Raw genomic sequence first — 52711 nt, 5'->3', positions numbered from 1 at the left:
CTTGGCCTACGAGGCGGTCTCGGCCATCCTCGAACTCCTGGGCAGGCGCTTCCCGGCCCGCATCGTCGTGGCGGAGTGCCGCCCCGGCAACGTCGCCTCCTGGGGCCTCCTGCAGAAGCTCGGCTTTCGCGACACCGGCGAGGAGGGGCACCGTCCCGGCCGACGCCTGCTCCAGCGAAGTTGAGCCAGACCAGCCGCGCCTCTTCGCGCCGCAGGACGGCGGCCGGCGCCTTCAGTTCAGGGCTTCGGCCAGTTCACCGGTCGCAGCCTTCGCCGCCTCGGCGGCCCGACGCTTCTTCTTGGTGCCCCCGACCTTGATAGTCCGCTCATCCTCGGACACGCGCTCGACGAGGGCGAAGCCGTGCAGTTCGGCCAGGCAGGCCAGATCCTGCTCCGGCTCCTCGAGCAAGGCATAGAAGGCGGCCCGCACGATATCCTTCTTGGAGGCATCGGGATGCTTCTCCCGGACGGCGGCGCGCAACGCCTTCGGCGTCATGCCGGGCGCGGCGACACTCCGCAACGTATCCGACAAAGCCTTGATCACTGGCATCTTTGAAATCCTCAACCCGCTCACGCATGACGGCTGAAGGATAATACGAGATTCGGCGATACCATCGCAAGTTCACCGCGACTTTTCCCGCGCCAGAACTGACTCTCCGTATGAGATATACAGCCTCTATTATTTCAGTTTACATCGTTTCTATATTATAATATCGAAGATCGAGCCGAGATTGGATCAGTGCTGCGCGACGCATTCGCGGTGTTCTCCGAACATAAAAAAACCCCCGGACGCGCGCCCGGGGGTCTTCGAAAGATCCGGCCCGAAGGCCGGCTCGGAGAATCGGATCAGAAGGTGATGCCGGTCTCGACCATGTAGCGGTCCTGCGAGGTGCGAGTGCCATAACGGCCGAAGCCGGTGCCGGGAGAAATTGTCCCGCCGTCCAAGACGGACGCACGCGTGATCCCGCCGAGCTCGACGTGGGCGTATTCGACCCGGAAGAAGTAGCGGTCGAACGTGAAGGTCGGCGTGACGGTCACCGAGAAGGCGTTGCTGCCGGGGCCAAAGCCGAGAAGGTTGGGGGTGTTGCCGCCGCGCACGCCGGTCTGTTCAGTGTATTCGACGCGTCCGGCGAGGGAGAAAATATCGTTGAAGGAGTAGGCGGCCAGCAGAGCGCCACCGAAAGTTGACGCGCTGCTGTTAATGCCGATCCGCTCATCCCGCTCGACGTTGGTGAACTGGAAGTAGGGCGAGATGATCCACGGGCCGTTCGCGTAGGTGTAGTTGATGTTGAAAATGCCGCTGTTCTGCTGGAAGTTCGGCGTTGCGAACTGGTAGCGCGCGCTGCGCTCGAAGGCGTTGGTGCGGCCGAGGTTGAGGCCGCCGTTGACACCGATCGTGTTGAAGTCGTCGAGCTTGTAGGCGACGTTGCCGGTCAGCCAGCTGATCTCGTTGGAGAAGAAACCGTCGGTGCCGGCCAGCGAGACCGAGAGGGGGCCGCTGCTGTAATTGACCTGCACGCCGTGGTTGATGAAGTTCTCCTGCACGAACAGGAGGCCGCGGTTGATGTTCAGGTTCTGGTAGGTGAACAGAAGCTCGGTGCCGATCAGGGTGAACATCCGGCCACCCTGGACCGACCATTCATCGTTGATCTGGATCTTGCCGAAAGCGACCGGAACCGGGCCGAACAGCAGATCGGTCTGGGTGAACGTGCCCAGGGTCGGGAAGCCGAGCTGTGGGATCGAGTACGCGCCGGCCTGCACGTAGAACTGGAACGCGCCCTCAGGCTTCTGGATGATGCCCTGGAGGTTCGAGAAATCGACTCGCGCAGCCCGGTCTCGATCATTGGGAGCGGCGGGCGTCGAGAACGAAGCGAACGGATTGGTCTGGGTGTAGGCGTAGCCAGTGACGGCGCCGCCGACGTAGAGGTCGCCCAGCGGGCCGGCGGAGAAGCAGGTTGGGTTCGGGTTCGCCTTGATCAGGCCGCCATAGGTCGGGCCTAGGAGCGTGGCCTTGCAGGGTTCGGCCGGGGGCGGCACGGGCACGGGTGCCTTGGTCTGCAGATCGGCCGCGAGGATGCCGGTCGAGGAGAGCAGCACGGTGGCCAAGCCGGCCAGGGTGGATCGCTTCAGCATGGTTTCGCGGCTCGCTTGAATTGGTTCCCGGCCAAGCTGACACCGACCCGCCGCTGATACAAAATCAAACAAATGGCACTTGCCTAGTTTTTAGTCATTCTCGGCCCCTTGGGACGGGTCGGCAGAGGTCTGTGGTTTTGTAGCCACATTTCGGGGCGCTGCCCTGATGCGAGACCTTGCCAGACCGGTGCTCCGATTGCGCGATCCTTCGGCAATAGTGACGAATCAGCCCACTGCACCGATCCGAACGCAGCGAAATCCGCCGAACGCGTTCCGGGCCAGCCGCTCAGCTAGCGCTGGCAAGAATACGAGCGCCTCCTCGGCCAGGCGCCAGGGTGGATTGACGACGATCAACCCACTGCCGCACAGCCGCGTCGGGTCGTCCGGCCGGTCGATCAGCAGGTCGAGGCGCAGGGCCGGGCGAGGCAGGGCGGCATCGAGGTCCCGGACCATGCGGTCGATCGCGGCGGCATCCTTGATCGGATACCAGGCCAGGAACACGCCGGTCGGCCATTTTGCCACCGCGCGGGCGAGGTGTGTCCCGAGCCGCTCGATCTCGCCCGGCACCTCGTATGGTGGGTCGATCAGCACCAGGCCGCGGCGCTCGGGCGGCGGGATCTGCGCGTTGACCGCCGTCCAGCCGTCCAGGCTGAGCACCCTGGTGCGCGGGTCGCGCGCGTAGCGCTCCCCCAGGGTCGCGGCGTCCTCCGGGTGGAGTTCGACGAACACGCCCCTGTCGCCGGGCCGCAGGGCCTCGCGGATCACCGCGGGGGAACCGGGATAGGCGGAGGCGCCGTAGCGAGCCTGGACCGCCGCCACGGTCTCCCGGTAGGGCGTCAACAGCGCCTCGACCGCGGGCGCGAACGGCGTCTCCATCCGGCCCCAGCCGTCCCGCCACTCGCCGGTGCGAGCCGCCTCGTCGGCGGTGAGATCGTAGATTCCGAGGCCCGCGAAGGCGTCGAGCGCCCGGAACGGCTTGTCCTTGAGGCTCAGGTGGGCGAGCACCCGCGCGAGAACGAGGTGCTTGAGCACGTCGGCATGGTTGCCGGCGTGGAAGGCGTGCCGATAGTTCATGGCGTCGCCCTCAAGCGGATCCCGCGCTCCAGGTCCAGCCTATGATCGTGCAAACGGTCAAAAAAGTCAGCGGGCGGCGTCGAGGGTGATGTCCGGCGCGCGGCAATTGCCCCGGGCCACCTCGGGGCATGAAGTGAAGCCGCGCAGGTCCTTGGAGAAGCAGATCCGCACCTCCTGCAACTGCCCGCGCGTGCAGGTCACCGCCATCATGTCGGGGCGCAGGCCGCGGTTGGCGGCCACGAACTGCCGAGCGATCTCGATCGGCGCCACGGTCTGCGGGGCACCGCCGCCCTTCAGGCCGTCGGGGATCGTGACGGCGAGGCGCGCATCGCGGGCGGCCTGGAAGTAACGGGCCGGATCGAGGCCGGAGCAGGTGCCGTGGGTGCGCCACTCGTGCCGGGCGAGCCCCTCGCTCGGATAGACCTGGCCGGCAACCTCCAGCGCCTGCCGGGTCGGCGCCCGCTCCACAGCGGAGCAGTTCTGCGGGTAGCCGCGGTCATATTGCGGCCAGAGCCCATGCACCACGAAGCCGAGGCCCCGGCCGGGCGCGCATTGCACGTCGTTGCGACGCTCGCCGACGCCGGCGCAGTAGGTCGGCGACCACGACAGGGCCAGCACGTAGAAATCGAACGCGCCCGGCTCGCCCCGGCGGCTGAAGCCGCCGACATCCTGGGCGGCAACCGGCCCCGCGATCAGCAGGCCGGCGAGGCAGGCGACGCGGGCGCGCATCCTCAGGGCCGCGCCATCCGGCAGGCCGTCGCGTAGGCGTAGGCGAGATCGCGGTCGAGGCCGTGGACGCAGAACTCGACGCCCCAGGTCGCCCCGATGATGCCAAGGCTCTCACGCACCGAGTAATCGACCTTGCGGCGCACCCCGTCCGACGTGGTGACGGTGGCCGAGCAGAACCGGCGCGGATAGGTGTCGAGGCCCCAGGGCCGCCAGGCGGTGCGCTCGATCGTATCGAACGACCGGATCGTCATCGACGAATTCCAGTACTTCGCCTCCTTCTCGGCGAAGTTGGTCGAGACCCGCTCCAGCACGCTCTGGTCCTGGCAGCCGGGAATCTGCGCGTCGAACGGAAAGATCCGCTCTTCGGCGGGCTCGATATCCTCCCGGGCCGAGCGGGCCAGCGCCGGCTGCGCGACGGAGAGGAGTGCCAGCCCGAGGGCGAGGCTGTGAAGGATCGGGCGCATGGCGCGTGCCTCGACGGGGGTGCTGTCCTGCATGCGCGAGACGATGGCTCGGCTGGGCCGCCAGTCAAGCTCTTGCGCACAATCCGGAACGCTTTAGCCGATCTGTGCGGCCCGGCCGCTACAGGTCCGGGCCTACCGCGGTACGCCGAAAACCGGGCGTCTCAGTAGATCGGCCCCGTGCTCGGCGGCGGCGCGCCGAGCTGCAGCGGCTCGTCGTAATCCTGCGCCGGCTCCTCGGGGGCGGCGGCGACCCGGGGTGCGGGCCGGACCGGCGGCGCCGAGGTGTAGGCCGAGGCCGCGGGCAGGCGTGCCGGGGCTCGGGCGACCTGGGTCGGGCTCGCAGCCTTCGACATCGGCGAGACTCCGTAGGGATCGTCCTCCTCGATATCCACCGGGGCCTGCGGGGCGGCCGGCTGGCGGGTTGGCGGCAGCGGGCGCGACAGGGGCCGCTCGGCTCCATTCCCGAGCTGGGGCGTGAACTTGATGAACGGCTGGCAGATCCGCTTCAGGCCGCGCGGGTCGTGCCGGGCAAGGTCGACGTGGATGTGGTCGTAGTGGAACACGTTCGAGCCTGGGGCCAGCACCGTGGTGAACCGCTGGCAGGCACCCAGGAAGATCTCGCGCAGGAAGCCCTGCTCCGCCTCGGTGCCGCGCCAGCCGCCCTTGACGGTGATGACGTGGCCGTCCGCGAGCTTGATCGACATCACGTCGATCGCGTTGCCGAAGCCGTGCTCGGAGAGCTTGGCGCCGGGCTGATTGTTGCGCCCCCGGCAGGAGTAGGAGCCAGCGTTGATCTCGGCCACAGGCACGCCGAAATACAGGTTCGCAGCGGGCTGGATGGTGTCGGCGAGCCAGGCCTCGGCCTCTGCGAGCGCCGGGCAGCCGAGCGTCATCCGCTGCTTCATCACCACCGTGCCGCCGGCGAGCCGCGTCACCCGGAAGGGCTGCTGCATGCCGCACGGACCTGGCCCGTCCATCGCCGCGATCGGCGTGATGAACTCGGTCGGCTCGACCAGTTTCTTCGCCAGGCAGACTTGCTCCGCCTGGTCGCGCCACGGGTCGCGCCGCTCGAACCGGTTGATCGAGCAAGCGGTGAGCCCCGCGCCGAACAGCGCCAGGGCGGAGAACAGGGATACGCCACGCCACATGACCCGGACGATGCGCACGGTCCCGTAAAGCGTTCGTCAACGGCGATTCGGGATCGGCGAGCCCTGTGGTTTTCGCGGATTGCGCGCTGTCGGCGTCTGATCAGGAGCGGCGGCAAGTCCGTGGGGGGACGAGCGCACATGCACCGAATCCGCAATTACACCGGCGGCAGGGGATCGAGTTGACAGCGACCGTCGACCGCGGACTGAATACAAGATGCTTTCAATCCTCGACCTCCGCGCCCGCATCGAAGCCGGCACCCTGACGCCTTCGGGCGCGATCGATCTATGCCGCGCGGCCATCGCCGCGCGGGAGCTGGAGCTGCGGGCGCTGGTCACCCTGGACGACAACCCGGCCATCCCGGATTCCGGGCCGCTCGCCGGCATCGCGGTGGGCGTGAAGGACATTATCGACAGCGCCGGCCTGCCGAGTCAGATGGGTTCGTCGCTGTACGCCGGCTGGCAGCCTCGGGGCGATGCCTCGGTGGTGGCGCGTCTGAAGCGCCTCGGTGCCGTGGCACTCGCCAAGACCACGACCACGGCCTTCGCCAGCAGCGACCCGACCGCGACCGTCAACCCGCACGATCCCGGCCATACCCCGGGCGGATCCTCGGCGGGCTCGGCCGCCGCGGTGGGTGCCGGGATGCTGCCCTTGGCGCTCGGCACGCAGACCGCCGGCTCGGTGATCCGGCCGGCGAGCTATTGCGGCTGCGCGGCGGTGAAGCCGTCCTTCCGGCTGATCCCGACGGTCGGGGTCAAGACCTATTCCTGGGCGCTCGACACGGTCGGGCTGTTCGCCGCCGGGGTCGCGGACGTCGCCCACGCCCTGGCGCTGGTGACCGGGCGACCGGAGATCGACCGGGCCGAGACCGGCTCGGCGCCGCGCATCGGCCTCGTGCGGCAGGATTTCGCCGAAGCGCCGGAGCCCGCCGCCGACGCCGCCCTGAACCGCGCCCGGCAGGCGGCCGAGCGGTCCGGTGCGCAGGTCGCCGACCTGACGCTGCCGCCCGAGCTGGCGCTCGCCTGGGAGCGCCACCGAATCATCCAGAACTACGAGGGCCGGCTGGCGCTGGCTTGGGAGTACGACGGCCATCGCGACGCGCTGCCGCCGCGGGTCCGGGAGCATCTCGACGCGGGCGCGGCGATCGAGGCGGCGGAGTATGACGAGGCCCGCCGCCACGGCCACCGGGCTCGCCGGGTGCTCAAGGGCCTGTTCGCCGAATACGACGCGATCCTCACCTTCTCGGCTCCGGGCCCGGCACCTGCCACCCTGGCCTCGACGGGCGACCCGCGCTTCAACCAGCTCTGGACCCTGATGGGCGTGCCCTGCGTGAACGTACCGGTGCCGGGCGAGCGCCTGCCGGTGGGCGTCCAGGTGATCGGCCGCTTCGGCGACGACGCCCGGGCCCTGGCGGTGGCGCGGATGATCGAGTCGGGCTTGCGCGGGTGACGAGTCGGCAGCGCGGACGGCAGGGCCAGAAGTTCGGACGTACGGGCGAACGCGGCCAGAATCGTCCGTGGGTCCGAATGCCGGTCTCGCCTACGAAATGGCTGTTTTCGACCCAACCCGGCCAACCGGATCGCCAAAGGCGCTTCCCGAGAGCAGCTATCGATCTGCCGTGGCGCAACTTCGGCTTGGGGTAGCGAGCGGCCACAACTCAGGGCCATCGCGCCCGGCTGATAATTAGCGCATAACGGACCATCACTGGCTTTGGTCCCGGCCGCCTGTGCCTGAGAGCAGCGTGCGCTCCCGCCCTGTTCGCGCGGAGCACATCATGTCTGACAGCAGACCTCTAGCCATCCTCATCGCGGAGGCTGACGAGCTCGTCCGTATGGTCACCGCCGACATGCTGACGGATGTTGGCTTTCAGACCATGGAGGTGTGCACTGCCGCTGAGGCGGTGGCGGTCCTCCAAGGGTCAGTCGCCGTGCGCATGTTGATCACAGGGCGGGCCATCGTGGGCGATGGTGTCGCCCTTGCCCACCTCGTTCACCACCGTTGGCCCGGTGTTGGCATCATCGTCACCTCGGGAGCCGGGGTGGATCTTCAGCACGACTTGCCGCCAGGTACACGCCTGCTCAGCAAGCCGTACGCCTTCGCAGATCTCATCCGAGAGGTGGAAGCTGGCCTTGTTCAGGCGCAGAAGGAGCCCTCACCCGCTCCCATGCTGCCGAGCGGAGTACCGCCTCACAGGGGAGTTGATCTAGGCATAGGCGTGGGGGGCACTGCCCCTCCGTCAACCGAGCCGGACAAGTCGTAAACTCTGGATACACGCCGGCCAAACTGAATTGCTTGCCTCATCGAGGTCGGCCAAAGTTCATCGAGGTAGGCCCTATGGGGGGCCGCTCGGTTTGCCCGCTATCGAGCACGGTGCGCGCGGTCATACGGCTGCTCTCAGTCGTGATTGGGTGCGACGGCGGTGTCTGCCAACTCTCACTCAGAAGCGGACCCTCGCAAATCCACTCTTCCCAGACATCGACACGGACAAACCGATTGGGTTCGGGCTCGCGGTCCCGCGCATCAGGCCGTGCGGCTCAGCTGCTCGCCGGCTCGTGCAGCGTGTCCTCCACGTAGAGCTGTTCCAGCAGAACCTTGATCACCGCCATCAGGGGCAGCGCCAGGGCGATGCCCCACAGCCCGAAGATGACGCCTAGGATCAACTGGCCGGCAAAAATCGTGGCCGGGGGGATGTCCAGCGCGCGCTTCTGGATGAACGGGGTCAGGCCGTAGCTCTCCAGGCACTGCACCGCCAAGTAGACGCCGACGGCGCCGATCACCGCCTTGAGGCCCGAGGCCAGGGCCGCCAAGATGATCACGATGCCCGCCACCAGCGGTCCCACGGTCGGCACGAAGGCCAAAAGCCCGGCCTGTAGGCCGAGGATCAGCGCGCCGCCGATCCCCAGGAAGGCCAGCCCGGCCCAGGTGCAAACGAAGATCGCCGCCATGATGATCAACTGGCCGAACAGCCAGTGCCGCAAGGTCTCGCCGGCGCCGTCCAGCACCTTGGCGGCGCGCCGACGCTTCTGAGGCGGCACGAACCGCAGCACCCCGTCCCGATAGGCCTCTGGGTCGGCCGCGAAGGCCAGCCCCAGGAAGGCGATCACCAGCAGGTTGCCCAGCGCATCGAACAAGCCGAGGATCACAGCCGCCGCCGGCCCGAGGACGCTGCCGGCGTCGGAGACGATCGAGCTGCTGCTCTTGAGCAGGCCGTTTGCGAGCCCGCCGAGGCCGCCCTCCTTCTGACCGGGCTCGGCCGAGCCGCCCTTCGGCGCCAGGCTCGGCACGTCGATGCCGCGCTCGGACAGCCAGCTCGACACCGTGCCGGCCTGGTTCTTGATCGTGGTTCCGAGATCGCGGCCCTGCTGCACGATGGTGGCCCCGCCGTAGGATGCGAAGCCGATCACCGCGACGGCGACCGCGAGGCTGGCGATCGTCAGGCGCAGGCCCCGGGGCAGGGGCAGGACGTGGCCGAGCCCCCGGGTCAGGCCGTCGAGGAACACGCCGAGCAGCACGCCCGCGAAGATCAGCAGGAGCGTGCCCACCGACATCCAGGCCAGCGCCAGCAACGCCACGAAGCAGACGACGGCGATCCCCGAAGCCGCCAGCGGCAAGGCTCCGCGCCAGGGCCCGACCGGGCCGTCCAGATCCCGAGATTGACCGTCCGTCATCATTGCTCCTGCGTCGCAGGCTCACGAACGCCCCGGACTGGCCGCGGTCAAGGGCGACGCCGTACCAAGCTTGTGTGCGGCCGGGCGAGACCGGACGGCCTTTCGCGCGTTGTCCGCCCACGCAAGCGCTCCCGCCGGGAGCCGGGCGCCTCCAGGAGAGACCGCGTGAGCAGCAACGAGCCCCACATCCATTCCCTCGGCCCGGGCCGGACCGTGGATACGGGGGACCAACTCAGCAGCGTGGTCATCCTCGGCCTCGCCGTCGCGGGCGCCTTGGCCGCGGTGCTGCTCAACGCGATCCTGTAGGGCGTATTCTGGCGCTTGGGATCACAGGCGGCGGGCCCGGCCGTCTCGGATGAGCCGCCCACCTTTCCCGGACGCCTGGAACGCAGTGAAAGGCGATCCGGGACCCAGCAAGGAAAGCGCTGCGCAGCGGCACGATCAAGGGATAACGGACGCTTCGCGGTGTGTTGCGCTGGGTCCCGGGTCGCATTCCGCTGACGCTGCATGCGCCCGGGAAAGGGCGCAGCGAGACCTCCGGAGCGCGGGTCTACTGCCCCCAGCGCTCCGCGGCCGCGTCGTCGTGGGCGGCGGCCTCGACCCAGCCGCCGACGGTGCCGTCGGCCAAGTGCTCGCGCTTCCAGAACGGCGCGCGGGTCTTGAGGTAGTCCATCAGGAAGTTCGCCGCCTCGAAGGCCGCGACCCGGTGGCTGGAGGCTGTCACCACCAGCACGATGCCGTCGCCCGGACGCACGCGGCCGTGGCGATGGATCACCCGCAGGGCCTGAAGCGGCCAGCGGGCGACGGCGTCCACGGCGACACGGAGGATCTCCGCCTCCGCCATGCCGGGATAATGCTCGAGTTCGAGCGCCGCCAGCCGCCCGGCCTCGTCCCGGCAGAGGCCCGTGAAGGTGACGACCGCGCCGGCCCGGCCGCCTAGTTCGACGCTCACCCGGGCAATCTCGGCGGCGGTGTCGAACGGTTCGGTCTGGATGGCGACGCTCGGTGCGGGGGCGCTCATGCTCCGGTCCAACATCCTCGTCCGACGATCCTCAAGCGGCGCGTGCCGGTCCCACGCCTGTCACACCCGGTCGCGCCTCTATATGGCACGAGAAGTCGCATTCGCCCCGGTCGCGGGCGTGATCGGCGGAGAAGGATGAACGTGTGACCCCCGACCTGATCCTGCCCTACGCGGGCGTCCTGCCGGATTTCGCGAGCCGCCCGGTCTGGTGCGGGCGCGGGAGCACGGTGATCGGCTCCGCCCGGATCGGCGCCCAGGCCTGGATCGGCGACGAGGCGGTGATCCGCGCCGACGGGCAGGCCATCACCCTCGGGGACAGGTTCTGGCTCGGCCACCGTTCGACGGTGCACATCGCCACGCTCACCCACGGGACGCAGGTCGGCGACCGGGTCACGGTCGGTCGCAACAGCGTCGTTCATGCCTGCACGATCGGCTCCGACGTCGTGATCGAGGACGACGTCGTGATCCTCGACGGCGCCGAGATCGGCGACACCGCGGTGATCGAAGCGGGCGCGACCGTGTTCCCGCGCATGAGGCTCGCGGGCGGATACGCTTATGCCGGCAGCCCGGCTCGGCCAAGCCGGCCGGTCGGCCCGGACGAGGTCGCCGAGCGCGCCGAGCGCCTGCGCGAGCGGATGGGCGACGGGGCATCCGTCGAACTTGGGCTCCCCCCGGAGGTCGAGGACAGCGTGTTCGTCGCCCGGACCGCGCGCCTGCGTGGACGGGTGAGCCTGGGGGCCGGCGTCAGTGTGCTGTTTTCGTGCGATCTCAACGCCGAGGCCGGGCCGATCGTGGTCGGGGCCGACACCAACATCCAGGACAACACGACGATCCGCAGCCGGGCCGAGGGCGTCGTGATCGGGCGCGACACGACCATCGCCCACAACGTCCGGATCGCCGATTGCCGGATCGGCGCGCGGGCCCTGATCGGCATCGGCGCCACGGTCGCCCCCGGCACGCTGATCGCCGACGACGTCATGCTGGCGGCCGGCGCCACCACCGATCCCGGCCAGATCCTGGGGGCCGGCTATCTCTGGGGCGGCCGCCCGGCCCGGATCCTGTCACCCCTGGACGCCGAGAAGCGCGCGATGATGATCCGCATCGTCGAGGGCTATTGCCAGCACGGGCGGGAGTATCGGGCCGCGCAGGCGGCAGTCGTCTAGGTCCACCAAAGCCGCTCAAGCTTCTGGGTCGACCGCACAAGTGCCTTGCCGACGGCCTGATCTGTAGTTACATTAATTCGGTGCAAATGGTCTGGGATGAGCGCAAGCGCGCGATCAACCTGCGCCCCGAGCCGGAGGGGCATGGTCTCGATTTAGTCGATGCTCGCGACCGCTTCGAATGGGACAGCGCCATCGTCGTCCCGGCTTATCCGGGACCGGACGGCCGCCCGCGATTCATCGCCGTCGGATGGCTCGACGGCCATTTGAGGGCGCTGGTGTTTTCGCCGCTCGGGACGGAGGCGGTGACGGCCATCAGCCTTCGGCCGGCTAGTCGCAAAGAGAGGAGCCTCTATGACCAAGCGTAAGGCAGGCCCGATCAGCGACGCCGAGGAGGCCCGGATCCAGGCCGCGATCGCGCGCGATCCGGACGCACCGGAGGTCACCGACGAACAGGCCGCGCAGGGCCGCCCGGCCTCCGAGGTTCTGGATCCGGCACTCTTCGCGAGGCTCACGCAGCGCGGCCGTCCCAGATCGGAGACCAGCAAGAAGCTCGTTACCCTGCGCCTGCCCCCCGACGTGATCGAAGGCTACCAGGCCACCGGCCCGGGCTGGCAGGTGCGGATGGGCGAGGTTCTCGCGGCCGGTCTCAAGACCGGTGCCCACGGTCGCAAGCGGACGGCGTGACGGGGGTAGGCATTCCCTTCGTCACGCGGCGATATCCGAGATCCCTCGGCCAAGTCGAAAAAAATCAGTGCTGCAGGATCTTCGACAAGAAGGTCTGGGCGCGCTCGGAGCGGGGGCTGCCGAAGAAATCCTCCTTCTTGGCGTCCTCGACGATCTCGCCGCGATCCATGAAGATCACCCGGTCGGCGACCTTGCGGGCGAAGCCCATCTCGTGGGTCACGACCATCATGGTCATGCCCTCCTTGGCGAGCTCGACCATCACGTCGAGCACCTCGCCGACCATCTCGGGGTCCAGCGCCGAGGTCGGTTCGTCGAACAGCATCACCACCGGGTTCATGGCGAGCGCCCGGGCGATCGCCACGCGCTGCTGCTGACCGCCCGAGAGCTGCCCCGGAAATTTTTCCGCCTGGGCGCTCAGGCCCACCCGGGCCAGCAGGTCGAGGCCGCGCTTCTTGGCGTCCTCGGCGCCGCGGCCCAGGACCTTGCGCTGGGCGATGGTGAGGTTCTCGGTGATCGACAGGTGCGGGAACAGCTCGAAGTGCTGGAACACCATGCCGACCCGGGAGCGCAGCTTAGGCAGGTTGGTCGACTTGTCGATCACCTTGGTGCCGGCGACGGTGATCTGGCCCTTCTGGAACGGCTCGAGGGCGTTGACGCACTTGATCAGGGTCGACTTGCCCGAACCCGAGGGGCCGCAGACCACCACGACCTCGCCCTTGGCGACCTTGGTGGTGCAGTTGGTCAGCACCTGGAAGTCGCCGTACCATTTGCTGATGTTGTCGATGGCGATCATCGTCTCACCGGGCGCCGCCGCGGGCTCGCCGGAGACGAGTCGCCCCGGCTGCAGCCCGGAATCCCGGGGGGCGTGGGCGGCGTCTGCGACGGGCTCCTTGACGGACGGGGCCGGCATCGGGGTCGAGGTCATGGCGCGGACTCCAGTGTCGGTCAGCGGATGATGGCGACGCGGCGCTGCAGGCGACGCACCAGGAACGAGGCCGTGAAGCAGATCAAGAAGTAGACGACGGCGGCGAAGATATACATCTCGACGAGGCGGCCGTCGCGCTGCGCCACCTTCGAGGCGGCGCCCATGAAGTCGGTGAGCGAAAGCACGTAGACCAGGGAGGTATCCTGGAACAGCACCACGGTCTGCGTCAGCAGAAGCGGCAGCATGTTGCGGAAGGCCTGGGGCAGGACGACGTTGGCCATGGTCTGCCAGTAGTTCATTCCGAGCGCCAGGGCCGCCCCGGTCTGTCCCTTGGGGATCGACTGGATGCCGGCACGCATGATCTCGGAGAAGTAGGCCGCCTCGAAGGCCATGAAGGTGATGAGCGCCGACGGGAAGGCGCCGACCTGGATCGGGGTCGAGGCGCCGGTCACGTAGGCGCCGATATACGGCACCAGGAAGTAAAACCAGAAGATCACCAGCACCAGCGGCAGCGAGCGGCACAGCTCGACATAGCCCTTCGCGAGGTGGCTGAGGCCCGGCACGCTCGAGAGCCGGGCCATCGCCAGCAGCGTGCCGATGATCACGCCGCCGACCGCCGCCATGGCGGTGAGCGTCACCGTGAAGACCATGCCCTGCCCGAACAGGTAGGGCAGGGACGAGAGGATGACGTTGAAATCGAAATTCGAGAGCATCGGGACCTGTTCGCGGTGGCCGAGCGCCGGCGGATCGGGGAAATCGGGGGGCGGGGCCGGCGCCTCAGCGCTGGCCGGGGATCGCGACGGCGCGCTCCAGGTAGGTCGCCGCGGTGACGACCACGAGGTTGACGATCACGTACAGCAGCGTCGCCGCCGTGAACGCCTCGAACACCTGGAACGAGAATTCCTGCATCGAGCGGGCGCGGGCGGTCAGTTCCAGGAGGCCGATCGTCAGGGCCACGGAGGTGTTCTTGAGGTTGTTCAGGAATTCCGAGGTCATCGGCGGCAGGATGATCCGGTAGGCGTTCGGCAGCAGCACGTACCGGTAGGTCTGGTAGACCGTGAAGCCCATCGCGGTGCCGGCCATGTTCTGGCCGCGCGGCAGCGACTGGATGCCGGCCCGGACCTGCTCGGCCACCCGCGAGGCGGTGAAGAAGCCCAGGCACACCACCGCGGTGTAGAACGGCGCGTCAGGCAGTTGCTTGATCGCATCGCCGAAACGCGTGGGCACCACCTCGGGCAGCACGAAGTACCAGAGGAACATCTGCACCAGCAGCGGCACGTTCCGGAACAGCTCGACATAGGCCGTGCCGATCGCGTTGGCGGTCTTCGACGGCAGCGTCCGCAGCACCCCGATCAGGGAGCCGAGGAAGAACGCGATGATCCAGGAGCACAGGGCGGTGGCGATCGTCCACATGAGCCCGGAGAGCAGCATGTCGAGATAGGTGCCGTTGCCCTCGGGCGAGGCATCGAAGAAGATCCGCCAGTTCCAATTGTAGTTCATCGTGCTGGTTCTGCTCTGACCTTATGAAGGCGCACCGCAGGGCCGGGCCCCGCGGTGCGCGTCACCTTGGACGGCGCTCAGTAGGCAGCCGGATCGGGGCTGGAGATCGGCGTCGTGAACTGCTTCTTCATCTCCGCGCTCATCGGCAGGTTGAGGTTGATGTTGCGCGGCGGGATCGGCTGGGTGAACCACTTGTCGTAGAGCGCCTTGCCTTCGGGACTCGTGTAGAGCTTGGCGGTGGCCTCGTCGGCGACCTTCTTGAACGCCGTGTCGTCCTTGCGCACCATGATCCCGTAGGGCTCGGGCTTGGACAGGGCCTCGGTTGAGATCTCGTAGGCCGACGGGTCCTTGGAGGAGGCGGCCAGGGAGGCGAGCAGCACGTCGTCCATCACGAAGGCCACGGCGCGGCCGGTCTCGACCATCAGGAACGCCTCGGCATGGTCCTTGGCCGGCAGGATCGTCAGGCCGAGCTTCCGCTCGGTGTTGGCCTCGTTGATCTGCTTGATGTTCGTGGTGCCGGAGGTCGACACAACGGTCTTGCCCTTAAGGTCCTCGATCGTGTGCAGGTTGGCCGACTTCTTCGAGACGTAGCGGGTCGCGGTCAGGAAGTGCGAGTTGGTGAACCACACCTGCTTCTCGCGCTCGACGTTGTTCGTCGTCGAACCGCATTCGAGGTCGATCGTGCCGTTCGCCATCAGCGGGATGCGGGTGGCGGAGGTGACCGGGTTGAGCTTCACTTCGAGGTTCGGCAGGCCGAGATTGGCCTTCACGGCGTCGGCGATCTTGAAGCAAATCTCCATCGCGTAGCCGACCGGCTTCTGGTCGCCGCCGAGATAGGAGAACGGCACGGAGGCGTCGCGGTAGCCGATGACGAGGGCGCCGCTATCCTTCACCTTCTTGAGGGTACCGGTCAGATCCTCGGCCCGCAGGCTGAGGGGGGCCAGGGCGAGGCTCAGGCCGAGCGCCGCGGCAAGGCCACGGCGAGCGATATCAGACTGCATCGGTACGGAACTCCTGGATCAGGTCGAACGGGATCGGCTGGCGGCTCGGCGCTCGGCCCCGCCCGCTCGGGCGACGCCTTTGCAATGATGGTGCCGGAAGCTGGGCTGCGGTGGCGCGCAGATCTGTGGCGGACGACGTACGACCGGCCGCCACCGTCGCGCGAGCGTCCCCGGTTGCGTGTTGCGCCGCCGTCATTCGGCCTCCCCCGGCAGGTCGCGGCAGCCTGCCGGCCCGCCTGCCGCCGGCATCATGCACAATTCTTGAGCGTACGCATCGGGTGGGGCGGCGGGAAGAACGATTAAGGCTGACGAATCCACCGTTCCGGAAACGCAGACGCCGCCCCACGCATGCGTGCGGGGCGGCGTCGGCCGGAATTGAAGGCAGATTACTTGGTCAGTTCGTTGCCGGTGTAGTCGATCTTGCCGTCGGCGCCCTTCTTCCACTCGTACAGGACGTAGTCCGGCCGGGTGATGTCGCCCTTCTTGTCGTACGCGATCGGGCCGACCACCGTGTCGACCGGCTTACCCTGGTGCAACCAATCGGCCAGCTTCTTGCCGTCGGTGGAACCGGTCTCGGCGATCGCCTTGGCGAGCACCTGAACGGAGGCATAGGAATAGAGCGTGTAGCCCTCGGGATCGATGTTCTTGGCCTTGAACGCGGCCAGGGCGGCCTTGGCGTTCGGGTTCTTGCGGGCATCCGGCGGGAAGGTGGTCAGCGTGCCCTCGGCGGCCGGACCGGCGATCGCCACCAGCTCGCGGTCGACCATGCCGTCGCCGCCCATCAGCGGAGCCTTCAGGCCCTGGTCGCGCATCTGACGCAGGATCAGCCCGGCCTCGGTGTAGTAGCCGCCGAAATAGACGATATCGACGTTGGCCGACTTCAGTTTCGAGACCAGGGCCGAGTAATCCTTCTCACCCGGGTTGATGCCCTCGAAGATCACCGGCTTCACGCCCTTGGCCTTGAGCACCATCTGGGTCTCGTCGACCAGGCCCTTGCCGTAAGGGGTCTTGTCGTGGACGAAAGCGATCTTCTTGTCCTTGTAGTTGGCTACCAGATACGCGCCCGCCACCGCAGCTTGCTGGTCGTCGCGGCCGCAGGTGCGGAAGGTGTTCCACATCCCGCGCTCGGTGAACTTCACGTTGGTGGAGGCCGGGGTGATCTGGATGATTCCGGCGTCGAGATAGACGTCGGAGGCCGGGATCGACACGCCGGAATTATAGTCGCCGACCACCATCTTGACGCCGTCGCTGGCGAACTTGTTGGCCACCGAGACACCCTGCTTGGGATCCGAGGCATCGTCGCCGACCAGGACCGTCAGGGTCGTGCCCTTGATCCCGCCGGCCTTGTTGATATCCTCGACAGCTTGGCTGACGCCGTTCTTGAACTGGACGCCGATGGCGGCGCTGTTGCCGGTGATCGGCGCAGCGATGCCGAGCTTGACCTCGGCAGCCTGTGCCGCGGCGATCATCGCACCGAGGGCAAGCCCGGCGAGCAGAAACGATCTCATCGCTAACATCCCCTTGAGTACAGGTCCGCCTGTGCGGATCCGGCCGAACTCACCGTCCCCCGTCCGCCACGGAGTCCCGTGTGCGCCACGTCAGCGGTGAGGTTCTTTCGTAGAGCCAGCGGTACTGGCTCGTCATCTGGCGCGTTCGCGTGAACCGGAAGCCGGCCGCACCGATGATCATGACGACGATCACGTCGATCGCGTAGTAATGGAGCGAGGCGAGCGTCCCCGAGAACAATGCGAAGTGGATGAAGCGCACGGCCGCCGCCACGAGGAGCAGCGCGAGCGCGCATTGCCAGAACGGCCGCCAGCCCCGGGCGACCGCGCGGGCGGCCATCCAGCCGGCCCAGCCGCCCATCACCACGGTGACGAGAAGGAACAGCCAGGCCGATTCCTCCTCGTACAGGATCCCCTGCAGCATGCTCATGCCCCGACCGGGCCGGTATGGCCCCCTTCCAGATAAGCGGCCTTGACGTTCGGATCGTCGAGCAGCGCCCGGCCCGTGCCACTCATCGTCACGCGGCCGTTGACCAGCACGTAGCCGCGATGGGCGAGCTTCAGGGCGTGATAGGCGTTCTGCTCGACCAGAAAGATCGTCATGCCGTCCGTGCGATTCAGCTCCTTGATGGCGTCGAAGATGCCCTTCACCACCAGCGGCGCCAAGCCGAGCGACGGCTCGTCCAGGAGCAGCAGGCGCGGACGGCTCATCAGCGCGCGGGCGATGGCCAGCATCTGCTGCTCGCCCCCCGACATCGTGCCGGCGCGCTGATGCAGGCGCTCCTTCACCCGCGGAAACAGGGTGCAGACCTTCTCGAGATCTTCCTGAAAGTAGCGCTCGCCGTGGAGCGAGGCGCCCATCTGGAGGTTCTCGAACACGCTCATCCGCGGGAAGACCCTGCGGCCCTCCGGTGATTGCGCGACGCCGAGCCGGGCGATCGCGTGTGTCGGCAGCCGGGTGATGTCGCGCCCGTCGTACGTGATCGTCCCGGTGCGCGCCTGGGGGCTGCCGAAGATCGTCATCATCAAGGTCGACTTGCCGGCGCCATTGGCGCCGATCAGCGTGACGATCTCGCCATCGGCGACGTCGATATCGACGCCCCGCAGGGCGGCGACGCTGCCGTAATAGGTGGAGACGTCGCGCACCGCGAGGAGCGGGGGTTTGCCCCCCGCCTGGATCGCCCGGGTCTCCTCGACCAGGACGTTGATGCCGGCCACGCTCATACCGAAGCCTCCGAGCGGCTCACGTCCGGCAGCGTCGGGTCCCCGTGCGGCACAGTGATGCCGACCTCGGCCTCCACGGCTTCCACCTCGTCGTCCTCGACACCCAGATAGGCGGCGATCACCTTCGGATCCGCCCGCACCTCGGCCGGGGTGCCGTCGGCGATTTTCTGACCGTAATCCAGCACGACCACGTGATCCGAGATCTCCATCACCACCGACATGTCGTGCTCGATCAGCAGCACGGAGGTATCGTGCGCGTCCCGGATGTGGCGCAGCAGCGCGTTGAGCTCGGCGGATTCGCGCGGGTTGAGGCCCGCGGCCGGCTCGTCGAGGCAGAGGAGAACCGGATCGGTGCACATCGCCCGGGCGATCTCCAGCCGGCGCTGGGCGCCGTACGGGAGGGCGCCGGCCGGGTCGTCGGCCCGCGCCATCAGGTCGATCCGGTCGAGCCAGGCCTTGGCCCGCTCGATCGCCTCTCCTTGCGCATCCCGGTAGCCCTTGAGGCCGAGTAGCCCGAACAGGGTGTAGCCGGAGGCGCGCATCAGCGGCTTGTGCTGGGCGACCAGAAGGTTCTCCAGCACCGTCATGCCCTGGAACAGACGGATGTTCTGGAAGGTCCGGGCCACCCGTGCGGTGCTGTTGACCGCATGGTTCGGAAGCCGCTCCAGCAGGTGCGTGGTGCCGTCGTCATGGGCGAGCCGGAGCATGCCCTCGGTCGGCTTGTAGAAGCCGGTGATGCAGTTGAACACCGTGGTCTTGCCGGCCCCGTTCGGGCCGATCAGGGCGGTGATGTCGCCGCGCCTGGCCTCGAAGGACAGGCCGGAGACGGCGGTGAGCCCGCCGAACCGCATGGTCAGGTGCTCGACGGCGAGCACCGGCGGGGCGGAGGCCTGCGCCTGCGCCCGGGGATCCGGATGAAGCGCCATCAGCCGTGCCCCTCGCTCACATGCGAACCCGAGACGGCGCGGCGCTCACCCAATGACACCGAAGGCAGGCGCACCGAGATCAGGCCCCGCGGGCGCCAGACCATCATCGCCACCATGGCGACGCCGAACAGAAGCAGGCGGTACTCGTTGGGATCGAAGCCCTCGCCGAACACGGCTTTGAGGAAGCCGAGGTTGCGCAGCATCTCGGGGCCGCCGACCATGGCGACCGCCGCGATGGCCACGCCGACCTGGCTGCCCATCCCGCCCAGCACCACGATCGCCAGGATGATCGCGCTCTCCAGGAAGTTGAAGCTCTCCGGGCTGATGAAGCCCTGGCGCACCGCGAAGAACGAGCCGGCGATGCCGCCGAACGCCGCCCCGAGCGCGAAGGCCGTGAGCTTGGTGGCCGTCGTGTCGATGCCGAGGGACCGGCACGCGATCTCGTCCTCGCGCAGAGCCTCCCAGGCCCGCCCGATCGGCAGCCTGCGCAGGCGCAGGGTGACGAAGTTGGTGAACAGGGCCAGCGCCAGGATGAGGTAGTAGAGGAACACCAGACGGTGCATCGAATCGTACGGTATGCCGAACCGGGCGGCGAAGCCGTCCTCGCCGGCGCTGAACGGGATCCCGAAGAAGGTCGCCCGCGGGATCGACGAGATGCCGGCCCCGCCCCCGGTCACGTCCGTCCAGTTGATCAGCACCAGGCGGATGATCTCGCCGAAGGCCAACGTCACGATCGCGAGGTAGTCGCCGCGCAGGCGCAGCACGGGGAAGCCGAGCAGCATCCCCCATAGGCCGGCGAACACGCCCGCCAGCGGCAGGCAGATCCAGAACGACAGGCCGAAGGTGGTCGACAGCAGCGCGTAGGAATAGGCCCCGACCGCGTAGAAGGCGACGTAGCCGAGGTCGAGCAGGCCAGCGAGGCCGACCACGATGTTGAGGCCCCAGCCGAGCATCACGTAGGTCAGGATCAGGATCCCGAGATCGATCCAGTAGCGCGCCGAGGACAGGCCGCCGGTGGCCGCCGCCGCGAGCGCCGGTAGCGTCAGGGCGATGCCGATGAACACGTACAGGCCGACCTTGGAGGTCTTCTGTCCGGCCGCGGGTTCACCCTGGACCGCCTCGGTGGCCTGGGCCGGGGAGGGGGTCAGGGCGCGGCGTGCGTCCCGGCGCAGGAGCACGAGGCGCTGGAGGATGCGGACGACGAAGATCGCCGCACACAGGGATGCCACGAGGCCCCAGCGCGGGGTCAGCAGCAGGTCGCTGCCCGGGCCGGGATCGGTCCGGTATGCGATGATCGGCACGCAGAGGCCGAAGGCGACCAGCGCGTAGAGCGCGGCGTCGCGCACGATGCCGGCCATCGCCGATTCCGAGATGGCGGCTTGGGTCGCAGGCTTGAAGTTCGCCATCAGACCTTCTCGACCTCCGGCCGGCCCAGGATGCCGGACGGCATGAAGATCAACACAATCGCCAGGATCGAGAACGCGGCGACGTCCTTGTACTCGATGGAGAAGTAGGCCGACCAGAAGGTCTCGATCAGCCCGATGATCAGGCCGCCGAGTACGGCGCCGGGGAGCGAGCCGATGCCGCCGAGCACCGCCGCGGTGAACGCCTTCACGCCGGGCACGAACCCGTCCGAGAAGGACACGACGCCGTAGTACATCAGGTAGAGGACCCCGGCGACGGCCGCGAGCGCGGCACCGAGCACGAAGGTCAGCGAGATCGTCCGGTCGACGTCAATACCCAGCAGGGCAGCCATCTTGCGGTCCTGCTCGCAGGCGCGCTGCGCCCGGCCGAACGGGGTCCGCTGTACGAGATACCAGAAGCCGGTCAGCAGCACGGCCGTGACCGCCATGATCAGGATCTGCTTGTAGGCCAGGAACACCGCGTAGCCGTCGCGCTCGAACAGCGTGATGCCGCCAGAGAGCATCGGCGGCGTCGGCTTGTTGCGCGCGCCCTGCACCACCTGGACGAAGTTCGACAGGAAGATCGAGACGCCGATCGCCGAGATCAGCGGCGCCAGCCGGAACGAGCCGCGCAGGGGCCGGTACGCGATCCGCTCGATCGCCCAGCCCCACAGGGCTGTGAGCACCATGGCGACCACGAGGACGACCAGGAACGCCAGGGCGATCGAACTAATCCCCAGCCAGGTCGTGAGAAGAAGGAAGGTGATCAGCGCGATGAAGCTGGACACCATAAACACATCGCCGTGGGCGAAGTTCACCATTCCAATGATACCGAACACCATCGTGTAACCGATCGCGATCAGACCGTATATCGAACCGAGCGTTAGCCCGTTTATCAGCTGCTGTACGAAGACGTCCATGTATTCTCGCGGGCGCAGGTTTTTGGTCCAGCCTGCAGAAACGGCAGGCAAGCCGGGAGAGCAAGTCTCGTACCGCAGCTGCGACCGGTCGGCCACAGGTTTCAACCCCGGGCGAACGTCCCGGGAAAACAGTCGGGCATGTCAGTAACAACCTACGAATTGGCTTGCGTATGGCTTAATCCATGCTTCACGTTGACGAAAGTCGATGCTGGTCCATCCCGGGCGGCGACGAGGAGCAGTACCGATGTCGGGTTCACGGCTCACGACGTTGATTTTTATCGGCATGCTGCTCGGGATCGCGGTGGGCTACGCCTGCAGCATCACCTGGCCGGATCCACAGACGGCCAAGGAAATCGCCGGCTACATCGCACTGGTGTCGGATATCTTCCTCCGCCTGATCAAGATGATCATCGCGCCGCTGGTGTTCTCGACACTGGTGGTCGGCATCGCCCATCTCGGGGATACCGCCGCGGTCGGCCGGGTCGGCGGCAAGGCGTTGCTCTGGTTCGTCGGCGCCTCGTTCTGCTCGCTGATGTTGGGCCTGATCCTGGTCAACCTGATGCAGCCGGGCCACAACCTGAACCTGCCGCTGCCGGATGTCGGCGCCGGCACCGGCCTCAAGGCGGCCTCGCTGTCGCTCAAGGAGTTCGTCACCCACCTGGTGCCCAAGAGCGCCGTGGAGGCGATGGCCAACAACGAGATTCTGCAGATCGTGGTGTTCTCGATCTTCTTCGGCGTGGCGCTCGCGGCGCTCGGCGAGAAGGGGCACTTCCTGGCCCAGGGCATCGAGGGCCTGGCCGACGTCATGCTCAAGGTGACGGGTTACGTGATGCTGTTCGCCCCCGTGGCGGTGTTCGCGGCGATCGCGGCCACGATCACCACGCAGGGGATCGGCGTCCTGGTGACCTACGGCAAGTTCCTGGTCGAGTTCTACGCCGGCCTCGCGGTGCTCTGGGCGCTGCTGATGGGCGTCGGCTTCCTGATGCTCGGCGGCGACGGCATCAGGCGGCTGTTCAACCTGATCAAGGAGCCGTTCGTGCTCGCCTTCTCGACCGCGTCGAGCGAGGCGGCCTACCCGAAGATGCTGACCAACCTCGAGCAGTTCGGCGTGCCCAACCGCATCACCTCGTTCGTGCTGCCGATGGGCTACTCGTTCAACCTCGACGGCTCGATGATGTACTGCACCTTCGCGGTGATGTTCATCGCCCAGGCCTACAACATCCCGCTTACCTGGGGTCAGCAGCTCACGATGCTGTTCCTGCTGATGGTGACCTCGAAGGGCATGGCCGGCGTGCCGCGCGCCTCGCTGGTGGTGATCTCGGCGACGCTGGCGCAGTTCAACATCCCCGAAGCCGGCCTGCTGCTGATCATCGGCATCGATCAGTTCCTGGATATGGGCCGCTCGGCGACCAACGTGCTCGGCAACAGCATCGCCACCGTCGCGGTGGCCAAGTGGGAGGGGCAGCTCACCAGCACCGACCAGCGCCTCGACCATGTCGGCCCGGTTCCCTCAGCCGCCGAATAGAGCATCGTCGCGAAAGCCGGCGGCCGGCTTTCGGAGCGTGGCGAAGCGGATCAACAGCCGAGCGCGGCTCCCCGGAGGACACGGCATGGCGGCGTTGCGGTTCGGCTCGGTCCTGGCGATGGTTCTCGTGCTGGCGGGCGTCCCGCGCCCCGCCGCATCCATCGAGGTGCTTACCGGCACCCTGAAGCGGGTGGCCGAGCGCGGCGAGATCGTCCTCGGCTATCGGGAGAGTTCGGTGCCGTTCTCCTTCGTGGAGGGCAAGCACCGGGACGGCAGCCCCCGGGCGATCGGCTACGCCATCGACCTGTGCGGCGAGATCGCCGACGACATCCAGGCGGCGATCGGACGGACGGTGACAGTCAGGTACGAGCCGGTGACCGCGGAGACGCGCATCCCGGCCCTGACCTCGGGCAAGATCGACCTCGAATGCGGCTCGACCACCGCCAACGCCGAGCGGCGCCGGAGCGTCGCCTTCTCGCCGGTCGACTACATCAGCGCGACGCAGCTGCTGGTGAAGAAGGGCACCGGCGTGGCCTCCTACCGGGATCTGGCCGGCAAGACCGTGGTGGTCACCGCCGGCACCACCAACGAGAAGGCGGTGCGCGACCTCCTGGCCAAGCTCAAGATCCAGGCGCAGATCGTGACGGCCCCCGACCATGCGGCGTCTTACGCCCTGGTGAAGGCCGGCCAGGCGGACGCCTTCGCCACCGACGACGTGCTGCTCTACGGCCTGATCGCCACCGACGGCCAGGACGGGGCGAGCTACACGGTCCTGCCCGACAAGCTCTCCTACGAGCCCTACGGCATCATGTTCCGCAAGGACGATCCCGAGTTCGCCGGGGTCGTGGCCCAAACCTTCACAAGGCTGGCCGAATCACGCGCGTTGCGCTGGACCTACGAGCGCTGGTTCCTGAAGCGCCTGCCCAACGGCGAGCGCCTCGACATCCCGATGTCGAACGACCTGCGGACGAGTTTTCAGCTGATGGGCCTGGACGCGCAGGAGTGATTTCTTCGGGAGATCGGCGCGCCGCGGCGCCTCGCTTTCGCCCAACCAGGGGATGAGGAAGGGGCCGCGTTTCTCGTGGTCTCCCCTCTTTGCAGCGAGCGTGCCGCCGCCCCATGCCGATCGCCGCGCCTTTCCCCAAGCCCGTCGCGAAGACCGTCGCCCTGCTCCTGGCCGTCGGCCTCGCCTGCGCCGCCACGCCCGCGTCGGCCCATCCCCATGTCTGGGTCACCGCGAAGGCGCAGCTCGTCTACCAGGACGGCAAGCTCGTGGGCGTGCGCGACACCTGGAGCTTCGATCCCGAATACACCGCCTTCGTCACCCAGGGGCTCGACGCCAACAAGGACGGCACGCTCGCGCCCGACGAATTGGCCGGGCTCGCGGCCGAGAACACCACGAACCTCGCCGAGTTCGGCTACTTCACGAAGCTGAAGGTCGGCGGCAAGGACCAGGCCTTCGCCGAACCGAAGGAGCCGGCGATGCGGCTGGAGGGCAAGGCGCTGGAGCTGAGCTTCCTGCTTCCGCTCAAGGCGCCGGTCCAGCAGGGCAGGGGCGTCGCCGCCCTGGAGGTCTACGACCCGACCTATTTCGTGGCCTTCTCGTTCGCGGAGGGCTCGGACGCGGCCACCCTCGCGGGCGCGCCGCAGGGCTGCGCCGCCACGGTCACCCGCCCGAAGACGGAGCAGCCCAAGACCGCCGAAGCCGGTTCGCCCGGCATGACCGAGGCCTTCTTCGAGGCGCTCACCGCTGCCTCGTCCTACGGGGTCCAGTTCGCCAGCCGGATCCTGGTCGCATGTCCGTAGGGATCGGCATCGCCGCGCAACCCCGGTTCGGACGGCTTGGGCTGCGGTTGGGGCTGATGGCCGGCGCCGTGGTGCTGGCCGCCCTCGTGGCCGCCGGGCTGGCTTGGCTCATCGCCCCCGGGATCGCCGCGCCGCCGGCGCGCTCGCCCTTCGGCATCGGTTTTCGCGAAGCGGCCCCGGCCGCCACCGGCCTCGGCGGCGTGATCCTGGCCCTCCAGGCGAGTTTTTCCCGCAGCCTCAACGCCGCCGTGATGGCGCTGAAGGGCGGCGGCGACTGGGCGCCGCTGATCGGCCTGGCCTTCGCGTATGGCATTTTCCACGCCGCAGGCCCCGGCCACGGCAAGGCGGTGATCGCCGGCTACATCCTGGCGGGCGAGCGGGCCCTGCGTCGGGGCTGCGCCCTGAGCGCCTGCGCGGCCCTGCTCCAGGCGCTGGTCGCAGGAGCGATCGTCGGGATCGGCACCGTGGTGCTGAACGCCACCGCGGCCGGGGTGACCCGGGCTGGAACCGTGATCGAGACCGCCAGCTTCGCCCTCGTCGCCGTGGTCGGGCTGGCGCTGACCTGGCGTAAGGCCGGCCGGCTCGTCCAACTCGGGACGCCCTGCGGACCCGGCTGCGCCCACCTGCCCGACGCCCGGACGCTCGACACCCTGGATAGCTGGCGCGCCCGCGCCGGCGTGGTCCTGGCGGCGGGCTCGCGGCCCTGCGCCGGAGCGGTGCTGATCCTGGTCTTCGCGGTCTCGCAGGGGGTGCCGGGGGCGGGGATCCTGGCGGTCCTGGCGATGGCGCTGGGCACCGCGCTGACCACCACCGCCCTGGCCTGCCTCGCGGTCTTCGCCAAGCGGGCGGCCTTGCGCCTCGCGGGCGGTCGCGGCCAGGCGGGTCTGCTGGCCGTCGGCGGCCTGGAACTCGTGGCCGCCGCCTTCGTGCTGGTGCTGGGCGTGGCGATGCTCTCCGGCCTCGCCCTGAACCTCGGCGGCTGAAGTCCGGATTCAAAAGGTCGAGACCTTTCGCGGGTCCAGGGCGGAGCCTTGGAATCCCGGGGCGCCGGACGCGAAATCGCGTCTCGCCAACGGGACTTGAGCATGTCACGCTGCCGTCTCGAGGCGGAGGAGCGCGGATGCACGCCGACTTCCAGACGATCCTGAACTGGCGCCTGCTGGCCGGATCGCACCCCTTCCCGGGTCCCGATGGCGGGACCTGCATCAACGAGGCGGCGATCGTGGCCGCCGGGCTGCCTTACAAGGCGATCCGCTCCAGCGCCGATTGCCCACCCTGCTTCTCGAGGCCGATCGCGGCCTACGCGCTGGGCCTCAACGACGCGATGCCGGACGACGCGCGCCCGCAATTGATCGCCTTCGTGCTGCGGCTCTCCGGCAGCGCCGACCGGCCGGACGTCGAGGCCGCCCGGACCCGGCGCCTCGCCCTGGACAGCATCCGGCAAATCCTGGCGCCGCTCTGCGCTCGGGCCGGCATGGCCGAGCATGCCGAGGCCTGTGCCGGGGCGCCGGACCTGAGCCTGGCCCTGGCGGCGGCACGGTCGGCCGAATGGCAGGGCGGCGCGCTGGCGCAGGAAGCCGCCCGCATGCGGCGCTGGCGGGACGGCGCGCTGCAATCCGCGGTCGCCCGCACGGCGACGGCGGCCCAGCGCGCCTCCGAGGATGCCCGCTGCGCCGCAGAAGTTGCCGAGGGTGCAGCTCCGTTCGTGCCGGACACCTGGGCCCGGGCCTGCACGATCCTCGACGCCGCCCTGGCGATCGGCCGGCAGGCGCCGGAGATCGACCTCGTCGGCGCCCGCGCGCGCCTCGATGCGGCCCGAGCCGGAATTCCGGCCTGATCAGGCCAGGACGGGCTCGGCGGCGAGGTCCAGTTCGATGGAGGCGCAGTTCTCCAGGAACGTGCCGGTAAGGTGATAGAAGAAGGTCCCGTGGCCCACCACCGCGATAGTCGTCTCGGGCCGCGCTTGCAGCCACTCCCGGAACCCGGCGACGCGGGCATCGAACAGGTGGCGCGGTTCCACCGGGTATCCGCCGACCTCGCAACCGGGCTCGGCATGCCACCACACCTCGGGTAGGTGCCCGACATCGAGATGCGGGAACTCGGCAGCGATCTCCGAGGCGGCCCGGCCGACGTCGCAACTGCTCTCCTGGCACTCCCGGTGCAACACCTCGACCAGCAGGCGAGGCCGGTTCGGGTGCTCCCCGAACAGGATCGCGGCGGTCTCGATCGCCCGGGTCAGCGGCGAGACCACCACCAGCTCGAACGGGATGTCCTTCAGACGCTCCCGCGCGTCTCGGGCCTGAGCCTGACCCCGCGGGGTCAGGCGGGCGTCGAGGAGGCCGGGATCGCCGCCCCCGTGCCGGTGGGCGGCGTTGAAGGTCGATTCGCCGTGGCGGATGCAGATGATGCGGGTGGTCTCGGGCATGTGGCTCGGATGTGTCGCGTGGGGGAGGGCGGGACGCTCAGGCGAAGCGGCCGCCGCGCTGGATGACCTCGATCTTGTAGCCGTCCGGGTCCGTGGCGAAGAAGAACCGGGCGAGCACGGTGTCGCCGTGCTTGAGGGTCTTCACGTCGGTGGCCGGAAGGCCCTCGCGGAGGTGGCGGGCGTGTTCGGCCTCAACGTCATCGACGACGACGGCGATATGGCCGTAGCCGTCGCCGAGGTCGTAGGGCGTGTCGCGGTCCTTGTTCACCGTAAGTTCCAGCTCGAACGGCGAGGCCGGATCGCGCAGGTAGACCAGGGTGAAATCGTCGAACTCGTAGCGGTCCGCAGCTTCGAAGCCGAAGGCACGGGCATAGTAGGCCCGCGCGCGCTCTTCGTCGCGAACGCGGATCATGGCGTGGACGGGCTTGGACATGCGGCAGCGTTTCCGGGATCGTCGAGGAATTGAGGACGCGCTCTATGTGGCGCCGCCCCGGCCAGGCGGAAAGGCCCGAGCCTCCGCCGCGACGCCGCGCGATCGCGGGACGGGCCCGGTGTCTCGCGCACAAATTGCTACTTGTTGACCCAACGTAAATCCTAGATTTCGAACGCCGAAATGGCGCGCACCTCGTCGAATGCGCAGATCTTTGATGTTGCCGCCTCGCCGGATGCGGTTCCGTAACTAGAAATTATGTTGGTCGTCACAGCGGATCCGACACGTGAGATCTAAAATTCCACGTGCCGCCTGGAAAAGATCAGATTTTAGGGCGCGCTTAATAGAATCATGATAAGGAGGCCAATGATCACGGCTTAAGCTAAGCCCCAGCCCGACGGACCCGAACAGACATGCTGCGCCTGTCGAACATCAAGATCATGCCCAAGCTGATCGCGGTGGTCGCGTTGATCGGCGTCATCGTGGGCGGCTGCGTCTGGTATGCCCAGTCGCGGATGAGCCAGATCGACGACGCCTACAGCACGTTCATCAGCAACGAGGCCGTCGCCGTCGCCGAGGGCCGGCGCCTCAACCGCTTCGTCTTCGAACTGAACTACTTCGTCTATCGGATCATCGCCGAAACCGATGCGGACCAGATTCGCGCCGCCAATGCCGGGTTCGAGGCCGCCGTGCCGAACCTGAAGGCGACGCTCAAGTCGCTGCGCGACCACGCGCCCAGCTACGCGGCGCGCATCGACGCGCTGACGACGCGAATCAACACGTTCCTGACCGACGTGACCGAGGTGCGCCGCCTGGGCACCAGCAACCAGAACGAACAGGCGATCGCCCTGGTCCATTCCGCGATCGATCCGACCTTCTCGACTCTGATGGTCGATGGCAACGCGCTGTCCAACGACATCAACGCCTTCATGCAGAAGGGCTCCGACGACCTGACGGCCCAGACCGAAGCCACACGCCTCAGCCTGATGATCGTCAGCGGCGTCGGGATGCTCGCCGGCGCGATCGCGGCCGCGTTCGTCGCGATGGTTGGCATCACCCGGCCGCTCGACCGCTTGGTCTCTGTCTTGCAGCGGATGGCGAAGGGCGAGATCGAAGCGGAGATCAGGGAGTCCGCCCGGAAGGACGAGATCGGCGCCGTCGGCAGGGCCGTGGAGGGCATCAAGGCGATGGTCGCCCGCAAGGCTGCCGAGGAAGCTGAGGTCCGGCGGGTCGCCGAGGAGGCCTCAGCGGCCGCGCGGAAGCAGACCATGCTGGAGCTAGCCGACGGGTTCGAGCGCGCCGTCGGCGGCATCGTCGGCCTGGTCTCGTCCTCGGCGACGGAGTTGCAGGCGACCGCCCAGTCGATGACGGCGAGTGCCACCGAGACCGCCAGCCAATCCACCACGGTGGCCGCCGCCGCCGAGGAAGCCGCCGCCAACGTCCAGACCGTGGCGGCTGCCGCCGAGGAACTGGGTTCGTCGGTCCAGGAGATCGGCCGGCAGGTGCTCGGATCGGCCGGGCTCGCCCAATCGGCGGTCGGCGAGGCGGACCAGACCCATCATCTCGTGCAGGCGCTCAGCCAGGCGGCGACCCGCATCGGCGACATGGTCGGCCTTATCTCGAACATCGCCGGGCAGACCAACCTGCTGGCCCTGAACGCCACCATCGAGGCCGCCCGCGCCGGCGAAGCCGGCCGCGGCTTCGCCGTGGTGGCCTCCGAGGTGAAGGAGCTGGCTGCGCAGACCGCCAAGGCCACCGAGGAGATCAGCCAGCAGATCGGCCAGATCCAGGGCGTGACCGGCCAGGCCGTCACGGCGATCGGAGGCATCACGGCGCGCATCCGGGAGATCGACTCGGTGGCGACCTCGATCGCCGCGGCCGTCGAGGAACAGGGCGCCGCGACACAGGAGATCGTCCGCAACGTCGCCCAGGCCGCCACCGGCACCAACGAGGTGACCAGCAATATCGCCGGCGTGGCCCAGGCCTCCGAGGATACCGGCGCTGCCGCAAGCCAGGTGCTCAACGCCGCTGGAGAGCTGTCGCGTCAATCCGAGCATCTGGGCGCCGAAGTGTCCCGCTTCCTCTCCACCGTGCGGGCGGCGTAACGCGCCCGTCCTCCCTCTGCGGGCTACCACGTGCAGAGATCGGCCCTCATTGGGCTGCAAGGCTCCCGATCCCGAACGGGAGCGGGGACTCGCGGCTCGTCCGCCGCTGTGTGAATCCACCGGGCTCAGCGGCGGGGCGGGAACGTGCTCGGGGCTGACCTTGGCCCCGATCCGGCAGCGATCAGTGAGCATCGTAGCCCGCACGGGTAGACGGCCGCGCCAGTCGTCGCTCTCCATGCAACGTCGAACGGGGCGAAGCCTGCCCGCGCCGAAGATCACTGGGCCGGGGCAGGCAGACTGACCGTTCGGGCCCTCCCGGCCCGGCCACGTCCGCTCCCTCAGACGCGCGCGGCGCCGTTCCCCGCGAACTCCCAGACCGGCACGCCAGCCTGCTGGTCGAACCTGTTTCCCGACCCCGAGCTGATGGTGAACCTGACCCGGTGCAGCTCGAGCCGATACACCGCTCGGCCGTCCACCATCAGCGCGCCGCACCGCTTGGTCCGACGTGTGCCGAAATGCGGGTCGACGCCGAACAGATCGGCCGTCGTCCAGCCGAGCCCGTGCGCCTCGTCGCCGAACCGTTCGATGAAGTCGAGCGCGCTGTGGCGCAACCGCGCCCAGCGCTCCACTGCCAGAAAGCGACAGGGTGAACTGCGCGCCGGCATCGCCTCGATCGAATCGCGCCACAGCACAACAGGGCTCGGAACGATAGCGATGTCGAGGGCTGTACACATATTATTACAGTACGCCAGAAGCTAAGCATTAACCATGTAGGGCAGCGCCAATTCCCGAGATTTCGATTTTATAAAAATTTGACATAGCCTTAAACACCCGGAATTTTTCGGCCGAAATTTATCCTGATAAGAGCTTGACAAACACTGGGGTCTTATAATCGACAACGTTGCTGCACAATAAATCAACTGTCGGTTGATGTGGCTGGAAATTTCCCGCCTTTGCCCGGATGCGGATAATGTATTCTCCCAATCGACGCGGCAGCGGCAGTCTGGATCGAGAGTGCCCGCCCTTCCGAGATGTCCGCGGCCTTGGGGGCCAGGAAGTGTCCGTCAGTGCCTGAGTTGCGCCGCGTCGGCGCTGGCGACACCCGAATCATCGCGAGGCCGCGAAGCGAAGCCCGGGGATGATGCTCACTCAAGCATCGTTCCGAACGGCGGCCGGCGGCTTTCGGAAAAAGACGTTGCGGATCAAGGAGCCCGCGTATCGTGCCGGTTCCGGTATCCGGCACGAAGCGCTGTCGGGCGTCTCGCCGGTGAGGGCTTCGGTTAGGGGGATGCGCGGGTGACGGCGCGGTCGGCGTTCACGCGTCCGGCCCAGTCCTTGACGCGGTCTTGACCCTTGAGGTCGATCAGCCGGGCGCCGCTGACGTCGACGTTCTTGAAGTCCGCGCCCGCCACAGTGGCGCCGGTCAGGTTCGCCCCGGACAAGTCCGAGCCCATCAGCACCACGTCGGTGAGGTCGGCATCCTGGAGGTCGGCGTATTCCAGGCGCGACCGCCCGAGGTTGGCCCCCTTCAGGTTAGCGCCCGCAAGGTTCACCGAGGTGAACACCGCCCGCATCAGGCCCATGGACTGGTTCTTGATGTCGGCGCCGCCTTTCAGGTCCACGAGCGTCGCGCCGCTCATGTTGGCGCCCTTGAAGTCGCCGATCGGCATCGACCGGCTGAGGTCGGCACCGCTGAGGTTGGCATCCCGAGCGGTGATGCCGAACATCTTCGTGTCCGCGAGCTTGGCGCCGGACAAGTCGGCCGTCAGGAACCACGCCTGTTCTAGGTTGGCACCGCTGAGGTCGGCGCCGCGCAGGTTGGTCTTGTTCAGGCGCGCGGTCCGCAGGTTGGCGCCCCGGAGGTTCAAGCCGGACAGGTCGAGGCCGGACAGCGCCTTGTCGTGCAGGTCGATCGGCTTGCCGTCCGCGGCCTTGATCATCGCTTCGACGTCGGCGCGGCTCATCTCGGCCTGGGTCATCGCAGGCGAGGACATGTTGGCGCCCAGCAGCAGATCCTGTTCGGCGGCAGCCGGACCGGCAGCGAGTGTAGCCAGCATGAAGCTCAGGGCGAGGCGGCGCATCGGGTCACTCCCATCGGGTGCCGTGCAGGGCCGGCACCCGTATCGTTTTCATTGTGTCGCGATGCTATGCCGAGCCGCTGCACGCGGTCGGTGACCCAGGTCACACAAGTCCGGCGCGGCGGGAGAAAAACGCAACGCGCGCCGGATGATCAGCCTGTCGTCACGGCCGAGAGGGCGACGCCGATCATGATGGACGCGCATAAGGTCGAGCGTTGGGTCGACCGATTTCCACTTCTCCAAGCGCTCAGCGCGGCGCACCTGCAGCTCGCCCGGGGAACCGTACAGTTCCCGGTGCTGGACGCCGGCGCCACGGCCTACGAACTCGATGGCGAGTGTGCCAACTACCTGATGTGCCTGGAGGGGCGCACGCGCATCTTCCGCATGTCGGAGGGCGGGCGCGAGGTCTTGATCTACAAGGTCGGCCCTGGCGGCACCTGCGCCCTGACCACGCAATGCCTCCTGTCCGGTGGCACTTTCCCAGCCCAAAGCATCGCCGAAGAGCGGACCGAATTTGCCGCCTTGCCGGCGGGCACGTTCCAACACCTGATGGGCGACAGCGCCGCCTTCCGCAGCTTCGTCATGGACGACTACACGCGGCTGATGTCCGGCCTGTTCACGCTCATCGACGCGGTCGCGTTCGCCCCGCTGAAGCAGCGCCTGGCTCAGCGACTCCTGGCGGAAGCCGATCCCTGGGGCGTCGCCGCGGTCACCCACCAGACGCTCGCCGACGACGTCGGCAGCGTGCGCGAGGTGGTGAGCCGCATTCTCGCGCAATGGGCCGAGGCCGGCCTGATCGAACTCCGGCGCGGTGCGATCGAGATCGTCGACCGCGCCAGCCTGGCCGCCGCGGGCCGGCGGTGACGCGCGGCGCGCTCACTCCGCTTTGATCGGAGCGGGCGGCCACGATCCCGATCACCCCCCGATCCGCAGCACCTCCGTGCGGTCGCCCGCCTGCGCGAAGGCGGCGGGGTCGGCGCCGGTCATCCAGACCTGCCCGTGAAGGGCGTCGAGGGCCTCGAACAGGCCGGCCCGGCGGCGCGGATCGAGATGCGCCGCGACCTCGTCGAGCAGGATCATCGGGGCGATGCCGCTCATCGCCCGAACCAGGCGGGCATGGGCCAGGACCAGACCGATCAGCAGCGCCTTCTGCTCGCCCGTGGAGGCGGTACCGGCCGGGACGTCCTTGGGGCCGTGGCGGACCACGAGATCGGTGGTCTGCGGGCCCGTGAGGGTGCGGCCGGCAGCCCGGTCGCGGTTGCGGCCGTTGCGCAGGGCCAGCCGGAACCGATCCTCCGCCTCGATCGCCGGCCAGACCGCCACCAAGTCGTCGAGGTCACCCTCCAGGCGAATCGACGCCCATGGGAAGGGCTGGGAATCGTCACGCGTCTCGGCGATCAGCCGGTCCAGGCGCTCGGCGGTCTCCCGGCGGGCGAGCGCAACTGCCACCCCGAGCTCGGCCACCTCCCGCTCCACGGCATCGAGCCAGCGGCCGTCGTCGGGCCGGTCCTCCAGCAGGCGGTTGCGCGAGCGTAGCGCCCGCTCCATGGCCGAGACCCGCGCTCCGTGACCGGCATCCACCGCCAGGACGAGACGGTCGAGGAACCGGCGCCGGTCGCCGGCAGCGCCGCGGAACAGCCCGTCGAGGTCCGGCGTCAGCCAGACAACCCGGACGAACTCGCTGAACGCCACCGGCGAAGAAGCGGGGGCGCCGTCGATGCGGCAGAGCCGGCTCGTGCGCCCGTCCGGCCCCGGCGGCTCCAGACCGGTGCCCAAGCGATGCTCGGCGCCGTCCCGATCGAGGGTAAGCGACACGGCAAAGCCCCCCGGGCCGTCCGCGCGCGCCATGGCGGCGAACTCCGCCCGGCGCAGGCCCCGGCCCGGCACGAACAGCGAAATCGCCTCGAGCAGGTTGGTCTTGCCGGCGCCGTTCTCGCCGACCAGGGCGACGAAGCGGGCGCCGGGGTTGAGTTCGAGGTCGGTGTGGTTGCGGAAGTCGCGGGCGATCAACCGGGTGATGCGTGTGGTTCCAGCCGCGTCGAGTTCACTCATAAGGCGGCACAATGGAGCGGTCGCGCGCCGAGTGCAGCATGCGATCGATCGAAATGCGGTCGTCGAGGATGCGATGAAGGATCAGGTAAGATCGGAATATGAGGATCCGTACGGTGAGAGCAATCTCCGACGCGGGCCTGCCCATCATCGGCTGGCGACCGAGCGCCTGACAACGGGTGCGTAGCTCCGAGACGAAGCTGCGGGCGCGCGTCGGATTGTCAGCCGCGATGAAGTCACCGATCTCGCGCAGGTCGGCTCGGGCTCGGCGCGACACGACGACAGGCTTCAAGAGCCGGCCTTTTCCATGGCGGCATAGCGCGCATCCAAGGCATCCAGCGTGGCGTCGAGCGGTTCGTGATCTCCACTCTCGACGCCCTCCCGCCAAGCCTCCCGCATCGTCGAAAGGCGATCCTCGTGCTGGAGCAGCAACGCGACACCGGCGGCGACCGCCTCCTCCGGCGAACCGTAGCGCCCTGCCGCGATCAGACGATCGAGCGAGGCTTCCTGGGTCGGATCGAGGATGACGGCTTTCGGCATGGCAGCCTAATACTACACCCGCATCGGCATCAGCACGTACAGGGCCGGCGCGCCCTCGCGGTCCTGGATCAGGGTCGGCGAGCCCGGGTCGGCAAGCTTGAACAGGGCGGTGTCGCCCTCGAGTTGCGCGGTGATGTCGAGCAGGTAGCGGGCATTGAACCCGATATCGAGGCCGGCGGCCTCGTAATCGACGTCCAGCTCTTCCGTGGCGCTGCCCGAATCCGGGTTGTTGACCGAGAGCGCCAGGCGCCCCTCGGTGAGCCCGAGCTTCACGGCGCGACCGCGCTCGGACGAGATCGTCGAGACCCGGTCCACCGCCTTGGCGAAGGCGTCGCGCTGCACGGTCAGGCGCTTGTCGTTGTTGGCCGGGATCACCCGCTGGTAGTCCGGGAAGGTGCCGTCGATCAGCTTGGAGATCAGGGTCAGGCCGCCGGCGAAGCGCAGGCGGATCTTGGCGGGCGACAGGTCGACCGCCACGGTCTCGCCGCCGTCGTCCAGGAGCTTCTGGATCTCGGCCACCGCCTTGCGGGGCACGATCACCCCCGGCATGCCGACGCTGCCCTGCGGGGCCGGGATCTCGACCCGCGCGAGGCGGTGGCCGTCGGTGGCGACCGCGCGCATCACCGGGCCGGCCTCGGCCTCCAGCGTGTGCAGGTAGATGCCGTTGAGATAGTAGCGCGTCTCCTCGGTGGAGATCGCGAACTGCGTCTTGTCGATCAGGCGCTTGAGGTCGGCGCTCGCGATCTCGAAGCCGTGCGGCATCTCGCCGGCGGCGAGGTCCGGGAAGTCGCCCTCCGGCAGGGCGCCCAGCGCGAAGCGCGACCGGCCCGAGCGGATCGTCATCTGGCCGGATTCGCCGCCGGTCTCCAGAGAGACTTGGGCGCCGTCGGGCAGCTTGCGCACGATGTCGTAGATCACGTGCGCCGGGACCGTGGTGGCGCCGGGATCGGCCACGTCGGCCGGCACGCTCTCGGTGACCTCGATATCGAGGTCCGTCGCCCGGAGCTGCAGGCTCGATCCCTCCGAACGCAGCAGCACGTTCGACAGGATCGGGATCGTGTTGCGGCGCTCGACGACCCGATGCACGTGGCCGAGCGACCTGAGCAGGGCCGCGCGCTCGACGGTGACTCTCATCGCGATACTCGAGTGATGGGGGAGGGCGCCGCGGCCGGCATCCCTCTCGAAAACAGGCCGATCAGCTTGGCGAAGGGGACGTGCGAACGCAAGGCCGCCGCAGCGGCATCGCACAGCTACGCCGCCAGCCGGTGGGATTCAGGGTTCCCGCCGGGGCCGCCCCGTGCGAAAGCGCCGCGCTCCACCTGAAGCGGCACCGGCCGCCCGAGTTCCGTCAGACCATGCCGCACACCGTCGAGACCGCGAGACCGCACGCCGCCGCACCGAGCGCCAGCCCCGGGCGGATCCTGGCCGCGAGCTTCATCGGCACCGCGATCGAGTTCTTCGACTTCTACATCTATGCGACCGCGACCGCCCTGGTGATCGGCCCGGTCTTCTTCCCGGCGGGGGCGCCCGGGGTGCAGCAACTCAGCGCGTTCGCGACCTTCGCGATCGCGTTCATCGCGCGGCCGTTCGGGGCGGCTTTGTTCGGGCATTTCGGCGACCGGGTCGGCCGCAAAGCGACGCTGGTCGCCTCGCTGCTGATCATGGGCCTGTCCACCGTCCTGATCGGCTGCCTGCCGACCTACGCTACAGCGGGCTGGTGGGCGCCGGCCGCCCTGTGCGTCCTGCGCTGCGGCCAGGGGATCGGGTTCGGCGGCGAGTGGGGTGGGGCGGCCCTGCTGGCGGTGGAGAACGCACCGCCGGGCAAGCGCGCCTGGTACGGCATCTTTCCGCAGCTTGGCGCGCCGGTCGGCTTCATCCTGGCCAATCTCGGTTTCCTCTGCCTCAGCTTCGGCCTGTCGCCCGAGAGCTTCCAGGCCTGGGGCTGGCGCCTGCCGTTCCTGGCCTCGGCCGCCCTGGTCGGGGTCGGCCTCTACGTGCGCCTGAAGCTCACCGAGACGCCGGCCTTCAAGGCCGCGCTGACCGACGCGAAGCCCGAGCGCGTGCCGTTCGCCACGATGCTGACCCAGCACGGCGGCGCAGTGCTGATCGGGACTTTCGCCATGGTGGCGGTCTACGCGGTGTTCTACCTCTCGACGGTGTTCGCCCTGGGCTACGGCACCGGCACGCTGGGCTACAGCCGCCCGACCTTCCTGCTGTTCGAGTGCATCGCGGTCTGCTTCATGGCACTTGGGACTGTGATTTCGGGGGCTGCCGCCGACCGGTTCGGCCGCAAGCCCGTGCTGCTCTCCGGGATGGCCGCGGTGTTCGCGCTCGGCTTCCTGATGGGCCCGATGCTCGGGAACGCTGCCTCGGCCGGGACCTGGCCGCCGGTGCTGGGCTTCCTGTGCCTCAGCCTGCTGGCGATGGGCTGGGTGTTCGGCCCGATGGGCGCGGTGCTGCCGGAGCTGTTCCCGACCCGGGTGCGCTACACGGGGGCCTCGGTCACCTACAACCTCGCCGGTATCCTGGGCGCCTCTGGGGCGCCCTACATCGCCCAGGAGCTGGCAGCCTATGGCGGGATTGGCTTCGTCGGATTCTATCTCGCGGCCGCCGCCGTGCTCAGCTTCGTCGCCGTCCTGGCCATGCGGGAGAGCGCGTACGATTGAGGGCGGCCCACCCCTCACATGCGGGCTTGGGCGACCGGCTCGTAGCGGCCGAGGAACCGCGTCCGGTCCCACAGCTCGATCGCCTCGTCCGTGGCCATGGCCCGGGCGCGGCGACGGGCCTGCGTGTCGTCGGCGGCCGGAACGATCTCGGCCGAGAACACGCGGCCGGCCCGGTCGAGCTTGAACGCCCGGTAGGCGCGGTTTCGCTGAGCGGTCTGGGCGTCCAGGTTGAGCATCGGGTCTTCCTCGGAGCCCGACCCTTCCGAAAACCGGTTAACCGTCCGTCAACGCGCGATCTCAGTTCCGCTTGTCGAGGGGGCGGCCCAGCAGGCGCGCGAACTCGGCCTCGATCTCCTCCACGGAGAACGGGTTGCCGGCGGCCTTCGGCTCGGGCCGCGGCGCGGCGGGCGCAGGCCGTGGCGGCGGCGCGACAGGCGCCGGTGGTGGCGTAGGCTCTACGGGCGACGGCGGCCTGGGGGCCGCGGGCTCGGGCAGCGAAACCGCGGCCGGCGGCGGCTCGGATGTCGGCGGCTGGGGCTGCGGATCGGCCGGCGGGGCAGGGGGAACGGGCGCAGGGGGAACGGGTGCGGCGGAAACGGGGGCAGGCGTCGGAGGCGCAGGGGCAGGAGGAGGTGCAGCGGCCATCAGGGCGGCCACGGGATCCACCGACTCAGGCGCCAGCGCGGGCGGCGGTGCGGGCGTCACCGCCGAGGCGGGACGCGCCAGCGCGGCCTGGAGCTGCCGCGCCATGTCGTTGAGCACCGCCGGATCGACGGAGCGCCGCTCGGTCGGGACGGCCAGACTTGAAGCCGTGAAGCTCGGAGGAGGCGGCGCGGTCCGGACGGGCTCGTCGCGCTCAGGGGCGGTCTCCGGCACGCGCTCGGAGGCGGGGTTGGCGCGCGGCTCGGCAAGCGGAGGCGCGGTGCGGCTCAGGATCCGCCGGGGCGAGAACGTCTCGCGGAGCGGCGGCGCCGGGGCGGCGGGCTCGGCGGCGCGGGTCTGCAGGACGGACGGGGGCGAGACTTCCTGCCCTGGCTCGTCGCCGCCCAGCAGGCCGACATCGAGCGGGAAGGTCACCGGCGGGGCGGCGGCGGAGCGCGGCACCGGCGGCGGCACGACGACCGGCATCTCGAAACCCGGGTCGAACAGCGGCTCGGAGCGGCGGCCGGCGATCTCGGCGAGCGCCCGGGGCGGCTCGGCGAGGCGGCCACCCTGGGCCATCGGATCGGGCAACGGCTCGCCCAGGGGCTCCGCCCCGCCATCGGCGCGCAGCGTCGCCTCGGGCAGGGGACGCTGCGCGCGCTGGATGTTGCGCTCGACCACCACGTCGTTGGGGCCGCCGACCAGCAGCAGGTGCTCGACGTTGTCCCGGCGCAGCAGGATCAGTTGCCGGGCCCGGTCGAGTTCGTACACATCGACGATGCCGAGCCGAGGCTGCCGCCCGCGCGCGGGGGTGCGCCCGGGCAGCGCCAGGCTGCGTCCGGTCAGGCGGCGCACCGTGAACACGATCGCGGCCAACGCCGTGAAGATGACGGCGAAGATCACGACATACTGGACGATGGGAGAGCCCTCAGAACCGAACACGGATTGCAGCCATTGCAAGATTACGCACTCGCACGTTTCGGCCGCCGCAGGGCCGCGCCCGGCACGAGCCTCGCTCATACCACGCCGGCCGCCCCCCAAGGCAAACGACGTTAAGACTTCGTTAACAGGCTCTTAAGTTTAGCGCCATCGAGACAAGAGGTTGTGAAGGACCAGGCGCCGCCGTCCCCAGGAACGTAGCCGCCACCCCGTCCGCTGACGCCTGACGTGGCGGTTGTCGACTCCCCGAAGGCCTTCGCGCTTAACGGTGCGTTAACCATGGAGGCGGCAGATTTTGCCGAGCCCGCTCGATCCGACGCGGCATCGCGCACCCGGAGGCGACCTTGGCCCTGACCGACCTGCCCGTCCTGGGGATGCTGCGCACCCGGATGCAGTGGGCGCAGGCGCGCCAGGGGCTGATCGCCGAGAACGTCGCCAACGCCGACATGCCGGGCTTCAAGCCGCGCGACCTGGCAGAGCTGCGCTTCGACCGGGCCTCCGGCACCGCGGTCAACACCTCGCCGGGCCTGGCGCTGACCAGCCCCGCCCACCTCGCGCCGCCCGGGCAATCCGAGGCCGGGGCCGATGCCAAGGGCGCCAAGCGCTTCGAGATCCGGCCGAACGGCAATGCGGTCAACCTCGAGGACGAGATGATGAAAGCCGGCGACAACCAGTCCGACTACCAGCTCGCCGCCTCCCTCTACCAGCACAGCCTGACCACCCTGAAGATCGCCATCGGCAAGAGCTGAACGTTTCGGACACCGATCGATCGGACGTGCCGTCGAAGCGCACGGCGGAAAGGAGCCCTGAGCCATGGAATTCAGCAAGTCGCTCACGGTGGCGGCCGCCGGCCTCAAGGCGCAGTCGGGCCGGATGCGGATCATCGCCGAGAACATCGCCAACGCCGATTCCGCCCCGGCCTCGGCCGGGACCGAGCCCTACCGCCGCAAGATCCCGTCCTTCACAAGCCACATGGACCCGGAGACCGGGGCCAAGCTGGTGGAAGCGGGCCGGGTCCGGCGCGACACCGCTGCGTTCCGGACCAAGTACGAGCCCGGCAACCCTGCGGCCAACGCCCGGGGCGAGGTGCAGATGCCCAACGTCAACGCCCTGATCGAGAACATGGACCTGCGCGAGGCCCAGCGCTCCTACGAAGCGAACCTCAACATGGTGACGTCCACGCGCAGGATGCTCTCGCAGACGCTGTCGATCCTGAAGTGAGCCTGCCTGAAGTGAGCCCGCCTGACGTGATCCCGAAGGAAGCCTAGCCGATGGCGACGAGCAATTTCGCGGCCGGCGCCTACGCCGCCGTCCAGGGCATGGCCAACGGCCGCCCGGCCCCGAAAATCCAGTCGGCCAACGAGGCCGGCGGCAACTTCATGCAGATGCTGGGCAACGCCCTGGACAACGTCGGGGATGCCGGACGGCGGGCCGACGGCCAAGCGATCTCGGCGGCCTCCGGCAAGGCCAACGTCGTCGACGTGGTCACCGCGGTGGCCGAGAGCGAGACCGCCCTGCAGACCATGGTGGCGGTGCGCGACCGCATGATCTCCGCCTACGAAGAGATCATGCGGATGCAGATTTGAGCAGCCTGCCCGGGCCGCCGGATTTTCCTCTGCCTTCTTCTTGAGCAAGACGCCCCATGACCGGCCTGGCCATCCTCGACGTCGCCCGCGACGGCATCTTCGTCTTCCTCAAGGTGGCCGGGCCCCTGATGCTGGTCGCGCTGGCGGTCGGGCTGATCGTCTCGCTGCTCCAGGCGTTGACGCAGGTCCAGGAACAGACCCTGATCTACGTGCCCAAGATCGTGGCGGTGTTCGCCGCGCTCCTGCTGATGCTGCCGTTCATCGGCGACGCCATGGCGGGCTACATGACCCGCATCGCCGCCCGCATCGCGGCCGGCGGCTGATCGTGCCCTCCGGCGGGACAGCGGCGGTGCGCGCGTGCCATAGGGGCGGCGATGAACCTGCTCCTGCCCGGCATCGCCTCGGCCTACCTGATCGCCTTCGCCCGGGTCGGCACGCTGATCATGCTGATGCCGGGCGTCGGCGAGCAGATGGTGTCGCCGCGGATCCGGCTGGCTTTCGCGCTGCTGACCACGCTGGTGCTGTTTCCGACCGTACGCCCGCTGCTCGGCGGCACCGACGGCCTGGCCGGACCCCGGCTGATCGGGCTCCTGTTCGCCGAGACGATCGTCGGGCTGGTCCTCGGCCTGTCGGTCCGGATGGTGCTGGCCGCCCTGCAGACCGCCGGGCTGATCATCTCCCAGCAGCTCGGCCTGGCCTACGCCATGACGGTGGACCCGAGCTATGGCGGGCAGCAGGCGGCGCTCGGAAATTTCCTGTCGCTGCTGGGCATCACGCTGATCTTCGCCGCCGACCTGCACCACCTCGCCATCGAGGGCCTGGCGCAGAGCTACGTGGTGCTGCCCCCGGACGGGGTCCCGGCCTTCTCGGACGCGCTGATGCTGGCGCTGAAGGCGCTGACCCGGGGCTTCACCCTGGCGGTGCAGATCTCCGGGCCGTTCATCGCCTTCGGGCTGCTGTTCAACCTCGGGCTCGGCGTGCTGTCGCGGCTGATGCCGCAATTGCAGGTGTTCTTCCTGGCGGTTCCGGCCTCGGTGCTGATCGGCATGCTGATCCTGATGGGCTCGCTCGGCGTCATGATGGGCGTTTTTCTGGACGATCTCGGCCGGTATCTCGGCGAGTTCGTCGGGCGCTGAGCGTCCACACGCACTGAGGTCGAGCGGACAAGATGGCCGAGGGCGCGGAGCAGGAAGACAAGACCGAAGAGCCGACCCAGCGGCGCCTGGACCAGGCGATCGAGCGCGGAGACGTCGCGACCAGCGCCGAGATCAACACCTTCGCGATCCTCGGCGCGTTCACGCTGGCCCTGGTGATCGCGGCCCCGACCATCGCCCAGAACCTGACCCAGGGTCTGAAGGCCTATCTCGCCAACGCCCACACCCTCCCGGACGACGCCACCGCCATGAAGCAGGCGGCGACCCGGGGCCTGTGGCTGTGGCTGGAGGCGGTGGCGGTGCCGGTCGGGATGGCGGCCGCGGCCGGCCTCGCCGCCGGCCTCCTCCAGCACCCGCTGGTGCTCACCACCGAAACCCTGATGCCGAAATTCGACCGCATCTCGCCGATGGCCGGGGTCAAGCGGCTGATGGGGATCGAGGCCCTGTTCCAGTTCGGCAAGGGGCTCGCCAAGATCGGCGCGGTCGGCATCGTCGGCGGCGTGCTGCTGTGGAACGACCGCGACCGGCTGGAGGTGTTCGCCCGGCTCGATCCGGCCGGCAGCCTGCCCGCGATCCTGTCCCTCAGCCTGCGGCTGCTCGCCGGCATGCTGTGCATGCACCTGGCGATCACGCTGGGGGACGCGCTCTACGCCCGCTTCCGCTGGCGCAAGCGCCACCGCATGTCGAAGGAGGAGATGAAGCAGGAGATAAAGGAGGCGGACGGCAACCCGGAGATCAAGGGCCGCATGAAGCAGATCCGCATGGCGCGGGCGCGGAAGCGGATGATGACGGCGGTGCCGACCGCCACCGTGGTGGTGACCAACCCGACCCACTACGCGGTGGCCCTGCGTTACGAGGCCGGCATGGCCGCCCCGATCTGCGTCGCCAAGGGCGTCGACGCCCTGGCCCTGCGCATCCGCGCGGTGGCGACCGAGCACGGCGTCGCGGTCATCGAGAACCCGCCGCTCGCCCGGGCGCTGCACGCCACCGTGGAGATCGACCGCGAGATCCCGGCCGAGCATTACCGGGCGGTGGCTGAGGTGATCGGCTTCGTCCTGCGCCTGCGGCGAAGGGCGGCTTAGGCGCCAAGGCCGGTATTCAGAACGCCGATCGCAAGGTTCAGTCCAGAAAAGCCACGCTTCCTCCACCTTTTTTTGCAAGGCTGCGCCAAGGCTTGGCGCGACACGACCGGCGCGACGAGAGTGATGCCGTGCTGCCCGAGCCCTGCTATGGCCGGCGGGCCTAACCGGGTGATTGTTCTGGAATGATGCCGATGGCCGACGTCACTGGACCTCCGGCGCCCGCGACGGGCACGCAGATCGCGAACCCTCAGGGAACCGGCTCGATCGACCGCTCGGAGCAGCCGGGCCGGGTCGGTCTGCTGCTCGTGCTCGCCGGCCTGCTGGTCGGGGCCGCCATCGGCCTGTCCTTCGTGGCCAACGAGCAGGCGCAATCGCTGATCGTCTGGCTGCTGGCCCTGCTGGCGATGGCCGGCGTGTTCTTCCTGTTCGCCCTGGCGATCGGGGCGCTTCAGCTCAGCGGCACCGCGACCCGGGACGACATCACCAAGGGCATCGTCGACGCCTCCCCGGACGGGGCGCTGGTGGTCGAGGACGGCGGCCGCCTGATCTACGCCAACGAGGCCTACCTGCGGGTGGCCGGCGGCGACGCCTTCTCGAACCTCGTGCCCGTAGAGCGCATCCTGGTCGGCTCGCCGGAGGTCTCGGAGGCGGTCTACCGCCTGTCGCAGGCCTCGCGGGACGGACGGGCGCATACGGAAGAAATCCGAATGTCGCCGCCGCTCGGGCCGCAGGCGAACGAGCGCGGCTTCGGCTGGTACCGGGTGTCGGTGCGGCCCCTGGCGCGCCCGCGCCGGGCCGCCGCACTCTGGACGGTGGCCGACATCACCGCCGAGCGCGAGCGCCAGGAGAACGTCTTCCAGGAACTCCAGCACGCGATCGACTACCTCGACCACGCCCCGGCGGGCTTCCTGTCGATCGATCCCGCCGGCGCGATCGTCTACATGAACGCGACGCTCGCGGCCTGGCTCGGCTATGACCTGGCGAGCGTCGGCCCCGGCGGCCCGCACCTCACCGAGATCGCTCCGGAGGCCGACGTGCTGGTACGCACCGCCGGCTTGCCCGGGGAAGTCCGCACCGATCGGTTCGACCTCGACCTGCGCCGCCGCAACGGCCACACCCTGCCGGTGCGGCTGTACCACCGCGTCGCCTTCGGCAAGGACGGCAAGCCCGGCTCGTCGCGGACCTTCGTGATCAACCGCTCGGCCGGGGCCGAGACCGACGAGCCGCAGCGCGCGGCCGAGGTGCGTCTGGCCCGCTTCCTCAACAATTCCCCGATCGCCATCGCGACCCTGGACCGCTCCGGCCGGATCGCCCGGGCCAACACCTCGTTCACGCGCCTGTTCGGCACGGTGCCGCGCCAGGTCGACGAGGGCGGCCCAGAGGGGGAGGGGACCCAGGGGGCCGAGCCCAACGTGGCCGATTCGGTGGTCGACCGCGCCTCCCTGGAGGCCGGCCTCGCCCGCGCCGCCAGCGGCCTGTCCGACCCGGAGCCGATCGAAGTCCAGCTCAGCGGCCCGGGGGGCCGCTCGGCGCGGCTCTGGCTCAGCCCAGCCGACAGCAGCGACGCCACCCACAAGGCCGACGAGGCCGAGCGCGTGATCCTGTACGCCCTCGACACCACGGCGCAGCGGCAGCTGGAGCAGCAGGTCGCCCAGGCTCAGAAGATGAACGCCGTGGGCCAGCTCGCCGGCGGCATCGCGCACGACTTCAACAACGTCCTCCAGGCGATCATCGGCTACTCGGACCTGCTGCTCGCGAGCCACCGGCCGACCGACCCGGCCTTCCAGGACATCATGCAGATCAAGCAGAACGCCAACCGGGCGGCGGGCCTCGTCCGCCAGCTCCTGGCGTTCTCACGTCGTCAGACCCTGCGCCCTGAAGTGATGAATGTCGGGGAGGGGCTCTCGGAGCTGACCCTGCTGCTCAAGCGGCTGCTCGGCGAGCGCGTCGCCCTGGAATTGAAGCACGGCCGCGACGTCTGGCCGGTGAAAGCCGACGTCAACCAGTTCGAGCAGGTGATCGTGAACCTGGCGGTCAACGCCCGCGACGCGATGCCGGACGGCGGCAAGCTGATGATCCGGACCGAGAACGTGACCGATCCGGGACCGGCCGCCTCCGTGGAGGGACGCGGTGGCGCGCCCGCGGGCGACCACGTCCTGATCGAGGTGCGCGATACCGGACAGGGCATTCCGGCCGAGCTGATGGAGAAGATCTTCGAGCCGTTCTTCACCACCAAGGAGATCGGCAAGGGCACCGGCCTCGGGCTCTCGACGGTGTTCGGCATCGTCAAGCAGTCCGGCGGTACCATCGACGTGCAGTCGACCATCGGGGAGGGGACCGCCTTCCGGATCTACCTGCCGCGGCACGTGCCTGTCGCGGAGCCCGAGGAGGCCGCCCCTGCGGTTCCGGCGCTGCCGCGGGCGGACATGCCGGCGACGGCGAAGCCGGCCGGCCCAGCCGAACGTGCCGGCACCCAGAAGGCCCCGGAGAAACCGGCCCCGCGCAAGCCCGCAGCGGACCATACCGGGCAGGGGACGATCCTGCTGGTCGAGGACGAGGATCCCGTCCGGGCGGTCAACAGCCGGGCCCTCTCGGCCCGGGGCTACACGGTGCTGGAGGCTGCCTCCGGCCTCGAAGCCCTGGCGATCGTGCGCGACGGCAGCCAGTCGATCGACCTCGTCGTCTCCGACGTGGTGATGCCCGAGATGGACGGCCCGACCCTGCTGCGCGAGGTGCGCAAGAGCCAACCGGACCTGAAGGTGATCTTCGTCTCGGGCTACGCCGAGGACGCGTTTCGCAAGAACCTGCCCGAGGGGGAAGCCTTCAACTTCCTGCCCAAGCCGTTCAGCCTGAAGCAGCTGGTGGAGACCGTCAAGAAGACCATGGCGGCCGACTGACATCGTGCCGGCAACAAGCTTGGTGGAGAACCTGCGCGCCGCCCCATCCGGGCGGCGTTCTCGTCCCCGACGCCCTTGCCGAAAGAGAACAAATAGGGTACATCAGCGCCGTGTTGCCGCGCGTTGTGAATGGCGCGCAACCCCTTCATAAGGAGCCCGCCAGATGGCCCAGCCTGCATTGAAAGTGGTCGACATGCCCCCGGCGGAGAAGGACAAGGATAAGTCCAAGGCGATCGACGCCGCCCTGTCCCAAATCGAGCGCGCCTTCGGCAAGGGCTCGATCATGCGGCTCGGCAAGAACGATAAGGTGCAGGAGGTCGAGACCGTCTCCACCGGCTCGATCGGCCTGGACATCGCCCTCGGCGTCGGCGGCCTGCCCCGCGGCCGGGTCGTGGAGATCTATGGCCCCGAATCGTCCGGCAAGACGACACTGGCCCTTCACACTATCGCCGAGGCCCAGAAGAAGGGCGGCGTCTGCGCCTTCGTGGACGCCGAGCACGCCCTAGACCCGATCTACGCCCGAAAGCTCGGCGTCAATCTCGACGACCTGCTAATCTCGCAGCCCGATACCGGCGAGCAGGCGCTCGAGATCACCGACACGCTGGTGCGCTCCGGCGCCATCGACGTGCTGGTGGTCGATTCGGTCGCCGCGCTGACCCCTCGGGCCGAGATCGAGGGCGAGATGGGCGAGAGCCAGCCCGGCCTCCAGGCCCGCCTGATGAGCCAAGCCCTGCGCAAGCTCACCGGTTCGATCTCGCGCTCGAACTGCATGGTGATCTTCATCAACCAGATCCGGATGAAGATCGGCGTGATGTACGGCAGCCCGGAGACCACGACGGGCGGCAACGCGCTGAAATTCTACGCATCGGTGCGCCTCGACATCCGTCGCATCTCGACCCTTAAGGACCGCGACGAGGCGATCGGCAACCAGGTCCGCGTCAAGGTCGTGAAGAACAAAGTCGCGCCGCCGTTCAAGCAGGTCGAGTTCGACATCATGTTCGGCGAGGGCGTGTCGAAGGTCGGCGAGTTGATCGACCTCGGTGTGAAGGCCGGCATCGTCGAGAAGTCCGGCGCCTGGTTCTCGTACAACAGCCAGCGCCTGGGCCAGGGCCGCGAGAACTCGAAGGGGTTCCTGCGCGACAACCCGGAGATCGCCGGCAAGATCGAAGCCTCGATCCGCCAGAATTCCGGCCTCGTCGCCGAGAAGATTTTGGAGAACGCCAAGCCGACCGAGGACGACCTCGACGAGGGCGAGGCATAAGCCGCCCACAGCTCAAACCCTTGCCGTGCGAGCGCGCGCGGAGGACAATCAACGGCCCCGGCGAGGCATTCGCCGGGGCCGTTCGTCGTTGAGGATGCAGCTGGCTGTTACCGACCTTCTGGAAGAGGCCGTCGAGACAGTTCGGCGGATGCCGCCTGAGGCGCAGGATGCCATCGCACAGGCCATGCTCGACATGGCGCAGGTCGGCGCGCCGAGCGAGATTGATCCCGACCATCTGAAGGATGTCTTGGAAGGGCTCGACGAGATCGCTCACGGAGACATCGCGTCACCCGAAGAGGTCGGGGCTGCCTTCCGCCGTTTCAGAGCGTGAAGCTCGTCTACGCACGCCGTGCGGTCCAGCGCCTAACGGAAATCGCCGACTACGTTCGGGAGCGAAATCCAGGCACCGCGGACAAGATCGAGGGTGCGATCCGCGAGACGGCCGAGCTTCTCAGGCGCCACCCATACGTCGGCCGCGGCGTCCGACCGGGGGTGCGCGTTTTCGCGGTGTCCCGACTGCCGTATCTCATCGACTATCAGGTCGACGAGCGGCGGGAGATCGTGACAATCATCACGCTCCGGGACGCCGCACAGGACCGATCGGCCTAACGGACGGACGCAGACATCTCCGCGGCCGTCGAGAGAAGACAGCTCAGGCGGCTTCGCCGGTCTCAACGACCGCGGAGGCCTGGTCCTCGACCAGCTTCCAGGTCTTGGTCTTCGAGAAGGGACGGCACTCCTCGATGAACACCGTTTGCCCGACCTTGGCGACATTCGCCTCGTCATGGGCATGGTAGTTCTTCGAACGGCGCACGGTCTTCTTCATCACCGGGTGCGTGAAGCGACGCTCCACCTTCACCACGATGGTCTTCTCGCCCTTGTCGCTGACGACGGTGCCCTGCAGGACGCGCTTCGGCATGGTGTTCTCCTAAGCCCCTGTCAGCTCTTGGACGCCTGCAGCGTCTTCGAACGCTGCAGGGTGCGGACGCGGGCGATGTCGCGGCGGACCTCACGGACGCGAGCGACGTTCTCGAGCTGGCCGGTGGCCCCCTGGAAGCGCAGATTGAACTGCTCCTTCTTGAGGTTCAGCAACTCGTCGTTCAGCTGATCCGGCGACAACGCCTTCAGATCAGACACTCTCTGGGTCGACTTCACGATACCCTCCGTTCAGTCGGCGATGCGTTGGACGACCCGCGTACGGATCGGGAGCTTGGCGGCACCGAGGCGCAGGGCCTCCTTGGCGATGTCCTCGGCGACGCCGTCGACCTCGAACATGATCCGGCCCGGATGGACACGGGCGGCCCAGTAATCCGGCGCGCCCTTACCCGAGCCCATGCGGACTTCGGTCGGCTTCGAGGAGACCGGAACGTCCGGAAATACCCGGATCCAGACGCGGCCCTGGCGCTTCATCTCACGGGTGATCGCGCGGCGGGCCGCCTCGATCTGCCGGGCGGTGACGCGCTCGGGCTCCACGGCCTTCAAGCCGAACTGACCGAAGTTCAGCTCGAAGCCGCCCTTGGCCGCACCGTGGATGCGGCCCTTGAACTGCTTACGGAAGCGAGTCTTTTTGGGTTGCAGCATGGCTTCCTACCTTACGCGTGCTCGCGGCGTCCGCGCTCGCGGCCGCCCTCGCCATCGCGCTCACGGCGTCCGCCGGAGCGGCCACCCTCTTCCTGGGCCTTCTTGTCCTGGGCCATAGGGTCGTGCTCAAGGATCTCGCCCTTGAACACCCAAACCTTGATGCCGCAAGTGCCGTAGGTCGTGAACGCCGTGGCGGTGCCGTAATCCACGTCCGCACGCAGGGTGTGCAGCGGGACCCGGCCCTCACGGTACCATTCCTGGCGGGCGATCTCGGCGCCGCCGAGACGACCCGAGCAGTTGATCCGGATGCCCTCGGCACCGAGACGCATCGCCGACTGCACGGCGCGCTTCATGGCGCGACGGAAGGCGACGCGGCGCTCGAGCTGCTGGGCGATCGAGTCGGCCACCAGAGTGGCGTCGATCTCGGGCTTGCGCACCTCGACGATGTTGATCGTCACGTCGGCCTTGGTCATCGTGCCGACCAACTTGCGCAGCTTCTCGATATCCGCGCCCTTCTTGCCGATCACCACGCCAGGACGACCCGAGTGGATGGTGACGCGGCACTTCCGGTGCGGACGCTCGATGACGATCTTCGAGACGGCGGCCTGCTTCAGCTGCTTCATGAGGGCGGCGCGGATCGCGACGTCCTCATGCATCAGCTTGGCGTACTCGCCCTTGCCGGCGAACCAGCGGGAGTCCCAGGTCCGGTTGATACCGAGACGGAGACCGATCGGATTGACTTTCTGGCCCATGAGATCCTCCTTAAGCCGCTTCGGCCTGGCGGACTTCGCGAACCACGATGGTGAGGTTCGAGAAGGGCTTCAGGATACGCGCGCCGCGGCCGCGGGCGCGGGCGTGGAAGCGCTTGAGCACGAGGGCCTTGCCCACGAAGGCCTGGGTGACGACGAGATCGTCGACGTCCAGGTCGTGGTTGTTCTCGGCATTCGCGATCGCGCTCTCGAGGCACTTCTTGACCTCGGTCGAGATGCGCTTGCGCGAAAACTGCAGCTCGGCCAACGCGGTATCGACCTTCTTGCCGCGGATCATCTGCGCCACGAGGTTCAGCTTCTGGGGGCTGACGCGCAGCATGCGCGCAACTGCCTTGGCCTCGTTCTCGGGGAGCGCGCGGGGGGTGGCTTGCTTGCCCATCTCAGCGCCTCTTCGCCTTCTTGTCGGCCGCGTGCCCGTGGAAGGTGCGGGTCGGCGAGAACTCGCCGAACTTGTGCCCCACCATCTCCTCGGAGACGTAGACCGGGATGTGCTTCTGCCCGTTGTGCACACCGAAGGTGAGCCCGACGAACTGCGGGAGAATCGTGGAGCGGCGGCTCCAGATCTTGATGACCTCTGAGCGCGAGGAGCCCCGCGCCGCTTCGGCCTTCTTGAAGAGGTAGCCATCGACGAACGGCCCCTTCCAGAGAGAGCGTGCCATAGCGATTACTTCTTGCGGTTGTGGCGGCTGGACAGGATGAACACGTCGGTCCGCTTGTTGGACCGGGTCTTCTTCCCCTTGGTGGGCACGCCCCACGGCGTGACCGGGTTGCGGCCGCCCGAGGTACGGCCCTCGCCGCCGCCGTGCGGGTGATCCACCGGGTTCATGGAAACGCCGCGGTTATGCGGGCGCTTGCCGAGCCACCGGTTGCGCCCGGCCTTGCCGAGCGAGATGTTCATGTGGTCCGGGTTCGAGACCGCACCGACAGTCGCGAAGCACTGGCCGTGCACGAGGCGCTGCTCGCCGGAGTTCAGGCGCAGCGTCACGTAGCCCTGATCGCGTCCGACGATCTGGGCGTAGTTCCCAGCCGAGCGGGCGATCGCGCCGCCCTTGCCGATCTTCAGCTCGACGTTGTGGATGATCGTACCCACCGGCATCGAGCCGACCGGACCGGCATTGCCCGGCTTGATGTCGACGTTCTCGCCGGTCACCACCTTGTCGCCCGGCTGCAGACGCTGCGGGGCAAGGATGTAGCTCTGCTTCCCGTCGGGGAAGTTGATCAGGGCGATGAACGCGGTGCGGTTCGGATCGTACTCGATCCGCTCGACCGTCGCCGTCACGCCGAGCTGCTCGCGACGCTTGAAGTCGACGTTGCGCAGCACCCGCTTGTGACCACCACCGCGGAAGCGGACGGTGATGCGGCCGAGGTTGTTACGGCCGCCGGAGGAGCTCTTGCCCTCCGTCAGCGCCTTCACCGGCTTGCCCTTGTAGAGCTCACGGCGGTCGACGAGCACGAGCTGGCGCAGGCTCGGCGTGACCGGTTTGAATGTCTTCAAGGCCATCGGCTTGGATCCCTAAAACCCGTCCTCAGAGCCCGGTCGTGACGTCGATCGTGTGGCCCTCGGCCAGGGTGACGATCGCCTTCTTCACGTCGGAGCGCTGCCCGCGGAGACCGCGGAAAATCTTCTTCTTGCCCTTGGTCACGAGGGTATTCACCGCCGTGACCTTGACGTCGAACAGCTTCTCGACCGCCTCCTTGATCTGAGGCTTGGTCGCCTTCGGGCCGACCCGGAAGACGACCTTGTTCTGTTCGGTCAGGTTCGTCGCCTTCTCGGTGATGACCGGGGAGACGATGATGTCGTAGTGGCGCGGATCGGCACTCATTTGAAACGCTCCTCCAGCGCGTCGACGGCGGCCTTCGTCAGGACGAGCGTGTTCCGGCGCAGGATGTCGTAGACGTTGATCCCCTGCACGGGAAGCACGTCGATCTGCGGGATGGCACGCGCGGCGCGGCCGAAATTCACGTCGACCTCGGCACCGCCGATGATCAGCGCGTTCGAAAGGCCCATCTTGCCGAAGCGCTCGATGAGACCCTTGGTCTTGTGATCCTCGATCTTGATGTCGTCGACGACGATCAGGGTCGAGGACTTAGCCTTGGCCGACAGCGCGTGGCGCAGGGCCAGGGCACGGACCTTCTTGGGAAGGTCGTGGCTGTGGTCGCGCACGACGGGGCCGAAGGCGCGTCCACCGCCGCGGAACTGCGGAGCCGAAGCGGCGCCGTGGCGGGCGTTGCCGGTACCCTTCTGCTTGTACAGCTTCTTGCGGGTACGGTTCACGTCCGAACGGTTCTTTACGGCGTGGGTTCCAGCGCGCCGCTTGGCGAGCTGCCAGCGGACCATGCGCTGAAGGAGGTCGGCCCGCGGCTCAAGGCCGAAGATTTCCTCGCTCAGGTCGACCGAGCCGGCGCCGGCGCCGTCGAGTGTGGTGATATCGAGCTTCATCAGGCGGTCTCCTCAGCCGCAGGGGCCTCGGGGGCGGTCTGGGCGGACTCGGTGGACGCGCCGTTCTCACGGAACTTGCCCGGCAGCGGAACGTCGGCGGGGAGCTTACGCTTCACCGCGTCGCGGATCTGAATCCAGCCACCGGCCACACCGGGGACCGCGCCCTCGACCAGGATCAGGCCGCGCTCGGGATCGGTGCGCACGACGCGCAGGTTCTGAGTGGTCACCCGCTCGACGCCGAGATGACCCGGCATCTTCTTGTTCTTGAAGGTCTTGCCCGGGTCCTGACGGCCGCCGGTCGAACCGATCGAACGGTGCGAGATGGACACGCCGTGCGTGGCGCGCAGGCCGCCGAAGTTCCAGCGCTTGATACCGCCGGCGAAACCCTTCCCCGTGGTGGTGCCCGTCACGTCGACGAACTGGCCCGGGATGAAGTGGTCCGCGGTGATCTCCGCGCCGACCGGGATCAGCGCGTCCTCGGACACGCGGAACTCGGCGAGCTTCTTCTTCGGCTCGACCTTGGCGACCGCGAAACGACCGCGCTCGGCCGCCGACACGTTCTTCACCTTGGCCTTGCCCACGCCGACCTGGAGGGCGACGTAGCCGTTCTTTTCGACGGTGCGGTGGGCCACCACCTGGCACTGATCGATCTTAAGCACTGTGACGGGGACATGCTCCCCCGCGTCTGTGAAGACGCGGGTCATGCCGACCTTCTGTGCGATGACGCCTGAGCGCATAGGTCTCTCCCTCGCGCGATGAAACGGTAAGCTCTAAATCCCGGCGGGACTTAGAGCTTGATCTCCACGTCCACGCCGGCGGCGAGGTCGAGCTTCATCAGCGCGTCCACGGTCTGCGGCGTCGGATCGACGATATCGAGCACTCGCTTGTGCGTGCGCATCTCGAACTGCTCGCGCGACTTCTTGTCGATGTGCGGCGAGCGGTTCACGGTGAACTTCGCGATATGCGTCGGAAGCGGGATCGGACCCCGGATGGTCGCGCCAGTGCGCTTGGCCGTGGAGACAATCTCCTTGGTCGACGCATCGAGGATGCGGTGATCGAACGCCTTGAGGCGGATGCGGATGTTCTGACCGTTCATAATCCTGAAACCTTGAGAGGGACGGCGGGGGGTGCGAGGACGTGTCCCCGCCGCGCCCTGCTAAGGATGCTATCCTGGCTTAGTCGTTGATAGCGGCGACGACGCCGGCGCCGACGGTGCGGCCGCCCTCGCGGATGGCGAAGCGCAGCTTCT

65 protein-coding genes (1 of these 65 cut by a window edge) are annotated in these 52711 nt (G+C 68.3%); 24 read left to right on the top strand and 41 right to left on the bottom strand.

Annotation, left to right across the window (positions count from 1 at the left end; genetic code table 11):
• Positions 1-184 carry the 3' end of a GNAT family N-acetyltransferase gene (locus tag MFF40_RS08800; RefSeq protein ID WP_147856042.1) on the top strand. The gene continues 371 nt to the left of window position 1, outside the view, so only the last 184 of its 555 coding nucleotides appear in the window; its start codon lies beyond the left edge, outside the window; it ends in the stop codon at positions 182-184.
• A gap of 48 nt (positions 185-232) precedes the next feature.
• Here MFF40_RS08800 and MFF40_RS08795 read toward each other — a convergent pair whose 3' ends face one another.
• From MFF40_RS08795 to MFF40_RS08770, 6 genes are all read right to left on the bottom strand, one after another.
• A complete protein-coding gene (locus MFF40_RS08795; protein ID WP_147856041.1) occupies positions 233-550 on the bottom strand; it encodes a hypothetical protein in 318 nt (105 codons plus the stop codon).
• 296 nt (positions 551-846) lie between these two features.
• Positions 847-2133 carry a porin gene (locus MFF40_RS08790; protein ID WP_147856040.1) on the bottom strand — a complete coding sequence of 429 codons (1287 nt, stop codon included), beginning with the start codon at positions 2131-2133 and terminating at the stop codon, positions 847-849.
• 225 nt (positions 2134-2358) lie between these two features.
• Complete coding sequence (locus tag MFF40_RS08785) at positions 2359-3207, bottom strand: 23S rRNA (adenine(2030)-N(6))-methyltransferase RlmJ (RefSeq protein ID WP_238260178.1); 849 nt, start codon at positions 3205-3207, stop codon at positions 2359-2361.
• Positions 3208-3273: 66 nt separating this feature from the next.
• The gene (locus MFF40_RS08780; RefSeq protein ID WP_147856038.1) at positions 3274-3936 is read right to left on the bottom strand and encodes a ribonuclease T2 family protein; all 663 of its coding nucleotides are present in this window, start codon (positions 3934-3936) and stop codon (positions 3274-3276) included.
• A gap of 2 nt (positions 3937-3938) precedes the next feature.
• Positions 3939-4400, bottom strand: coding sequence for a hypothetical protein (locus MFF40_RS08775; protein WP_147856043.1), 462 nt, complete (start codon positions 4398-4400; stop codon positions 3939-3941).
• A 161-nt stretch (positions 4401-4561) separates the two neighbouring features.
• On the bottom strand, positions 4562-5548 hold the full coding sequence (locus MFF40_RS08770; RefSeq protein WP_147897870.1) for an extensin-like domain-containing protein: 987 nt from the start codon (positions 5546-5548) through the stop codon (positions 4562-4564).
• Positions 5549-5762: 214 nt separating this feature from the next.
• Between MFF40_RS08770 and MFF40_RS08765 the strand changes: the two genes are divergently transcribed.
• A complete protein-coding gene (locus tag MFF40_RS08765; protein ID WP_238260177.1) occupies positions 5763-6995 on the top strand; it encodes an amidase in 1233 nt (410 codons plus the stop codon).
• Between the two features lie 469 nt (positions 6996-7464).
• Here the strand turns inward: MFF40_RS08765 and MFF40_RS28840 are convergent, their stop codons facing one another.
• Together MFF40_RS28840 and MFF40_RS08760 are read right to left on the bottom strand one after the other, a co-directional pair.
• Entirely contained in the window at positions 7465-7599 is a 135-nt protein-coding gene (locus MFF40_RS28840) for a hypothetical protein (RefSeq protein ID WP_281406516.1), read from the bottom strand.
• Between the two features lie 481 nt (positions 7600-8080).
• Entirely contained in the window at positions 8081-9214 is a 1134-nt protein-coding gene (locus MFF40_RS08760; RefSeq protein WP_187277855.1) for an AI-2E family transporter, read from the bottom strand.
• 165 nt (positions 9215-9379) lie between these two features.
• Here MFF40_RS08760 and MFF40_RS08755 point away from each other — a divergent pair, with 165 nt between their 5' ends.
• A complete protein-coding gene (locus MFF40_RS08755) occupies positions 9380-9520 on the top strand; it encodes a hypothetical protein (protein ID WP_187277856.1) in 141 nt (46 codons plus the stop codon).
• A gap of 244 nt (positions 9521-9764) precedes the next feature.
• On the opposite strand, the gene MFF40_RS08750 is transcribed toward MFF40_RS08755, so the two are convergent.
• Positions 9765-10235: a molybdenum cofactor biosynthesis protein MoaE gene (locus tag MFF40_RS08750; protein ID WP_147856479.1), complete on the bottom strand. Its 471-nt coding sequence runs from the start codon at positions 10233-10235 to the stop codon at positions 9765-9767.
• Between the two features lie 143 nt (positions 10236-10378).
• Here MFF40_RS08750 and MFF40_RS08745 point away from each other — a divergent pair, with 143 nt between their 5' ends.
• From MFF40_RS08745 to MFF40_RS08735, 3 genes are all read left to right on the top strand, one after another.
• Positions 10379-11398, top strand: a complete 1020-nt coding sequence (locus tag MFF40_RS08745; RefSeq protein WP_147897864.1) for a gamma carbonic anhydrase family protein — start codon at positions 10379-10381, stop codon at positions 11396-11398.
• An 86-nt stretch (positions 11399-11484) separates the two neighbouring features.
• The gene (locus tag MFF40_RS08740) at positions 11485-11763 is read left to right on the top strand and encodes a BrnT family toxin (protein WP_147897863.1); all 279 of its coding nucleotides are present in this window, start codon (positions 11485-11487) and stop codon (positions 11761-11763) included.
• On the top strand, positions 11750-12082 hold the full coding sequence (locus MFF40_RS08735; RefSeq protein WP_147854156.1) for a BrnA antitoxin family protein: 333 nt from the start codon (positions 11750-11752) through the stop codon (positions 12080-12082). The genes MFF40_RS08740 and MFF40_RS08735 overlap by 14 nt, the downstream gene beginning before the upstream one ends.
• Positions 12083-12146: 64 nt before the next feature.
• On the opposite strand, the gene MFF40_RS08730 is transcribed toward MFF40_RS08735, so the two are convergent.
• The 10 genes from MFF40_RS08730 to MFF40_RS08685 form a co-directional block, all read right to left on the bottom strand.
• On the bottom strand, positions 12147-12875 hold the full coding sequence (locus tag MFF40_RS08730; protein WP_147854161.1) for an amino acid ABC transporter ATP-binding protein: 729 nt from the start codon (positions 12873-12875) through the stop codon (positions 12147-12149).
• A 152-nt stretch (positions 12876-13027) separates the two neighbouring features.
• Complete coding sequence (locus MFF40_RS08725; protein ID WP_147854155.1) at positions 13028-13720, bottom strand: amino acid ABC transporter permease; 693 nt, start codon at positions 13718-13720, stop codon at positions 13028-13030.
• Between the two features lie 64 nt (positions 13721-13784).
• Positions 13785-14507 (bottom strand): amino acid ABC transporter permease, encoded by a 723-nt coding sequence (locus tag MFF40_RS08720; protein WP_147854154.1) that lies wholly within the window; start codon positions 14505-14507, stop codon positions 13785-13787.
• A 77-nt stretch (positions 14508-14584) separates the two neighbouring features.
• Entirely contained in the window at positions 14585-15508 is a 924-nt protein-coding gene (locus MFF40_RS08715; protein ID WP_147897862.1) for an amino acid ABC transporter substrate-binding protein, read from the bottom strand.
• Positions 15509-15894: 386 nt separating this feature from the next.
• Complete coding sequence (locus MFF40_RS08710) at positions 15895-17016, bottom strand: branched-chain amino acid ABC transporter substrate-binding protein (protein ID WP_147854152.1); 1122 nt, start codon at positions 17014-17016, stop codon at positions 15895-15897.
• A 49-nt stretch (positions 17017-17065) separates the two neighbouring features.
• The gene (locus MFF40_RS08705; RefSeq protein WP_147854160.1) at positions 17066-17434 is read right to left on the bottom strand and encodes a DUF6867 family protein; all 369 of its coding nucleotides are present in this window, start codon (positions 17432-17434) and stop codon (positions 17066-17068) included.
• Between the two features lie 5 nt (positions 17435-17439).
• Positions 17440-18237, bottom strand: coding sequence for an ABC transporter ATP-binding protein (locus MFF40_RS08700; RefSeq protein ID WP_147854151.1), 798 nt, complete (start codon positions 18235-18237; stop codon positions 17440-17442).
• Positions 18234-19163 carry an ABC transporter ATP-binding protein gene (locus tag MFF40_RS08695; protein ID WP_147854150.1) on the bottom strand — a complete coding sequence of 310 codons (930 nt, stop codon included), beginning with the start codon at positions 19161-19163 and terminating at the stop codon, positions 18234-18236. The genes MFF40_RS08700 and MFF40_RS08695 overlap by 4 nt, the downstream gene beginning before the upstream one ends.
• The gene (gene livM, locus MFF40_RS08690) at positions 19163-20569 is read right to left on the bottom strand and encodes a high-affinity branched-chain amino acid ABC transporter permease LivM (RefSeq protein ID WP_238260176.1); all 1407 of its coding nucleotides are present in this window, start codon (positions 20567-20569) and stop codon (positions 19163-19165) included. The genes MFF40_RS08695 and livM overlap by 1 nt, the downstream gene beginning before the upstream one ends.
• Entirely contained in the window at positions 20569-21486 is a 918-nt protein-coding gene (locus MFF40_RS08685; protein WP_147854148.1) for a branched-chain amino acid ABC transporter permease, read from the bottom strand. Before MFF40_RS08685 ends, livM begins: the two co-directional genes overlap by 1 nt.
• A 244-nt stretch (positions 21487-21730) precedes the next feature.
• Between MFF40_RS08685 and MFF40_RS08680 the strand changes: the two genes are divergently transcribed.
• From MFF40_RS08680 to MFF40_RS08660, 5 genes are all read left to right on the top strand, one after another.
• Positions 21731-23011, top strand: coding sequence for a dicarboxylate/amino acid:cation symporter (locus MFF40_RS08680; RefSeq protein WP_147854147.1), 1281 nt, complete (start codon positions 21731-21733; stop codon positions 23009-23011).
• An 85-nt stretch (positions 23012-23096) separates the two neighbouring features.
• Positions 23097-24017: an amino acid ABC transporter substrate-binding protein gene (locus MFF40_RS08675; protein WP_378994954.1), complete on the top strand. Its 921-nt coding sequence runs from the start codon at positions 23097-23099 to the stop codon at positions 24015-24017.
• A gap of 113 nt (positions 24018-24130) precedes the next feature.
• On the top strand, positions 24131-24817 hold the full coding sequence (locus tag MFF40_RS08670) for a DUF1007 family protein (RefSeq protein ID WP_147854146.1): 687 nt from the start codon (positions 24131-24133) through the stop codon (positions 24815-24817).
• Entirely contained in the window at positions 24808-25800 is a 993-nt protein-coding gene (locus MFF40_RS08665) for a nickel/cobalt transporter (RefSeq protein WP_147897860.1), read from the top strand. Before MFF40_RS08670 ends, MFF40_RS08665 begins: the two co-directional genes overlap by 10 nt.
• A gap of 137 nt (positions 25801-25937) precedes the next feature.
• Positions 25938-26654, top strand: a complete 717-nt coding sequence (locus MFF40_RS08660) for a hypothetical protein (RefSeq protein WP_147897859.1) — start codon at positions 25938-25940, stop codon at positions 26652-26654.
• Here the strand turns inward: MFF40_RS08660 and MFF40_RS08655 are convergent, their stop codons facing one another.
• Both MFF40_RS08655 and MFF40_RS08650 read right to left on the bottom strand, forming a co-directional pair.
• Positions 26655-27242, bottom strand: a complete 588-nt coding sequence (locus MFF40_RS08655; RefSeq protein WP_147854548.1) for a histidine phosphatase family protein — start codon at positions 27240-27242, stop codon at positions 26655-26657.
• Positions 27243-27279: 37 nt separating this feature from the next.
• Positions 27280-27675 carry a VOC family protein gene (locus MFF40_RS08650; RefSeq protein ID WP_147854549.1) on the bottom strand — a complete coding sequence of 132 codons (396 nt, stop codon included), beginning with the start codon at positions 27673-27675 and terminating at the stop codon, positions 27280-27282.
• Positions 27676-28085: 410 nt separating this feature from the next.
• Here MFF40_RS08650 and MFF40_RS08645 point away from each other — a divergent pair, with 410 nt between their 5' ends.
• Positions 28086-29777, top strand: a complete 1692-nt coding sequence (locus MFF40_RS08645) for a methyl-accepting chemotaxis protein (protein WP_147897858.1) — start codon at positions 28086-28088, stop codon at positions 29775-29777.
• A gap of 338 nt (positions 29778-30115) precedes the next feature.
• Here the strand turns inward: MFF40_RS08645 and MFF40_RS08640 are convergent, their stop codons facing one another.
• Positions 30116-30511, bottom strand: coding sequence for a hypothetical protein (locus MFF40_RS08640; RefSeq protein ID WP_238260175.1), 396 nt, complete (start codon positions 30509-30511; stop codon positions 30116-30118).
• A gap of 546 nt (positions 30512-31057) precedes the next feature.
• Complete coding sequence (locus tag MFF40_RS08635; RefSeq protein ID WP_147897857.1) at positions 31058-31858, bottom strand: pentapeptide repeat-containing protein; 801 nt, start codon at positions 31856-31858, stop codon at positions 31058-31060.
• A gap of 186 nt (positions 31859-32044) precedes the next feature.
• Between MFF40_RS08635 and MFF40_RS08630 the strand changes: the two genes are divergently transcribed.
• Entirely contained in the window at positions 32045-32719 is a 675-nt protein-coding gene (locus tag MFF40_RS08630) for a Crp/Fnr family transcriptional regulator (protein WP_147854559.1), read from the top strand.
• 51 nt (positions 32720-32770) lie between these two features.
• Here MFF40_RS08630 and recF read toward each other — a convergent pair whose 3' ends face one another.
• From recF to dnaN, 4 genes are read right to left on the bottom strand one after another with little or no spacing between them, the layout of a single operon-like run.
• The gene (gene recF / locus MFF40_RS08625; RefSeq protein ID WP_147897856.1) at positions 32771-33907 is read right to left on the bottom strand and encodes a DNA replication/repair protein RecF; all 1137 of its coding nucleotides are present in this window, start codon (positions 33905-33907) and stop codon (positions 32771-32773) included.
• Positions 33900-34196, bottom strand: a complete 297-nt coding sequence (locus tag MFF40_RS08620) for a type II toxin-antitoxin system RelE/ParE family toxin (RefSeq protein ID WP_147854554.1) — start codon at positions 34194-34196, stop codon at positions 33900-33902. Before MFF40_RS08620 ends, recF begins: the two co-directional genes overlap by 8 nt.
• The gene (locus MFF40_RS08615) at positions 34193-34444 is read right to left on the bottom strand and encodes a ribbon-helix-helix domain-containing protein (protein ID WP_147854555.1); all 252 of its coding nucleotides are present in this window, start codon (positions 34442-34444) and stop codon (positions 34193-34195) included. Before MFF40_RS08615 ends, MFF40_RS08620 begins: the two co-directional genes overlap by 4 nt.
• 12 nt (positions 34445-34456) lie before the next feature.
• Positions 34457-35578: a DNA polymerase III subunit beta gene (dnaN, locus tag MFF40_RS08610; RefSeq protein WP_147854556.1), complete on the bottom strand. Its 1122-nt coding sequence runs from the start codon at positions 35576-35578 to the stop codon at positions 34457-34459.
• Positions 35579-35799: 221 nt separating this feature from the next.
• Here dnaN and MFF40_RS08605 point away from each other — a divergent pair, with 221 nt between their 5' ends.
• On the top strand, positions 35800-37110 hold the full coding sequence (locus tag MFF40_RS08605) for an MFS transporter (protein ID WP_147854557.1): 1311 nt from the start codon (positions 35800-35802) through the stop codon (positions 37108-37110).
• 14 nt (positions 37111-37124) lie between these two features.
• Here the strand turns inward: MFF40_RS08605 and MFF40_RS08600 are convergent, their stop codons facing one another.
• Together MFF40_RS08600 and MFF40_RS08595 are read right to left on the bottom strand one after the other, a co-directional pair.
• Positions 37125-37346, bottom strand: coding sequence for a hypothetical protein (locus tag MFF40_RS08600; RefSeq protein WP_147854558.1), 222 nt, complete (start codon positions 37344-37346; stop codon positions 37125-37127).
• A gap of 61 nt (positions 37347-37407) precedes the next feature.
• Positions 37408-38694, bottom strand: coding sequence for a hypothetical protein (locus tag MFF40_RS08595; RefSeq protein WP_238260173.1), 1287 nt, complete (start codon positions 38692-38694; stop codon positions 37408-37410).
• A 341-nt stretch (positions 38695-39035) separates the two neighbouring features.
• On the opposite strand from MFF40_RS08595, the gene flgB reads away from it, so the two are divergent.
• The 10 genes from flgB to MFF40_RS08545 all read left to right on the top strand — a co-directional run bounded on the left by flgB (position 39036) and on the right by MFF40_RS08545 (position 47280).
• Positions 39036-39440 carry a flagellar basal body rod protein FlgB gene (flgB, locus tag MFF40_RS08590; RefSeq protein ID WP_147856937.1) on the top strand — a complete coding sequence of 135 codons (405 nt, stop codon included), beginning with the start codon at positions 39036-39038 and terminating at the stop codon, positions 39438-39440.
• Between the two features lie 64 nt (positions 39441-39504).
• Entirely contained in the window at positions 39505-39912 is a 408-nt protein-coding gene (gene flgC, locus MFF40_RS08585) for a flagellar basal body rod protein FlgC (protein ID WP_147856938.1), read from the top strand.
• 50 nt (positions 39913-39962) lie between these two features.
• On the top strand, positions 39963-40277 hold the full coding sequence (gene fliE / locus MFF40_RS08580; protein ID WP_147856939.1) for a flagellar hook-basal body complex protein FliE: 315 nt from the start codon (positions 39963-39965) through the stop codon (positions 40275-40277).
• Positions 40278-40333: 56 nt separating this feature from the next.
• Complete coding sequence (gene fliQ / locus MFF40_RS08575) at positions 40334-40600, top strand: flagellar biosynthesis protein FliQ (protein WP_147856940.1); 267 nt, start codon at positions 40334-40336, stop codon at positions 40598-40600.
• A gap of 51 nt (positions 40601-40651) precedes the next feature.
• A complete protein-coding gene (gene fliR, locus MFF40_RS08570; protein WP_147856941.1) occupies positions 40652-41413 on the top strand; it encodes a flagellar biosynthetic protein FliR in 762 nt (253 codons plus the stop codon).
• Positions 41414-41445: 32 nt separating this feature from the next.
• Complete coding sequence (flhB, locus tag MFF40_RS08565) at positions 41446-42513, top strand: flagellar biosynthesis protein FlhB (protein WP_238260172.1); 1068 nt, start codon at positions 41446-41448, stop codon at positions 42511-42513.
• 191 nt (positions 42514-42704) lie between these two features.
• Positions 42705-45410 carry a cell cycle histidine kinase CckA gene (gene cckA / locus MFF40_RS08560; RefSeq protein WP_147899016.1) on the top strand — a complete coding sequence of 902 codons (2706 nt, stop codon included), beginning with the start codon at positions 42705-42707 and terminating at the stop codon, positions 45408-45410.
• Between the two features lie 193 nt (positions 45411-45603).
• Positions 45604-46671, top strand: coding sequence for a recombinase RecA (gene recA, locus MFF40_RS08555; RefSeq protein ID WP_378995061.1), 1068 nt, complete (start codon positions 45604-45606; stop codon positions 46669-46671).
• Between the two features lie 94 nt (positions 46672-46765).
• Positions 46766-47002 (top strand): hypothetical protein, encoded by a 237-nt coding sequence (locus tag MFF40_RS08550; RefSeq protein ID WP_238260238.1) that lies wholly within the window; start codon positions 46766-46768, stop codon positions 47000-47002.
• A complete protein-coding gene (locus MFF40_RS08545; protein ID WP_238260170.1) occupies positions 46999-47280 on the top strand; it encodes a type II toxin-antitoxin system RelE/ParE family toxin in 282 nt (93 codons plus the stop codon). The genes MFF40_RS08550 and MFF40_RS08545 overlap by 4 nt, the downstream gene beginning before the upstream one ends.
• A gap of 43 nt (positions 47281-47323) precedes the next feature.
• On the opposite strand, the gene rpsQ is transcribed toward MFF40_RS08545, so the two are convergent.
• The 12 genes from rpsQ to MFF40_RS08485 all read right to left on the bottom strand — a co-directional run.
• The gene (gene rpsQ, locus MFF40_RS08540) at positions 47324-47590 is read right to left on the bottom strand and encodes a 30S ribosomal protein S17 (RefSeq protein ID WP_147853166.1); all 267 of its coding nucleotides are present in this window, start codon (positions 47588-47590) and stop codon (positions 47324-47326) included.
• Between the two features lie 20 nt (positions 47591-47610).
• Positions 47611-47826 (bottom strand): 50S ribosomal protein L29, encoded by a 216-nt coding sequence (gene rpmC, locus MFF40_RS08535; RefSeq protein WP_058194328.1) that lies wholly within the window; start codon positions 47824-47826, stop codon positions 47611-47613.
• 12 nt (positions 47827-47838) lie between these two features.
• The gene (gene rplP, locus MFF40_RS08530) at positions 47839-48252 is read right to left on the bottom strand and encodes a 50S ribosomal protein L16 (RefSeq protein ID WP_007569280.1); all 414 of its coding nucleotides are present in this window, start codon (positions 48250-48252) and stop codon (positions 47839-47841) included.
• 11 nt (positions 48253-48263) lie between these two features.
• A complete protein-coding gene (gene rpsC / locus MFF40_RS08525) occupies positions 48264-49004 on the bottom strand; it encodes a 30S ribosomal protein S3 (RefSeq protein ID WP_147853165.1) in 741 nt (246 codons plus the stop codon).
• Positions 49005-49014: 10 nt separating this feature from the next.
• Positions 49015-49401, bottom strand: coding sequence for a 50S ribosomal protein L22 (gene rplV, locus MFF40_RS08520; protein WP_147853164.1), 387 nt, complete (start codon positions 49399-49401; stop codon positions 49015-49017).
• A gap of 1 nt (position 49402) precedes the next feature.
• Positions 49403-49681, bottom strand: coding sequence for a 30S ribosomal protein S19 (gene rpsS / locus MFF40_RS08515; RefSeq protein WP_007569276.1), 279 nt, complete (start codon positions 49679-49681; stop codon positions 49403-49405).
• 5 nt (positions 49682-49686) lie between these two features.
• The gene (gene rplB, locus MFF40_RS08510; RefSeq protein ID WP_147853163.1) at positions 49687-50523 is read right to left on the bottom strand and encodes a 50S ribosomal protein L2; all 837 of its coding nucleotides are present in this window, start codon (positions 50521-50523) and stop codon (positions 49687-49689) included.
• Between the two features lie 25 nt (positions 50524-50548).
• Positions 50549-50845, bottom strand: coding sequence for a 50S ribosomal protein L23 (locus MFF40_RS08505; protein ID WP_007569272.1), 297 nt, complete (start codon positions 50843-50845; stop codon positions 50549-50551).
• Entirely contained in the window at positions 50842-51462 is a 621-nt protein-coding gene (gene rplD, locus MFF40_RS08500; RefSeq protein ID WP_147899017.1) for a 50S ribosomal protein L4, read from the bottom strand. The genes MFF40_RS08505 and rplD overlap by 4 nt, the downstream gene beginning before the upstream one ends.
• Positions 51462-52199, bottom strand: a complete 738-nt coding sequence (gene rplC, locus MFF40_RS08495) for a 50S ribosomal protein L3 (protein ID WP_058194332.1) — start codon at positions 52197-52199, stop codon at positions 51462-51464. Before rplC ends, rplD begins: the two co-directional genes overlap by 1 nt.
• 50 nt (positions 52200-52249) lie before the next feature.
• Positions 52250-52558 carry a 30S ribosomal protein S10 gene (gene rpsJ, locus MFF40_RS08490; protein ID WP_007569268.1) on the bottom strand — a complete coding sequence of 103 codons (309 nt, stop codon included), beginning with the start codon at positions 52556-52558 and terminating at the stop codon, positions 52250-52252.
• A gap of 79 nt (positions 52559-52637) precedes the next feature.
• The coding region (locus MFF40_RS08485; RefSeq protein WP_498043399.1) for an EF-Tu C-terminal domain-related protein at positions 52638-52711 on the bottom strand (74 nt) is incomplete at its 5' end.

The sequence above is a fragment of the Methylobacterium mesophilicum genome (assembly GCF_022179445.1).
Classification (GTDB): domain Bacteria; phylum Pseudomonadota; class Alphaproteobacteria; order Rhizobiales; family Beijerinckiaceae; genus Methylobacterium; species Methylobacterium mesophilicum.
The sequence above is the reverse complement of the archived record's forward strand: the minus strand, read 5'-3'. Positions and strand labels throughout refer to the sequence as shown.

What these genes read in the sequence shown, in the direction of transcription:
- MFF40_RS08695 (WP_147854150.1), bottom strand. Translation starts at nt 19,163, where the DNA reads ATGGCGCTTCATCCGGATCCCCGGGCGCAGGCGCAGGCCTCCGCCCCG.
- MFF40_RS08635 (WP_147897857.1), bottom strand. Translation starts at nt 31,858, where the DNA reads ATGCGCCGCCTCGCCCTGAGCTTCATGCTGGCTACACTCGCTGCCGGT.
- MFF40_RS08655 (WP_147854548.1), bottom strand. Translation starts at nt 27,242, where the DNA reads ATGCCCGAGACCACCCGCATCATCTGCATCCGCCACGGCGAATCGACC.
- flhB (WP_238260172.1), top strand. Translation starts at nt 41,446, where the DNA reads ATGGCCGAGGGCGCGGAGCAGGAAGACAAGACCGAAGAGCCGACCCAG.
- rpsC (WP_147853165.1), bottom strand. Translation starts at nt 49,004, where the DNA reads ATGGGCCAGAAAGTCAATCCGATCGGTCTCCGTCTCGGTATCAACCGG.
- MFF40_RS08600 (WP_147854558.1), bottom strand. Translation starts at nt 37,346, where the DNA reads ATGCTCAACCTGGACGCCCAGACCGCTCAGCGAAACCGCGCCTACCGG.
- recA (WP_378995061.1), top strand. Translation starts at nt 45,604, where the DNA reads ATGCCCCCGGCGGAGAAGGACAAGGATAAGTCCAAGGCGATCGACGCC.
- rplP (WP_007569280.1), bottom strand. Translation starts at nt 48,252, where the DNA reads ATGCTGCAACCCAAAAAGACTCGCTTCCGTAAGCAGTTCAAGGGCCGC.
- rpsS (WP_007569276.1), bottom strand. Translation starts at nt 49,681, where the DNA reads ATGGCACGCTCTCTCTGGAAGGGGCCGTTCGTCGATGGCTACCTCTTC.
- MFF40_RS08795 (WP_147856041.1), bottom strand. Translation starts at nt 550, where the DNA reads ATGCCAGTGATCAAGGCTTTGTCGGATACGTTGCGGAGTGTCGCCGCG.
- MFF40_RS08760 (WP_187277855.1), bottom strand. Translation starts at nt 9,214, where the DNA reads ATGACGGACGGTCAATCTCGGGATCTGGACGGCCCGGTCGGGCCCTGG.
- fliE (WP_147856939.1), top strand. Translation starts at nt 39,963, where the DNA reads ATGGCGACGAGCAATTTCGCGGCCGGCGCCTACGCCGCCGTCCAGGGC.
- rplB (WP_147853163.1), bottom strand. Translation starts at nt 50,523, where the DNA reads ATGGCCTTGAAGACATTCAAACCGGTCACGCCGAGCCTGCGCCAGCTC.
- MFF40_RS08735 (WP_147854156.1), top strand. Translation starts at nt 11,750, where the DNA reads ATGACCAAGCGTAAGGCAGGCCCGATCAGCGACGCCGAGGAGGCCCGG.
- rplD (WP_147899017.1), bottom strand. Translation starts at nt 51,462, where the DNA reads ATGAAGCTCGATATCACCACACTCGACGGCGCCGGCGCCGGCTCGGTC.
- MFF40_RS08725 (WP_147854155.1), bottom strand. Translation starts at nt 13,720, where the DNA reads ATGCTCTCGAATTTCGATTTCAACGTCATCCTCTCGTCCCTGCCCTAC.
- MFF40_RS08715 (WP_147897862.1), bottom strand. Translation starts at nt 15,508, where the DNA reads ATGCAGTCTGATATCGCTCGCCGTGGCCTTGCCGCGGCGCTCGGCCTG.
- MFF40_RS08630 (WP_147854559.1), top strand. Translation starts at nt 32,045, where the DNA reads ATGATGGACGCGCATAAGGTCGAGCGTTGGGTCGACCGATTTCCACTT.
- cckA (WP_147899016.1), top strand. Translation starts at nt 42,705, where the DNA reads ATGGCCGACGTCACTGGACCTCCGGCGCCCGCGACGGGCACGCAGATC.
- livM (WP_238260176.1), bottom strand. Translation starts at nt 20,569, where the DNA reads ATGGCGAACTTCAAGCCTGCGACCCAAGCCGCCATCTCGGAATCGGCG.
- rplC (WP_058194332.1), bottom strand. Translation starts at nt 52,199, where the DNA reads ATGCGCTCAGGCGTCATCGCACAGAAGGTCGGCATGACCCGCGTCTTC.
- MFF40_RS08780 (WP_147856038.1), bottom strand. Translation starts at nt 3,936, where the DNA reads ATGCGCGCCCGCGTCGCCTGCCTCGCCGGCCTGCTGATCGCGGGGCCG.
- MFF40_RS08740 (WP_147897863.1), top strand. Translation starts at nt 11,485, where the DNA reads ATGGTCTGGGATGAGCGCAAGCGCGCGATCAACCTGCGCCCCGAGCCG.
- MFF40_RS08765 (WP_238260177.1), top strand. Translation starts at nt 5,763, where the DNA reads ATGCTTTCAATCCTCGACCTCCGCGCCCGCATCGAAGCCGGCACCCTG.
- rplV (WP_147853164.1), bottom strand. Translation starts at nt 49,401, where the DNA reads ATGGGCAAGCAAGCCACCCCCCGCGCGCTCCCCGAGAACGAGGCCAAG.
- dnaN (WP_147854556.1), bottom strand. Translation starts at nt 35,578, where the DNA reads ATGAGAGTCACCGTCGAGCGCGCGGCCCTGCTCAGGTCGCTCGGCCAC.
- MFF40_RS08660 (WP_147897859.1), top strand. Translation starts at nt 25,938, where the DNA reads ATGCACGCCGACTTCCAGACGATCCTGAACTGGCGCCTGCTGGCCGGA.
- MFF40_RS08650 (WP_147854549.1), bottom strand. Translation starts at nt 27,675, where the DNA reads ATGTCCAAGCCCGTCCACGCCATGATCCGCGTTCGCGACGAAGAGCGC.
- MFF40_RS08750 (WP_147856479.1), bottom strand. Translation starts at nt 10,235, where the DNA reads ATGAGCGCCCCCGCACCGAGCGTCGCCATCCAGACCGAACCGTTCGAC.
- MFF40_RS08790 (WP_147856040.1), bottom strand. Translation starts at nt 2,133, where the DNA reads ATGCTGAAGCGATCCACCCTGGCCGGCTTGGCCACCGTGCTGCTCTCC.
- MFF40_RS08665 (WP_147897860.1), top strand. Translation starts at nt 24,808, where the DNA reads ATGTCCGTAGGGATCGGCATCGCCGCGCAACCCCGGTTCGGACGGCTT.
- MFF40_RS08730 (WP_147854161.1), bottom strand. Translation starts at nt 12,875, where the DNA reads ATGATCGCCATCGACAACATCAGCAAATGGTACGGCGACTTCCAGGTG.
- MFF40_RS08720 (WP_147854154.1), bottom strand. Translation starts at nt 14,507, where the DNA reads ATGAACTACAATTGGAACTGGCGGATCTTCTTCGATGCCTCGCCCGAG.
- MFF40_RS08700 (WP_147854151.1), bottom strand. Translation starts at nt 18,237, where the DNA reads ATGAGCGTGGCCGGCATCAACGTCCTGGTCGAGGAGACCCGGGCGATC.
- MFF40_RS08640 (WP_238260175.1), bottom strand. Translation starts at nt 30,511, where the DNA reads ATGTGTACAGCCCTCGACATCGCTATCGTTCCGAGCCCTGTTGTGCTG.
- flgC (WP_147856938.1), top strand. Translation starts at nt 39,505, where the DNA reads ATGGAATTCAGCAAGTCGCTCACGGTGGCGGCCGCCGGCCTCAAGGCG.
- MFF40_RS08670 (WP_147854146.1), top strand. Translation starts at nt 24,131, where the DNA reads ATGCCGATCGCCGCGCCTTTCCCCAAGCCCGTCGCGAAGACCGTCGCC.
- MFF40_RS08685 (WP_147854148.1), bottom strand. Translation starts at nt 21,486, where the DNA reads ATGGACGTCTTCGTACAGCAGCTGATAAACGGGCTAACGCTCGGTTCG.
- rpsQ (WP_147853166.1), bottom strand. Translation starts at nt 47,590, where the DNA reads ATGCCGAAGCGCGTCCTGCAGGGCACCGTCGTCAGCGACAAGGGCGAG.
- fliR (WP_147856941.1), top strand. Translation starts at nt 40,652, where the DNA reads ATGAACCTGCTCCTGCCCGGCATCGCCTCGGCCTACCTGATCGCCTTC.
- MFF40_RS08775 (WP_147856043.1), bottom strand. Translation starts at nt 4,400, where the DNA reads ATGCGCCCGATCCTTCACAGCCTCGCCCTCGGGCTGGCACTCCTCTCC.
- MFF40_RS08710 (WP_147854152.1), bottom strand. Translation starts at nt 17,016, where the DNA reads ATGAGATCGTTTCTGCTCGCCGGGCTTGCCCTCGGTGCGATGATCGCC.
- MFF40_RS08675 (WP_378994954.1), top strand. Translation starts at nt 23,097, where the DNA reads ATGGCGGCGTTGCGGTTCGGCTCGGTCCTGGCGATGGTTCTCGTGCTG.
- MFF40_RS08645 (WP_147897858.1), top strand. Translation starts at nt 28,086, where the DNA reads ATGCTGCGCCTGTCGAACATCAAGATCATGCCCAAGCTGATCGCGGTG.
- MFF40_RS08785 (WP_238260178.1), bottom strand. Translation starts at nt 3,207, where the DNA reads ATGAACTATCGGCACGCCTTCCACGCCGGCAACCATGCCGACGTGCTC.
- MFF40_RS08770 (WP_147897870.1), bottom strand. Translation starts at nt 5,548, where the DNA reads ATGTGGCGTGGCGTATCCCTGTTCTCCGCCCTGGCGCTGTTCGGCGCG.
- MFF40_RS08605 (WP_147854557.1), top strand. Translation starts at nt 35,800, where the DNA reads ATGCCGCACACCGTCGAGACCGCGAGACCGCACGCCGCCGCACCGAGC.
- recF (WP_147897856.1), bottom strand. Translation starts at nt 33,907, where the DNA reads ATGAGTGAACTCGACGCGGCTGGAACCACACGCATCACCCGGTTGATC.
- rpsJ (WP_007569268.1), bottom strand. Translation starts at nt 52,558, where the DNA reads ATGAACGGTCAGAACATCCGCATCCGCCTCAAGGCGTTCGATCACCGC.
- MFF40_RS08680 (WP_147854147.1), top strand. Translation starts at nt 21,731, where the DNA reads ATGTCGGGTTCACGGCTCACGACGTTGATTTTTATCGGCATGCTGCTC.
- MFF40_RS08505 (WP_007569272.1), bottom strand. Translation starts at nt 50,845, where the DNA reads ATGAGTGCCGATCCGCGCCACTACGACATCATCGTCTCCCCGGTCATC.
- fliQ (WP_147856940.1), top strand. Translation starts at nt 40,334, where the DNA reads ATGACCGGCCTGGCCATCCTCGACGTCGCCCGCGACGGCATCTTCGTC.
- MFF40_RS08550 (WP_238260238.1), top strand. Translation starts at nt 46,766, where the DNA reads ATGCAGCTGGCTGTTACCGACCTTCTGGAAGAGGCCGTCGAGACAGTT.
- MFF40_RS08615 (WP_147854555.1), bottom strand. Translation starts at nt 34,444, where the DNA reads ATGCCGAAAGCCGTCATCCTCGATCCGACCCAGGAAGCCTCGCTCGAT.